Raw genomic sequence first — 57,671 nt, forward strand, 5'->3', positions numbered from 1 at the left:
GCAGCGCGCGGGCCGGCCGGATGCGCGCCAGGTGCCCGACGGCGTACTGCGGCAGGCCGCCGCCCCAGCGCTGCACGTGGACCGCCGACGGGTCGGGCAGGCCGTCACCGAGCACGGTGCGCAGGTCGGCGAGCGCCGTGGCCACGAGGTCGTCGTCGGAGCGCTGGAGCGTGGCCTCGTCGCGGTGCCTGCCCAGCGAGGCGCGCAGGAAGGTCCGGTCGGGGTGCGCGCGGGCGAGCCATGGCCACTTGACGGTGCTGAACGTCGAGGCCTTGATCGACAGCGGCTCGGTCGGCGGCACGAGGAAGCCGCTGCCCTCGAGCACCGCCGGCGGCGCACCGTCGAGGCAGAGCGTGACGATCGCCATCGACGCGTACTCGATGGCGGCGAGCGCCGCGGCCGCGTCGGGAGCCGCGTCGGCGAGCAGGCGTGCGGTCGGGCGGGCCGGGGTGGCGAGGACGACGGCGTCGAAGCGCTCGTCCACCTCCGCCGTCGTGGGGCCGGTCGTGACGACCCAGCCGGCACCGTCGGCCCGCAGACGGCGGACCACCGCCCCGGTCCGCAGCCGCACGCCGGCGTCCACGAGCGCGTCGGCGAGCGCCGCCGGGAGCGTGCCCAGCCCGCCCTCGAGCGTGGCGAAGACGGGCTGCCCGGCCGAGGCCGCGGCGGCCGAGGCCACCTCGCGGGCGACCTCGAGCAGCGAGCGTCCCTCGCGCGCGGCCCGGGCCAGCACGGGCACGGCCGCCTCGGCGGAGATGGCGCGGGCGTGGCCGGCGTACACCCCGGCGAGGAGCGGTTCCACCAGGCGGTCGGTGACGGCGCGGCCGAGACGGGCGTCGACGAGGTCGCCGACGGACACGTCGGCGGCACCGGACGGGACGGGGTGCTCGGCCCGCACCCGCTCGACCTCGGCGTCGGACAGGAGCCCGTGGAGCGAGTCGGGGTCGGACGGGACGCCCATGAGCGTTCCCTTCGGCAGCGGCCTGCGCCGGCCGCCCGCCACGACGGAGGCACCGACGGCGGCTGGGTGGGTCAGTCGGCCCGACAGTCCCAGCTCCTCGACCAGGGCCAGCGCCTCGGGCCTGCGGGCGAGCACCGACTCGGCACCGACGTCGACGGCGATCCCCCCGACGTCGGCGAGGCGCAGCTTGCCCCCCACCCGGTCGGTCGACTCGAGCACCGTGACGTCGAGGTCGCCGGCCGCGCGAGACAGCTCCCACGCCGCCGCGAGCCCGCTGATCCCGCCACCGACGACCGCCACGCTCCTGCGACCCATGCGCCCACTGTCGCACCCGGCGCCTCCGGTGCGGGCGCGGGGGCCGGCCCGGGGCCGTCCGGCACGGATGTGAGGATGGGGGCATGACCGCGCAGGCCGCCCCGGAGACCTACGGATCCCCCGAGCTGTCCGGTCTCGTCGGCGTCGCGACGCGTGTCATCGGCGCGCTGGGCGAGGTCGGGGTCGGCGTGCTCACCCTCGTCGAGACCGTCGTGCCCCCGATCCCGAGCGAGGTCGTGCTGCCCCTCGCCGGGTTCATCGCCCGGCAGGGCGGGCTCGACCTGGTCCTGCTCCTCGTGGCGAGCACGCTCGGTGCGTACGTCGGCGCGCTCGTGCTCTACCTGCTCGCGGCCCGGCTGGGCCAGGACCGCGCCGTCGACCTGCTCGCCCGGCTGCCGCTCGTCGACCGCGAGGACTTCCTCCGCGCCACGGAGTGGTTCAGGCAGCACGGACGCAGGTCGGTGCTCTTCGGACGCCTCGTCCCGGGCGTGCGCAGCCTCGTGTCCCTGCCCGCCGGCGCGGTGCGGATGCCCCTGGGCCGGTTCAGCCTCATGACCGTCCTCGGCAGCGCGGTGTGGAACGGCCTGCTCATCGGCCTGGGCTGGGCGCTCGGGTCCCGCTACGAGCTCGTCGAGCAGTACTCCGGGCTGCTCGACTGGGTCGTCCTGTCGGCCGCCGCAGGCCTGCTCGGCTGGCTCGTGGTCCGCCACGTGCGTCGTAGCCGGGTCGCCACGGCCGACCGCGACGACGCCTGAACCGCAGCGCCGCTGGCAACGTTCGGGGGCGCGTCCGTGTCTACCGGTCAGGACGTCGCCGACGGACGTGGCCGGAAGGGGCCACCGGTCCGGGCGACCCGTCGGAAGGCTCGCCATGGACCCGCTCGCCCGCCTGCGCCCCCTCGTCCACCGCGTCCCGGCCGCTCGACGCCGGTGGGTCGCCGCCGCGCTCGTCGCCGTCGCGGTCCTGGCCCTCGCGGTGCCGGTCGGCCTGACCATCCTCGGTCGCGGCGCCGCGTCGAGCGGGTCGAACGGGGCCAGCACGTCGACGCGTGGCTCGCTCGGCTCCGACACGGGGTTCGGCAGCGCCGGTACGCCCCAGGCACCTGCCGAGGGCAAGGCCCTCGCCCCGGGCGCGTCCACGGGGTCCGGTGCATCGTCCGGTACCAGCGGCTCGAACGGCTCGAGCGGGGCGGACGCCGCGGGGTCGTCGGTCCTCGACGCGCTGCCCGCCGACCTCGGCGTCCGGCTCGCACGGACCGCGTGGCTCGGCGTCAAGGTCGGGGACCTCGCCGCCGCGAGCGCCCGGGCGCGGGTGACCACGTCGGAGGCGGGCGGCGTCGTGACCTTCGAGAACGTCGTCACGGCCACCGACCCGACGGGCCTCTACGGTGCCCCGGACGGCGTCCCCTCCCCCGGATCGACCGGTACCGGCACCACGTCCGAGGGTTCCCTCGCGGCACAGCCGGTCGGCGTCGACGAGGCCCGCATGGTGCTGAGCATCCCCGCCGACAAGCTCGACGGCGTCCTGACCGAGCTGTCCGGCCTCGGCTCGGTGTCCTACCGCTCGTCGCAGAGCGAGGACGTCACCGAGACGTACGTCGACGCCCAGGCGCGCGTGCAGCCGGCCCGCGACAGCATCACCCGCGTCCGGGCGCTGCTCGCCAAGGCCACCGACCTCCAGCAGGTCGTCCTGCTCGAGAGCGAGCTGAGCCGCCGCCAGGCCGACCTCGACTCGCTCGTTCGGCGTCTCGCCGACCTCGAACGGCGCACGACGTACAGCGACGTCACCCTGACGATGTGGACCGCGGCGACGACGCCGGTCGTGGCCGCCACCGGTGACGACATCACCTCGCGGCTGCGCGGCGCCTGGGAGGGTCTGCTCACCTCGGCCACCGTCATCCTGACCGGCCTCGCGGCCCTGCTGCCGTGGATCGTCGTCATCGGCCTGGGCGTGCTCGTCGTGATGCGGGTGCGACGCCGCCGCACCGTGGGCTCCCCGGTGCCGGCCGTCGCGACGGCGGGGGCGTCGGGGGCGTCGGGGGCGGCGGGGGCGCCGTCGCCGACCGGGGCCGGAGGCGTCGGGGACCCGGGCGCACCGACCCCGACCGGTGGGCCGAACGCCACGGGCACCCCCGGCGGGGCGGCGGCACCGGCGTCGGACGACTGACGAGCGGCGCGCGGTCGCTGACCCGCGGCCGGACGGACGCGGGTCAGCGACCGAGGCGTCGGCGCACGAGGTCGCCGACGTCACGGACCTCGCGGACGTGCAGCACGTGCGCGACTCCGACGTAGACGGCGGTGAAGACCACCCCGACCAGGCCGATCTCGACGGCGTTGGCGATCATCCGGCCGATGGCGGTCGTGTCCTCACCCTCGGCGGCGTACACGCGGATCGGCGCGAGCACGTTGTGGGTGCCCAGCGCGAGCAGCCCCGCCACGAGGGCCGCGACCCCGACGCGGGCCGCGGTGTCGATGATCGCCGCGCCGCCCAGCGGACCCACACGGCGGCGGCAGGCCCGCAGGCCATAGGCGCAGCTGACGACGTTGCCGAGGGTCTGCCCGAACGCCATGACGGCCACGGCGTACTGCGGAGGCACGAGGAGCGTCGCACCGAGCGCCAGGAGGCTCGTGCCCGTGAGCAGCACCTGCATGACGAACGTCGGGCGCCCGTCCTCGAGGGCGAAGAGGGTGCGGTAGCAGAGCAGGTCGATGCCGAACGGGATGATCCCGAGGACCATGATGACGAGGGTGATGGCCGCGGTCTCGACCGATCCGAGGTTGAGGCCGGGGTTGAGCAGGGCGATGATCGGCTCGGCCTCGACCATGACGAAGGCCATGACGGCGACGTTGACGACGAGCGGCAGGGCGATGCCGGTGCGCATGTCGTGGCGCATCCGCTCGACGCGACCACCAGCGGCCGCGGCCGACAGGCGCGGGAAGAGCGCCGTGATGATCGAGACCGTCACGAATGCGTGCGGCAGCATGAAGATCGTGAAGGCGATGCCGTAGACGGCCGGGCCACCGATGGGGACGTTCCCGGGAACCCGCGCCACGGCGTGGTTGAGCGCGCCCTGGCTGACGAAGAAGCCGAGCTGCGACACGACGAGTCCGACGAAGGCCCAGACCGCGAGGCGGCTGACCCCGCCGAGCCCGGCGCCGCGGATACCCCACTTGGGCCGGTAGCGGAACCCGGTGCCGCGCAGCGCCGGCACGAGCGACAGCGCCTGGACGACGACCGAGATCGTGGCCGAGCCGGCGAAGAGCCAGATCATGCCGGGCGTCCACTGGTCCGGGGTGCGTGGGAAGGGCTGGCCGTTGCTGTGGAACTGGCGCGGCGCCGGGTACATGAGGATGAACACGACGAGCCCGGTGACGGCGACGATGTTCGCCATGAAGGGCGCCCACGCGAAGGCGCCGAACTTGCCCCGCGCGTTGAGGATCTGGCCGAGCAGCGCGAAGAGGCCGTAGAAGAAGATCTGCGGCAGCGTGATGTAGGAGAAGGCGAGCGCGAGCTGCTTGACGCTCGGCGGGCTGGTGCCCGCGAGCATCCACACGAAGAGGCCGGCCCCGGCCGTCACGAGCACCGTGATGACCGCCATGCCGACGAGGGCGAGGGTGATGACGCGGTCGGTGAACTCCTGGCCGCCGTCGGGCAGGCGCATGGCGCGTGAGAGCGACGGGATGAGGACGGCGTTGAGGATGCCGCCGGCTGCGAGCATGTAGAGGACGTTGGGCAGGGTGTTGGCCAGCGAGAACGCGTCACCGGCGAGGCTGGCGCCGATGATCGCCGTGATGAGGGCGGCCCGGACCGTGCCGAGGACGCGCGAGGCGATCGAGCCGCCGAACATCGTCAGGCTCGAGCGGGCGACCGACGGCGCCGACTCCGGTTCGAGCCCGGGGGCGGCGTCGCGAGGTGCTTCCGGTGCGGGCGCCGTCATCGGCGGCTCGAGTGCTCGTGGACGAGCTCGGTGACGCGCGTCAGCACGTCGGGGTCTGCGTTCGGCGGGACGCCGTGGCCGAGGTTGAAGACGTGGCCCGGTGCGTGGCGACCCTCGTCGACGATCTCGCGGACGCGTCGCTCCAGGGCCTCCCACGGGGCGAAGAGCAGCGCCGGGTCGAGGTTGCCCTGGACGGCGTACCGGGGCCCCAACCGCTCGACGGCGTCGGTGAGCGAGACGCGGTAGTCGACGCCGACGACGTCGGCGCCCGCCTCCCCCATGAGCGTCAGCAGCTCTCCGGTGCCGACGCCGAAGTGGATGCGGGGCACGTCGAGGTCGGCGACGGCCCCGAGCGCGACGGCCGAGTGCGGCATGGCCCGGGCCCTGTAGTCGGCGCGCGAGAGGGCGCCGGCCCACGAGTCGAACAGCTGGACGGCGCTGGCGCCGGCCTGGACCTGCACGCGCAGGAACTCTCCGGAGATCTGGGCGAGCCGCTCGCAGAGGGCGTCCCACAGCTGCGGGTCGCCGTGCATCAGGGCCTTGGTCTTCTCGTGGTTCTTCGACGGCCCGCCTTCGACGAGGTAGGACGCGAGGGTGAACGGGGCACCCGCGAAGCCGATGAGCGGCGTCTCCCCGAGCTCGGCGACGAGCAGGCGCACGGCCTCGGTCACGTAGGGCACGTGGTCGGCCGTCAGCGGCACGAGCTGGTCGAGGTCGGCACGCGTGCGGATCGGGCGGGCCACGACCGGACCGACCCCGGGCACGATGTCGAGGTCGACGCCGATGGCCTTGAGCGGCACGACGATGTCGCTGAAGAAGATGGCGGCGTCGACGCCGTGGCGGCGCACCGGCTGGAGCGTGATCTCGGTGACGAGCTCGGGGCGCATGCACGACTCGAGCATCGGCACGCCCTCGCGGACGGATCGGTACTCGGGCAGCGAACGCCCGGCCTGGCGCATGAACCACACCGGGGTGCGCCCGACCGGCTCGCGGCGCGCGGCTCGCACGAGGTCGCTCTGTCGCGTGGCAGCAGGGGCATACGTCGGCACCGGTCAATCCTGCCACGGGCGCGGCCGTGCCCCGGTCCGCCACGACGGGCGCGGCGGTGACGGGAGTGACGCCTGCGAAGAGTGTGCCGACCTGCCCGGAACGCCCCGGCGTGCCCTGAGACAGATCCGGGGCTCCCGGCTTACCCTCATCTGGTGCACACGAGAACGTTGCCGGGAGGCCACGGGGCGGTTTTTGCGAGGACGCTGACCGCCCTGCGCGACGTCCGGCTGCGTTCGGAGGTGCGCCTCACCGAGGTCCCGGCCCCGACGCGCATCGCGCCCTACGCCGCGGCGCTGACCGCCGACGTCATCGACGTCGCCGACCCCGAGGAGGACCTCGCCACCGGGCGGTTCGTCCTCCTGCACGACCCCGCCGCCCCCGACACGTGGGACGGCCAGTGGCGCGTCGTGACGTTCGCCCGGGCCGAGCTCGAGCCCGAGCTCGCCGGCGACCCGATGCTCGGCGCGGTCGGGTGGTCGTGGCTCAGTGACTCCCTCGCCGGCCGTGGCCTCGCGTGGACGGCCGAGGCCGGCACCGTGACGCGTGTCGTCAGCGAGAGCTTCGGCGGCCTGGCCGACCGCGAGGCGAGCGTCGAGATGGAGATCCGGGCGTCGTGGACCCCGACCGCCGGTGACGTCGTCGAGCACCTGCGCGCCTGGGCCGACATGCTCTGCACCATCGCGGGCATCCCGCCGCTTCCCGACGGCGTCGTCCCCCTGCCGGGACAGCGCCGGTGACGGCGCACGCAGAGCACACCGGCACCGACCCGGCGGCCGACCTCGCGCCTGACGCCCCGACGCAGGAGCCGGCGGCCACCGCCACGGCTACAGCGACCGCCACCATCGAACCGACGCCGCTGCTGCACCCGCGCGACGGCGTCCCCGACGTCGTCACCGACGAGCGCACCCTGATGCGCGCGGCGGAGGCGATCGCCGGTGGCACCGGCCCCGTCGGCATGGACGCCGAGCGCGCGTCCGGCTACCGGTACGGACAGCGCGCCTACCTCGTCCAGCTGCGCCGCGAGGGCGCCGGCACGTGGCTCGTCGACCCCGTCGCGTGCCCCGACCTCTCCCCGTTGCAGGAGGCCATCGGCGACGCCGAGTGGATCCTGCACGCGGCCACCCAGGACCTCCCCTGCCTCACCGAGGTCGGGCTGCGCCCGCACGCGCTCTTCGACACCGAGCTCGGCGGCCGGCTCGCCGGCCTGCCACGCGTCGGCCTCGGCGCCATGGTCGAGCACTACCTCGGGCTCCAGCTGGCCAAGGAGCACTCCGCCGTCGACTGGTCCACCCGCCCGCTGCCCGAGCCGTGGCTGCGCTACGCCGCCCTCGACGTCGAGGTGCTCGCCGACCTGCGCGACGCGGTGGCCGCCGACCTCGGCGCCCAGGGCAAGGGGGCCTGGGCCACCGAGGAGTTCGAGAGCCTGCTGTCCTTCACCGGGCCGGAGCCCCGCGTCGACCCGTGGCGTCGCACGTCGGGCATGCACCGGGTGCGTGGGCGTCGCGGCGTGGCCGTCGTGCGCGAGCTGTGGTTCTGGCGCGACGCCGTGGCCCAGCAGCGTGACGTCTCCCCCGGACGCGTGCTGCCCGACGCCGCCATCAGCGAGATCGCCGTGGCCAACGCCCGGGCCACGACGCCGCCCCGCTCGGTCGGGTCGTCCGACCCGCGGCTGGCCCGCTCGATCCGCCGCAACCAGGAGGCGATCATCGAGGCCGTCGCCCGGGCTCTCGCCCTGCCCGAGGGCGACCTGCCGCCGCTGACCCTGCCGCCCACCGGTCCCCCGCCGCCCAAGGCGTGGGCCGACCGCGACCCCGTCGCCGCCGGGCGCCTGGCCCGGGCCCGCGAGCTGCTGACCGCCGTGTCGGGTGAGCTCGCGATCCCGGTGGAGAACCTGCTGACGCCCGACCTCCTGCGCCGTTTCCTCTGGGAGGGCCCGGCTGCGCCGTTGACGGCCGACATCGCCACGGCCCTCGAGGACATGGGCGCACGGCACTGGCAGACCCGCATCGTCGCCCCTCTCGTGGCCGTGGCCTGCGCCGATCACCCACGGTGAGGTGGCTCACGCCCGCCGACAGGGACGGGAAAGTTACCCGGCAGTAGGATCGAGGGAGCGGCTTCGCGCCGCCCACCCCTGTCCACGACCGAGGAGGCCTCGTGCCCCGTCAGCTCCAGGAGGTCGTCTTCGTCGACGGCGTGCGAACGCCGTTCGGCAAGGCCGGTGAGAAGGGCATGTACGCCCACACCCGTGCCGACGACCTCGTCATCAAGTGCGTCCGCGAGCTCCTGCGCCGCAACCCCGACCTGCCCAAGGACCGCGTCGAGGAGGTCGCGATCGCGGCCACGACGCAGATCGGCGACCAGGGCCTGACGCTCGGGCGCACCGCTGCGCTGCTCGCGGGCCTGCCGAACACGACCCCCGGCTACTCGGTCGACCGGATGTGTGCCGGCGCCATGACGGCCGTGACGAACACCGCCTCCTCGATCGCCTTCGGCGCCTACGACGTCGCGATCGCCGGCGGCGTCGAGCACATGGGCCGCCACCCGATGGGCGAGGGCGTCGACCCGAACCCCCGGATCATCGCCGAGAAGATCGTCGACCCCGACGCGCTCGTCATGGGCAAGACGGCCGAGAACCTCCACGACCGCTTCCCGCAGCTGACGAAGCAGCGCGCCGACGCGTTCGCCGTCGCCAGCCAGGACAAGCTCGCCGCCGCCTACGCCGACGGCCGAATCCAGCGGGACCTCGTGTCCGTCGCCGTCCGCGACGGCGACGACGCGTGGGGCCTGGCCACCACCGACGAGCCCCCGCGGCCGGGCACCACCGTCGAGGACCTCGCCGCCCTCAAGACCCCGTTCCGGCCGCACGGCAACGTCACCGCGGGCAACGCCGCCGGTCTCAACGACGGCGCCACGGCCTGCCTGCTCGCCTCGGAGACCGCGGCCTCCGAGCTGGGGCTGCCCGTCCGGATGCGTCTCGTGTCCTGGTCGTTCGTCGGCGTCGAGCCGGAGGTCATGGGCGTCGGGCCGGTCCCGGCCACCGAGAAGGCCCTCGCCAAGGCCGGCCTGACGATCGACGACATCGGTCTCTTCGAGCTCAACGAGGCGTTCGCCGTGCAGGTGCTCGCCTTCCTCGACCACTTCGGCATCGCCGACGACGACCCGCGCGTCAACGAGTACGGCGGAGCCATCGCCACGGGCCACCCGCTCGCCAGCTCGGGTGTGCGCCTCATGACCCAGCTGGCCCGTCAGTTCGAGGCCCACCCCGAGGTGCGGTACGGCCTCACCGCGATGTGCATCGGCATCGGCATGGGCGGCGCCGTGATCTGGGAGAACCCGCACCACGCCGACTACGTGCCGTCCAGCACCCAGGAGGAGGTCGCGTGACCGCCACGACCGACAAGCCCACGGCCGCAACCGGTTTCGCCGACGAGGTCGTGACGCACGCCCGAGTGCGCGACGTCGAGCTGCCCGCCGGCGCCGGCGCCCTCGCGCTCATCACCCTCGACAACGGCTTCGACCACACCAAGCCGAACAGCTTCGGCCCCCAGGGTGTGGCCGAGCTGACGGCCGCCGTCGCCCGGCTGCACGAGCGGGCCGAGGCCGGCGAGATCGTCGCGGCCGGTGTCACCGGCAAGCCGTTCGTCTTCGCCGTCGGTGCCGACCTCACCGGCATCCCCTTCGTCCGCGACCGGGAGCAGGCCCTCGAGATCGCGCGGGCCGGTCACGCCGCCTTCGCGGCGTTCTCCGACCTGCCGGTGCCGACGTTCGCCTTCGTCAACGGGGCGGCCATGGGTGGCGGCGTCGAGCTCGCCCTGTCGGCGACCTACCGCACCCTGAGCGCCGGCGTGCCGGCCGTGGCACTGCCCGAGGTGTTCCTCGGTCTCGTCCCCGGGTGGGGCGGCTGCTGGATGCTGCCGAACCTCGTGGGCATCGAGAAGGCCCTGACCGTCGTCATCGACAACCCGCTGAGCCAGAACCGGATGCTCAAGGGCGTCGAGGCCTACCGGCTCGGCCTCGCCGACGCGCTCTTCGAGCCGGCCGACTTCCTCGAGGAGTCGCTGGCGTGGGCCTCTGCCGTCGTCCGCGGCGAGGTCGTCGTGGAGCGCCCCGAGGTCGACCGCGACGAGCAGCACTGGGAGGCCGCGGTCGCCAAGGCCCGTGCCACCGCCGACGTCAGGACCGGCCGCCAGGCCCGCAGCCCCTACGCCGCCCTCGACCTGCTCTCGGCGGCGCGCACCGCGACCCGCGAGGAGGGCTTCGCGGCCGAGGACGAGACCCTCGCCGACCTCGTCATGAGCGACGAGCTGCGCGCCGGGCTCTACGCCTTCGACCTCGTGCAGCGTCGGGCCAAGCGCCCGGCCGGGGCACCGGACAAGGCGCTGGCGCGCCCCGTGACGAAGGTCGGCGTCGTCGGCGCGGGGCTCATGGCCAGCCAGCTCGCGCTGCTGTTCGTCCAGCGTCTCCAGGTGCCGGTCGTGCTCACCGACGTCGACGAGGCGCGCGTCGCCAAGGGCGTCGGCTACGTGCACGCCGAGCTCGACAAGCTCGCCGCCAAGGGTCGGCTCAACCCCGACCGTCTCAACCGTTACAAGGCGCTCGTCACGGGCGCGGCCGACAAGGCCGGCTTCGCCGACGCCGACCTCGTCATCGAGGCGGTCTTCGAGGAGATGGGCGTCAAGCAGCAGGTCTTCGCCGAGGTCGAGGCCGTCGTGTCGCCGCGGTGCGTCCTCGCGACGAACACCTCGAGCCTGTCCATCGCCGAGATGGCCTCACGGCTCGAGCACCCGGAGCGCGTCGTCGGGCTGCACTTCTTCAACCCGGTCGCCGTCATGCCGCTGCTCGAGGTCATCCCCGGCGAGGCCACCGACGAGGCGACCCTCGCCACCGGCTTCGCCGTCGGCAAGGCGCTGCGCAAGACGTGCGTCCTCGCCGCGGACCGGCCCTCGTTCATCGTCAACCGGCTCCTGGGCCGGTTCATGGGCGAGGCGGCGCGGATCCTCGACGAGGGGACCCCGATCGAGGTCGTCGACCGCGCCTTCGCGGGGCTCGCACCGATGCCGCCGTTCGTCCTCATCGGGCTCGTCGGGCCGGCGATCGCGCTGCACAACGGTGAGACGCTCGTACGGGCGTTCCCGGACCGCTTCTACGCCTCGCCGACGCTGCAGCGCGTCGTCGCCGCGGGCAAGCCGGGCTTCTACGACCTCAGCTCGGGGCGCCCCGTCCTCGACCCGGAGGTCGCCGAGCTCGTCGAGAAGCCGGCCGAGCCGGTCGTCCTCGATGCCGCGCAGGTGCGCGAGCGGGTCCTCACGGTGCTCGCGGACGAGGCCCGACGGATGCTCGACGAGGGCGTGGCCCAGTCCCCCATGGACCTCGACCTCGCCATGATCACCGGGGCCGGGTTCCAGTTCTGGAACGGCGGCATCACCCCGCTGCTCGACCGCACCGGCGTCGCCGAGCGCGTCACCGGCACCCGGTTCCTGCCGCCGGGCGCGGCCGACGCCCCTCGCTGAGCAGGGTCGGCACGGCACCCGCCGAGCCGACCCGGGCCGCCCCCGATGACCTCGGGGGCGGCCCCAGCCATGCCCGTCCCGGGGTATACGATTCGCCCCGATTTCGCCTCCACGGCACTCAGGCGCGGCGAGCCTGTGTGCATCTATCTCATATATGAGTTAGAGTCGCCGCTCGTGACCCAGACCTACCTGACCCGGATCGGCGGACTCATCCGCGACGCCCGACGCCACAAGGGGATGACACAGTCCGAGCTCGCCGAGCTCCTCGGCACCTCGCAGAGCGCCGTCGCGCGCATCGAGCAGGGCCGCCAGAACCTCAGCCTGGACACCCTCGCCAAGATCGGTGACGCGCTCGACTCCGAGTTCGTCTCCCTCGGCCATTCCGGCCCCCAGCACCTGCGCATCGTCGGCGGCCAGAAGCTGTCCGGCGAGATCGACGTCAAGACGAGCAAGAACGCCGCCGTCGCCCTCCTGTGCGCCTCCCTGCTCAACCGCGGCCGCACGACGCTGCGCAACCTCGCGCGCATCGAAGAGGTCAACCGCATCCTCGAGGTGCTCTCCTCGATCGGCGTGCGCACCCGCTGGCTGCCCGACAGCAACGACCTCGAGATCGTGCCGCCGGCCCGTCTCGACCTCGACGGCATCGACGTCGCGGCCGCCCGACGCACCCGCACCGTCATCATGTTCCTCGGCCCGCTGCTGCACGAGCACGAGGGCTTCCGCCTGCCCTACGCCGGCGGCTGCGACCTCGGCACCCGCACCGTCGAGCCGCACCTGAGCGCCCTGCGCCAGTTCGGGCTCGAGGTCACCGCGACCCACGGCTTCTACGAGGCCCGCAGCGACCGGTCGGTCAACCCGGGTCGCGCCATCGTGCTCACCGAGCGGGGTGACACCGTCACCGAGAACGTCCTCATGGCCGCGGCGCGGTACGAGGGCGAGACGATCATCCGCAACGCCTCGTCGAACTACATGGTCCAGGACCTCTGCTTCTTCCTCGAGAAGCTCGGCGTGCGCATCGAGGGCATCGGCACCACGACGCTCACCGTCCACGGCCGCACGGCGATCGACGTCGACGTCGAGTACTCACCGAGCGAGGACCCGATCGAGGCGATGAGCCTCATCGCGGCGGCGGTCGTCACCGACTCCTCGATCACGATCCGCCGGGTCCCGATCGAGTTCATCGAGATCGAGCTGGCGACGCTCGAGGGCATGGGGATGAAGTACAACCTCACGTCCGAGTACGTCTCGGCCAACGGCAAGACGCGCCTCGTCGACCTCACGACAATCCCCGGGCCGCTCAAGGCTCCGACCGACAAGATCCACCCGATGCCGTTCCCCGGCCTCAACATCGACAACCTGCCCTTCTTCGCGCTCATCGGGGCCGTCGCCGAGGGCAGCACGATGATCCACGACTGGGTCTACGAGAACCGGGCGATCTACCTGACCGAGCTGACCAAGGTCGGCGGTCGCGTCCAGCTGCTCGACCCGCACCGCGTCATCGTCGAGGGCCCGACGCGCTGGCGCGCGGCCGAGGTCGTGTGTCCGCCGGCGCTGCGCCCGGGCGTCGTCATCCTCCTCGCGATGCTGGCCGCCCCGGGCACGTCGGTGCTCCGCAACGTCTACGTCATCAACCGTGGCTACGAGGACCTCGCCGAGCGCCTCAACCGCCTCGGCGCGACGATCGAGGTCTTCCGCGACATCTGAGACGACACGCGCAGCCCCGGGCCGGGAACGCGCCCGGGGCTGCGTGTGTCGTCAGGCCCTCCCCTGGCCCTGAAGGGATCTGCCGCGATTCCGGACCGTTTCACGCCCCGTCGGTGTCACCATCTGCAGACGCGGCCACGCGTGCAGACAGGGGATGCGGATGAGTGGAAGAGATGGGTCGTCGCTCGCCCGGGCGGGACTGCTGCGGTGGGCGCTGACCGCCTCGCTCGGGGCGGCAGCGCTCGCCGGATGTGGCAGCACCGTTGCGCCCCAGGCCTCGTCGCCGCCCGGCACCACCGTCGTCGGAATCCTCGAGGTCGACCCGAGCCCTGGCACGAACACGCCGACCGTGTCGGTGCCTGACGACTTCAGGGTGGAGCGGCGGACCTGGGGTGGGATGTGCGCGGGCGGACCGTGCGGCAGCACGTTCGTGGCCACGGCCGACGGCCACTGGGTGCTCAGCTCCAACGGCAGGACCACGACGGGCACGCTGTCGCGACAACAGGTCATCGCGCTCACCATGGCCGTGCGCGTCACGCAGCTGCAACGGGCGACGGGCGTCCCCGACTGCGCCGCCAACCGCGACGGCACCTCGGTGGCGTACGCGTGGACCTATGCCGGCACCTCGGGATCGGCCTCGTCGTGCAAGCACCCGATCAACCTCAACGACTCCCTGCCGATCGAGGTCGAGCGCGTCGCCCAGTCGGTCATCCCCTGACGCGACGAAGGAGCACCGCCCCGATTGCGCCGACCACCACGGCGATGAGGGCGGTCGTCGTCGGGGTGGCGGGGCCGAACGCAGTGGCCGTCGAGGTGAGCGACAGCCGGAACACCTCGAGGCCGTCGTGCGCGAGCTCGGCCAGCTCGGCGCTGCGCACCGCGGTCCCGCGCAGCGACTCCAGCACATAGCGAGTGGCGGTCAGTACCGAGGGCGTCAGGACGAGGAGCGCGAGGGCCAGCACCCAGCCGACCAGCCGCCAGACCGGGCGGAACCCGAGGACGGCCAGCAGGACGCCGACCCCGACGCCCGTGAGCACCGTGAGCGTGGGCGGCAGCCACGTCAGGGGTTGCGGACGGGCCGGGTCGGCGAGCGCCACGACGACGAGCTGGCCCAGCCAGTCGGCACCGACGACGACGAGCGGCGTCGCCGCCACCGTCCGCAGCACGGGTCCGCCGAGCGAGGCCCCGAGCCCGAGCAGCAGGCCGAGCAGCGAGCCGGCCACCGTGAGCGCGACGAAGGCGAGGCGCACCGTGTCGGCGGTGGCTCCCGAGCCGCCGAGGTCGGGCTCGGGCGCGAGCGTCTGCGTCACCGCCCAGCCGGTGGCCGCAGCGGCGCCGAGGGTTGCCAGCAGCGCGAGCAGCCACCGGCGTCGCAGCCGGTCCCGGCTCCACCAGGGCGCCGACCCGGCCAGGGCGCCGGCGACGACCGTGACGACGAGCAGCGTCATGAGCTGTTGGTGGTGGAAGGGCAACAGGGCAGTGCGCAGGTCGTTGCGCGGGTTCCACGGCGAACCGAACGTGTGGGTGCTCGAGCGCGTGACGATCCACGGCAGCAGTCCGACGAACCAGGCCCCGAGGGCCAGCAGCGGCACCGGCCACACCCACGAGCGCGGCGACGTCCCGGACCGCTGCGGCGGCGGAGCCGCATCCTCGCCACCGCTCACGTCGATGACCGCGGTGTCCTGCCGTCCGGCCGGTCGGCCCGCCGTGTCGTGCGCTGCGCCGTCTGCGCCGTCTTCGCCGTCCGCCCAGATCGGACGCGGCACTCCTGATGTCGACGTCACCGTCGAACCTCCCCTGTCGTGACCGCGACCGGTCGGCCGCGGTGCATGGCGTCGACACCACCAGACTGCGGTGCGCGCGTCAACGAGAACGAGCCACGGGGAAGGTGTCGTTCTCGTGACGGTTGTGCGAGGAGACGAGCCCCTCGGGGCGGCACCAACGCACATGTGTGATCGCACACCGGAACGGCCGTTTTGTGTCCACGGCCCACACAGGTGCCCCCAGAGGCCGTCCCTAGTCTTCCCGCATGGCCGACGCCCGCAACGACGCACGCGACGCCGCCCCGGACTCCCCCGCGCGGGTCCGCACGGCGGCCAACGATCCCATCGACCTCACCGGGCGCACGGCCCTCGTGACCGGAGCCGCGAGCGGCATCGGGGCGAGCATCGCCCGCGCGCTGGCCGCTGCCGGCGCCAAGGTGCACGCCGTCGACCGCGACGCCGACGGCCTGGCCTCGCTCGACGGCGTCGACGGCGTGATGCCGGTGACGGCCGACCTCGCCGACCTCGACGGGCTCGCGATGCTGCCGACCGACGTCGACATCCTCGTCAACAACGCAGGCATCCAGCACGTCAGCCCGATCGAGGAGTTCCCGCTGGAGCGGTTCGACCTCATCCTCGACCTCATGCTCGTCTCCCCCTTCCGCCTCATCCGGCAGTCGCTGCCGCACATGTACGACCGGGGCTGGGGCCGCGTCGTCAACGTGTCGAGCGTCCACGGGCTTCGGGCCAGCGCCTTCAAGTCGGCCTACGTCACGGCGAAGCACGGCCTCGAGGGCCTCTCGAAGGTCGTCGCCCTCGAGGGCGGCCCGCACGGCGTCACCTCGACGTGCATCAACCCGGCCTACGTGCGGACGCCCCTGGTGGAGAAGCAGATCGCCGACCAGGCCCGCACCCACGGGATCCCCGAGTCGGAGGTCGTCGAGAGAGTCATGCTCGAGCCGGTCGCCGTCAAGCGGCTCGTCGAGCCCGACGAGGTCGCGGCCCTCGCGCTGTTCCTGTGCGGGCCCGCGTCTGCGTCGGTCAACGGCACCTCCTTCTCGATGGACGGCGGTTGGACGGCGCACTGAGCGCCGCGGCGCCGCGTCGACCTAGGATCTGGCCGTGGTGACCCGCAGCGAGACGACGACGGCCGACCAGGCGATGCGCCTGCTCGAGCTGCTCGCCACCGACGCCACCGTGGCCGAGGTGGCGGCCGCGGACGCTCCTGCCGAGGCGCGTGACCTCGCCCTACGCATCACGAGTGCCCGTGAGGTGCACCAGCACCGCGAGGCGGGGCTGGCCGCGCTCCTCGACACCGCCCGCGAGCTCGCGACGGAGAGCGACCCCGGGTCGGTCCTCGACGCCATCGTGCGCCGGGCCCGCCGGCTCGTCGGCACCGACCTCGCCTACCTGACCCTCTACGACCCCGAGGCCGGCGACACCTTCATGCGCGCCACCGACGGGTCGGTGTCGGCGGCCTTCCAGTCGGTGCGCCTCGCGCTCGGTGCCGGCCTCGGCGGGCTCGTCGCCTCGACGCACAAGCCGTACTGGACGGCCGACTACTGGTCCGACGAGCGGTTCCGGCACACCGCGGCCATCGACGGTGCCGTCGGCGAGGAGGGGATCATCGCCATCTGCGGCACTCCTCTCATCGTCGAGTCGCACTTCGTCGGCGTGCTCTTCGCCGCGAACCGCTCCTCGCGCCCCTTCACCCGCGAGGAGGTCGCCCTCCTCGGCAACCTCGCGACGCTCGCCGCGGTCACCCTCGTCCAGACGCGCGCCCTGGCCGACGCCGAGAACGCCCTGGCCCAGCTGTCCGAGGCCCACGAGACGGTCCGCCAGTACGCCGAGGGCATCGAGCGCGCCGCCGCGGCCCACGACCGGTTCGCCTCGCTCGTGCTCGGTGGTGGCGGCGTCGACGACGTCGCCCGGGCCCTGTGCGACCTGCTCGGCGGCTGGGCCGTGCTCGTCGACGAGGACGGCGGCCGCATCGGCACCGCCGGCCCTGCACCCGACCCGGGTTCCGGGCGCGTCGGGCTCCTCGAGGACCTCCTGTCGAGCGTGCCCGGGCAGGGCTCCGGCCGTCTCCTCGAGCGCGAGGGTATGTACGTGCTCCCGGTCACCGCGGCACGCGAACGGCTCGGCACCCTGGTCATCGGGGGCATCGACCGGCTCCGCGAGTCCGAGCAGCGCACCGTGGAGCGCGCGGGCGTCGTCACGGCCCTCGTCCTGCTCTTCGAGCGGCAGGCCGCCGACGCGCGGCAGTCGGCCCGCAACCGCCTCGTGTCCGACCTCGTCAGCGCGCGCGGCAGCCGCGAGGAGCGCCTCCAGCTGGCCCGCACCGCCGGCCTCGACCCGACCCGCCCCTTCTGCGTGCTCGTGCTGCGCGGCGAGGACCCGCACGGCCACCGCGCCCTGCTCATCTCCGCCAGCGCGGCCACCGACGAGGTCGCCCTCGTCGGCTCGCACGACGGCGACGTCGTGGCGCTGGTCCCGGGCACCGACGCCGACGGCCTGGCCCGCGCGGTCGCGGCCCGCATCGGTCGGCGCACCTGCGTCACCGTGGCCGGCGTCGGACCGGTGGAGGGCGTCGACGGGGTGCCGACAGCCCACGAGGAGGGCGCGCGCACCGTGGGCGCGCTCATCGCCCTCGGGCACAAGGGCAAGGGCGCCGCCGCCACCCAGCTCGGCTTCGCCGGGCTCATCGTTGGCTCGGCGCCGGACGTCGACGACTACGTGCGGCGGCTCCTCGGCCCCGTCATCGAGTACGACGACCGCCGCGGCACCGACCTCGTCGGCACCCTCGCCGCCTACTTCGCGGCCGGCGGCAGCCCGCGTCACGCCGCGGGCACGCTGCACGTCCACGTCAACACGGTGTCGCAGCGCCTCGAGCGGATCTCGGCCCTGCTCGGCGCGACGTGGCAGCAGCCCGACCACGCCCTGGAGCTGCAGCTGGCCCTGCGCCTGCGCGCTCTCCAGTCCCCCGCCTGACCCGCTGCCCGGTCCCCGACGCACGGGCAGAGTCACCCTGCCACCGGGTCCGGGGCCGGCGCGGTGTCACTCGAAGACGTCTGCGCAGCCTGGGTTCACCGCGTGTCTGTCAGGGCTTGCGTGAGGAGGCGACCGACCTCGGGGAAGCGAGCGGGGTCCTCGCCGGAGTAGTTGAGGCGGATGTAGGGGCCGGAGGGTTCGGCGGGGAACCATTCGTCGCCCGGGGCGATGACCAGGCCCCGGTTCTCGCATGCGCGCACGAGGTGGTGGACGTCGGTGCCGTCGGGCAGCCGGGCCCAGAGGTTGAGTCCTCCGGGTGGGGTCTGCTGCAGATCGACCTCGCGTGCCCCGTCGCGCAGGCTCTGGGCGAGCAGGTCGCGGCGGGTCCTGAGCTGCTGGCGCATGGTACGCAGGTGCGTCGTCCAGCCGGGTTGGGTGACGACGTCGAGGGCAGCGGTCTGCAGCAGGCCGCTGACGTACATCGCCTCTGCGGCGCGGTCGGCGAGGATGCGGTCGCGGGCGGGGCCGCGGGCTATGACGGCGGCGACGCGCAGGGCGGGTGACACGCTCTTGGTGAGGGACCGCAGGTAGATCACGTGACCGTCGCGGTCATGTCCGATGAGCGGGTTCGGGTCGGCGTCGATGCCCAGGTCATGAGCCCAGTCGTCCTCGATGAGGAAGGCGTTGTGGGCCCGGACCATGTCCAGGACCGCGCTACCGGTTTCTCGGGACCACTGTGCCCCAGTCGGGTTGGCGAAGTTGGGTTGCGTGTAGAAGGCACGCGCGCCGGTGAGGGCGAAGGCGCGCTCGACCTCATCTGGGTCGGGTCCGGCCGGGCCGCTGGGGACCGGGACGAGGACGACGCCCGCCTGTTCGGCGGCGAGGATGGCGCCCCAGTAGGTGGGTGACTCGATGACCAGTGGCTGACCAGGGCCGACCAGGGCGCGGAAGATGGAGCTGAGCCCGCTCTGGCTACCGGCGATGATGAGCGCGTCACGCGGAGACGGTGGCGCGAGCCCGGACGGCGTGCTGGCGGCAACCTGGCCGGCGAACCAGGCTTGCAGCTCGGGCAGGCCTCCGGCGGGGGTTCGGGTCAGCGCGGCGTGCCGCGGGCGGCACGGGTGAGGGCGGCCCGCACCAGCCGTTCGGGCAGCAGCTCGCGGGCCGGGTAGCCGGAGTGCAGCTGGATGGCATCGGGGACCGAGGCGCGCTGGGTCGAGGACAGCGCCCCGGCCCGGGTGCGTGGCGTGCCGAGGGCCGCGGTCTGCCAGCCGAAGTCGGCCGGGCGCGCGGGACGTACCGAGCGGGTGAAGGTGCCGACGCCGGGGCGGGTCTCCACGATCCCGAGTCCCGTCAGCTGGCGCAGCGCCTTCTGCACGGTGACCGGGCTGGCGCCGTGCTGCGCGACCAGGGCCCGGGTCGAGGGCAGCCGCGCTCCGGGAGGGGCGGTCTCGACCCAGGAACGCAGTGCGGTGACAATGCGCCCTGCGCTATCGTCGTTCATGACGCAACAGAGTAGCGCTATCGCCCAGCAACCGGCACCGCTATCGGGCCACTCAACCCGGTCCGGTCTACGGTGGGGGCTGGTCGGGACCACCGCCTTCTCCTTCACGGTGCCGTTCACCCGGGTCGCGGCCGATGACGGGTTGTCACCGCTGTTCATCGGGGCGGGGCGCGCGGTCGTGGCCGCGATCCTGGCCGCCGTCGCCCTGGCGGTGACGCGGCAGGTCTGGCCGAACCGGCGTCAGTGGGTGCGGCTGGCGGTCGTGGCCGGCGGCGTCGTGGCCGGGTTCCCGCTGCTGACCTCCTACGCGCTCAGGACCGCGCCGGCCAGTCACGGCGCCGTCGTCATCGGGCTGCTGCCGGCGGCGACCGCGGTGATGGCGGTGCTGCGCGGCAAGGAACGCGTGTCGCGCTCGTTCTGGGTGTTCGCGGCGCTCGGTGCCGCGGCCGTCGTCGCGTTCGCGGCACTGCAGAACGGCGGCCTGGGCGGGCTGCACGGTTCGGACGTGCTGCTCTTCGGTGCCGTGCTCGCGGCCGCCGTCGGGTACGCCGAGGGCGGGCTGCTCGCGCGTGAGCTCGGCGCCTGGCAGACCGTGTCCTGGGCCCTGGTGCTGTCGGCCCCGCTGATGGTCGTCCTGACCGTCGTCTCCCTCGTGGACGAGGCGCCGGTCGCGACGACGGTGCAGTGGCTCGCGTTCGCCTACCTCTGTGTCGTGTCGATGTACCTCGGCTTCTTCGCCTGGTACCACGGCCTGGCCATCGGGCCGATGGCCCAGGTCAGCCAGGTGCAGCTGGTGCAGCCGGTCCTGAGCATCCTGTGGGCGGCGCTGATCGTGCGCGAGCAGCTGACCTGGCCCACCGTCCTGGGCGGACTGGTCGTCATCGCCTGCGCCCGGTTCGCGGTCCGGGCCCGCCTCCGTCGGGAGGCGAGCTGAGGCGCCACACACCAGCGCTCCTACCGGCGGCTCGCTAGCAGCGAGGCCGGTGCGACACCCCCCGCGGGAACGTCTACGGCTGGGGGCACGCGTCCTGACATCGTCTCGGTGAAACGGTGAGGGACGGACAGACGAGGCGACGGCGCGTCCCCACGTGGCTGTCGGTTGCGCGGCTGAGGTGTTTGCGTCGTTGAGGCGTTCCGTCCCGAGGCGCCGTGCTACATGTACCTCGGAAGTTGCATGCGTCCGCCGGTTCATGTCCGTCAGGTCGTGATCGATGCCGCAAGTCCGTCGATGGGTCCGAATCTGATGAGTTCTTCTGCCCCTGTCCGGGCCGAGCGCGCCACAGAGACGTCGGTCGCCGACGACGAGCGGTCCTCCGTCCGAAGCCGGCGGCAGCCTTGGCTGTGGGGCCTGCTCATGCTTCCGCCTGCCATCGTCGCGATGCACCTGCTCGCGCTCGGCGCCTTCGCCAGCCCGACCGTTCGCCTGGCGGCGGAGGACTGGTGCGCGGCAGCACGGGTCCGCGACTACGGCTCACTGGGGTTCATCGACTACTACTACTCCAAGGTGAACGGCCGGCTGGCCTACCACGTGGGCCAGGTTCTGCTCTTCTCAGACGGGCTCCGAGGCATTCGCCTGCTGCCGTTCGTCCTGATCGTCACGCTGACGGTCGGGATCTTCACCCTGCTGTACCTGGTGCTGCGCCACCTGCAGTGGCGATGGCCCGCGGCGGCGGCTGGGCTCCTCGCGGTCGTCGTCGCGGCGCTCACGTTCTTCGCCGGCAACGTGGTGTACCAGATCCTCTTCTGGTCGGCTTCCACCGTCACGCACACCGTCCCGGTGATCCTGGGCATCTGGAACGTCATCCTCCTCGTGGTCGCAGCACGCAGCCCCCGTCGGTGGGTGCGTGTCACGGCGGTCGTGGTCGCACTGCTCATGGGCTTCGTGGTCGCATCGCTCGGCGAGGCCTTCTTCGTGGTCAGCGGCGTCTATGCGGCGGCGGCCCTGCTCCTTGCCCTGCTGTCGTGGCGCGACCGGCGGACACGCCTTCCGATCGCGTGGCTCGCGGCGTGGCTCATGGGTCTGCTCGCCGGATTCGCCGTTCTGTACTTCTCGCCCGGTCAGCGCCTGCGGACCGAGATCTCGTACAGGTACGAACAGGCGTCCCTGATGTCCGTCCGTGGCCTCTCGGAGGTCGCTCACGGATGGCTCAGCTCCTGGGAGATCATCCTTTCCCGGCCTGGGTACTACGCAGCGATCGTCGCCGGGCTCCTGGTCGGCCTGCTCGCAAGCAGCGCACCCCTTCGCAGGACCTCGCTGCCGTTCGCCGGGGGCTCGTGGACGCTTCCACGCAAGGTGCTCGTGGCGGCGCTGCCGGCCGTCCTGGTGATGGTCGCATCGTTCGGTGTCATCGCCGGGTTGCGGCAGGGCTACGGACCCGACGGCTGGCGGTACCAGCGCGCCTGGACGAGCTTCCTGGCCCCGGCCGTCGGGACCGCCGCGCTCTACGGTGCCGCCGCTGGCTACTGGTTGGGCCGCCAGGTGAGCGGTCGACAGCGGAAGGCGGCGGTTCCGGTCATGGCGGCGCTGCTCGGGGCGTCGGCCGTGTCCAGCACGGTGTTGCTGGCGTCCATCGTGCCGCGGACCACCGCGCTCGTGCACGAGATGACCGACCGGGCCACGGCCTGGGATCAGAACAACGCAGCCGTCGAGCAACAGATCCGCGAGGGCAAGCGCATCGTGAGCTTCACGCCCACTCCGATCCGCAACTCGAACGAGCCGTTCCGGTTCGCCACCCGGCCCGAATGGGCCCGCAACTGCGCCACGGCCTACTACGGCGTCGACCAGCTGATCCCTTCCGAGGAATGGCTGTCGACACCGGACTCCGCCGCTTGGCGCGAGAGCTGACGCCCGACGCCGCGGTCCACGCCATGCCCACCATGGCCCAGCCCGACCTCGCCCCCCGCGGCCTGACCCAGCGACGGGTCAGCCCGCACTGCGTGGTGCTGCTGCCGAACCGGCCAGCAGGCGGTCGACGGCGTCGACGACGGCCCCGATGCCCGTCTCGCCGAGGATGACGTCGTAGTGGTTGGCGTCGACCGAGGTGGTGTGCACCGAGGCCGGCACGTCGAGGGCGGCGAGACGCTGCTCGTCGTAGAGCCCCTGCGGCTCGTCGAGCAGGCCGCGGTGGGCCCAGACGAGCTCGAGGGGCACGCCGCGCTCGGCGGCGGTGCGCACGGCGGCGTGCGTCTCGGGGTCGGCGAGCACGTCGGCGCCGTCGGCGCGCACCGCGTCGAGGACGCACGTGCTGTGCCACGAGCCGGGCGCGTCGGGGTCCTCGACGAGGTCGTGCTCGATGTAGGCACGCGCGGCGTCGCCTCCGGGGCCGTCGAGGACCGGGCCGAGGGCTGGGTGCTTCTTCCAGAAGTCGAGGTACTCCCCCGGGCCGTCGAAACGCATCCGGAGCCGGTCCATGGCCGGGCCGATGACGGCCTGCAGGGCCGCGTCGATGTCGACCGAGGCGTCTACGGGGAAGGCGAGGCCGCCGTCGACGAGGACGGCGCCGGCGAACCGCTCGGGGTGGCGGGCCACGGCGAGGGCGCCGATGAAGGCGCCCATCGAGTGTCCGACGAGCACCGGCGCCGCACCGAAGACCGACGCCGTCTGCACGAGGTCGTCGACGTGCGCCGCGAGACCGTAAGGCCCGGGAGCCGTCCGGCTGTCTCCGCGGCCGCGCAGGTCGGGGGCGAGGAAGCGCACCGCTCCCGGGCCGTGCCGCCGCGCCATCTCGTCGGCGACGCGTCGCCAGGAAAGCCCGTTGGCCGTGATGCCGTGGACGGCGAGCACGACAGGCCCCTCGGGCGATACGGGTCCGACCGTGAGGTCGTGGATCGCGAGGCTGCCCTCGGGCAGCTCGATGACGAACGCGGACTGGGTCATGACGCGGCCCCTGCCTTCCGGATGATCCTCCCGCCGAGACCGGTCAGCCCCGACGGTGCGAAGTAGACGACGACGACGAAGAACGCGCCGAGGATGAACAGCGGCTGCGACAGCACCTGCCGCACCACCTCCGGCAGCGACTGCAGGATGCCGGCGTCGCTCACCTCGACGAGTCTGGCATCGGCGTAGGTGTAGAGCACGCCGCCGATGACGGCACCCCACCGGCTGCCCGCGCCCCCGAGCACGACCATGACGAGCAGCGAGAGGGTGAACTCCGACGTGGTCAGGTGCGGGCTGGACCCGCCGAGCACGAGGGCGTGCACGACGCCGCCCAGCGCGCCGAGGAACGACCCGGCCACGAGCGCCAGGAGCCTGACGCGGTAGGTGCCGAGCCCGATGACCGCGGCCCGCTGCTCGTTCTCGCGGACCGCCGCCATCGCGTGCCCGGCGCGGGAGGCGACGAGCAGCGAGACCGCGGCCCACGTGACCGTCAGGAAGCCGAGGGCGAGCCAGTACCGGTAGGGCGCGTTGGCGACGCCGACGAGCATCTCGGGCAGGGCGGCGCGGTTCACCGTGCGACCCTCCTCACCGCCGGTCGTGCCGCCGGGGTCGCGCATGACGATGATCGAGGCGGCCTGGGCGAACGCGAGCGTCACCATGGCGAAAGCGATCCCGCCGACGCGCAGGGCGACGGCGCCGACGACGAGCGCGAGCAGCGTCGACAGCCCGAGTGCCAGCCCGACGGCGGCGGGCAGGGGCAGGGACCACGACGCCGTCGAGATCGTCAGGAGGTAGCTGCCCGCGGCGACGAAGAGGGCGTGGCCGAAGCTGAGCAGCCCGGTGCGGCCGAAGAGGACGTCGTAGCTCAGGGCGATGCCGCCGACGACGAGGCAGGTGGCGAGCAGCTGCATCGAGCCGGGCCCGTTGAGCCGCCCGGGGAACACGCCGGGCACCTCCACGGGCAGGTACGGCAGGTAGGCCAGGACCGCGAGGACGGCGACCGGTGCGAGCCGGGCTGCCCACCGGCGCAAGTCTGCCCGACCCTCCATGTCCGCCGAGGGCTCCTGTTCGGAGGCCGGCACGGGACCCGAGGCCCCGGTCTCGACGTCGGTCGACGCGTCGGTGTCGCTCGGGGCGTCGGTGACGCCGGCGCGCGTGCTCGGGATCATGCGGGGGCTCCCTTCAGGGACGTCGGCCGCAGGAGCAGCACGAGGGCGAGGAGCAGGACGACCGACAGGTCGCCGACGCCGCTCGCGGCGTAGTAGTTGGCCAGCTGCTGCACGAGCCCCACCGCGACCGCCGCGAGGGCGGTGCCGGTCAGCGACCCCATCCCGCCGATGACGACGACGATGAACGCGTAGATGAGCAGTGACCCGCCCTGACCCGGTGACACGGCACCGGCGTACTGGGCGTAGAGGACGCCGGCGAGGCCCGCGGCGGCACCACCGATCGCGAAGACGACGGTGAAGGTGCGCCGCACGTCGATGCCGAGGGCCTCCACCATGGTGCGGTTCTCGACCCCGGCGCGGATGACGAGGCCGAGACGGGTCAGGTGCAGCAGCGCGAGCAGCCCACCGAAGACGACGAGCGCGACGAGCAGGTAGACGAAGCGGTCGTTGGGGACCGTCGCCCCGAGCAGACGGGTCGTGCCGGACATCCACGCGGGCTTCTCGACGGGACGGGGGTCCGCACCCCAGATGCCTTGTGCCGCAGCGACGCCCGCGAGGGACAGACCGACGGTGACGAGCACCTGCTGGATGTGCCGCCGGTAGAGCGGCCGGATGAGGACGACCTCGGCGACGAGACCGACGACGGCACCGACGAGCACGGCCACGAGCACCGCGACGACAAGGCGGAGCGCCACCGGCCACCCCTGCGGCAGGTCGCCCATCGTCAGCCACGCCGAGTACGCGCCGGCGGTCATGAAGGCGCCGTGGGCGAAGTTGAGCACCCCCATGAGGCCGTAGACGAGGCTGAGGCCGGAGGCGGCCAGGAAGTACAGTGCGCCGAGCCCGAGGCCGGTGAAGAGGATGAGGACGAGGTCGCTCATGCGGCACCCTCACGTCGCATCGAGACTCCGAGCAGCTCGCGCGTCAGGTCGGCGTCGGCCACGAGGGCAGCCGCCTCGCCCCGGTGGACGACGCGTCCGGCGTCGAGCACGACGACGCGGTCGGCGATGCGCCGCACGAGGGGCAGGTTCTGCTCCACGAGCAGGATGGGCGTGGTGCGGGCCACCTCCGCCAGCACGTCGGCGACCTCGGTGACGAGCTTGGGCGCCAGGCCTTTGGTCGGCTCGTCGACGAGGAGGAGGTCGTTGTCGCGCAGCAGGACCCGCGCGAGCGCGACCATCTGCTGCTGTCCGCCGGACAGCGTGCCGGCCCGCTGTCCGCGCCGTTTGACGAGGTCGGGGAACAGGTCGGCGACGACCGGCGCGTCGACGCCGCGCTCGGGGTCGACGAGCCGGAGGTTCTCCTCGACGGTCAGTCCGCCGAACACCTCGCGGTCCTCGGGCACGTAGCCCACTCCCCCGCGCACGACCCGGTGGGTGGCCATGGCCTGGATCGGTTTGCCGCGCAGAGTGATCCGGCCGGTTCGCGGGGCCAGCCCGATGACGGCCTTGAGGGTCGTCGTCTTGCCGACGCCGTTGCGCCCGAGCAGCGCGGTGACCCCACGCGACGCGACGTCGAAGGAGACGCCCTGCAGGACGTGCGATCCGCCGTAGCGGACGTGGACGTCCTCGAGACGCAGGACGGGTGGGTCTGCCGGTCGGTCGAGGGTCACAGCGCTTCTCCCAGGTAGGCCTGCTGCACGCGCTCGTCGGCCGTCACCTCGGTGGGTGCGCCGACGGCGAGCAGCTGGCCGTGGTGGAGCACGGCGACGCGGTCGGCGAGGCCGAGGACGACGTGCATGTGGTGCTCGACCATCGCGACGGCGACACCGGAGTCGCGGACCTCGCCGATGATCTCGGTGAGGCCGTCGACGTCCTCGGCCGAGACCCCGGCCATCGGCTCGTCGAGCAGCAGCACGGCGGGGTCGGCGGCGAGCGCCATCGCGAGCTCGAGCTTGCGGCGGTCGCCGTGCGACAGGTCGCGGGCGAGCGCGCGGGCTCGGCCGGGCATCCGGACCCGGGCGAGCAGCCCGGCCACGCGCCCCGAGGTGCCCGAGCCGCCGCCGGCCCGCCGGAACGGCGAGAAGGGCGCCGGACCGGCGGCCTGCACGGCCAGACGCACGTTCTCCCCGGCGGTGAGTCCGTCGAAGAGGGCGGACGTCTGGAACGACCGGGCCAGGCCCTGCCGGGCACGACGCGTTGCGCTCGCGCGGGTGACATCGTTGTCCCGCAGCGTGATCCGGCCCTGCGTGGGCCTGGTCACACCGCTGAGGATGTTGACGAGCGAGGACTTGCCCGCCCCGTTGGGGCCGATGATGCCGAGCAGCTCACCGGCCCCCACGGAGAGGGTGACGTCGTCGAGGATCCGGGCGCCGCCGACGCTCCAGCCGACCGCCTCCGCGCTGATCATGTGCTGGTCGTGCTGGTCATGCCGGTCACGTGCCGATCACTTGAAGGGCGTGACCGGCGGGGCGACGCTCTCCGGGTCCAGGGTCTTCACCAGCTGCGGCACGACGTTGGTGCCGTCCTTCTTCAGCGTCGCGGTGAACATCGGCTGGAGCAGGGCATGGTCCTGGGCACGGATCGTCAGCTGCCCCTTGGGGCCCTCGAACGACCAGCCCTCGAGCCCGGTGACCATCTTGTCGACGTCGGTGCCGCCCGTCTCGAGCGCGTGCACGATCATCTGGCCGGCGACGAAGCCGTCGTTGGTGAACAGGTCGACCGACGCGCCCTGCTTGGCGAGCCCGTCCTTGAGCGCCGTGTACGCGGTGTTGTCGGCCGCACCCTCGAAGAAGTGCGAGAGGAAGTCGATCTTCGTGCCGACCTCGCCGAAGAGCATGTGGGTGGCCTTGATGTCGAGGCCCGTGACCACCTTCGTCGTGTCGAAGACGCCCTGCTGCCCGAGGGTCGTCCACATCTGCGTGGCGTTGGCCCCGGCCCATGCGACAAAGAGCAGGTCGGCGCCGGCGGCCTTGACCTTGGAGGCGAACGGCGTCAGGTCGGTGGCGGCGGCCGGCACCTCGACGGCCGAGACCGTCGCACCCTTGGCGCCGAGGATCGCCGTGACGGCAGCGACGTTGGCCTTGCCGAAGGCGCTGTCCTGCGCGAGGACCGTGACCTTCTTCCCCTTGACGTCACCGAGCATCGAGCCGGCCGTGGCGACGTCCTGGTAGGTCTGGCGACCGGAGCGGAACGTGTAGCGGTTGGCGCCGGTCACGGCGTCGGCCGCGGCGGGGCCCGAGATGAACAGCACCTTGTTGTCCTGCGCGAGCGGCGCCACCTGGAGCGCGACGCCCGAGGCGGTCGAACCGGCGATGATGGTGCTGCCCTTGCCGATGAGGTCGGTCGCGGCCGACACGGCCTTGGCGGGGTCGCCCGCGTCGTCGGCCTCGCTGAACTCGATCTTCTTGCCCGCGACCGTGCCGGTTCCCTTCGTGGCGAAGTCGATCCCGGCCGTCAGGCCCTGGCGGTACTGCTCGCCGTAGCTCGCGAGCGGTCCGGACTTCGAGTAGACGAGGCCGACCTTGAACGTGCCTCCCGACCCGTTCGTCGACCCCGCTCCCCCGTCACCGGCCGCCGGAGCTCCCGGCTGCCCCGGTGAGCCGCAAGCAGCGACCGACAGGGCGATCATGGCGCTCGCGAGCGCCAGGCTCCAACGCTTGGACACCGATGTCCTCCACCTCTGGCGGGCGCTCGCGCCTTTGCCGCAACGAGATCCGTTGACGCCCAGCCGTTTCGGCGAACCTAGGTGAGCGTTCGCGACGCGGCGGTGGGACGTGGGACCACAAAGCGGGCAGGCGCATGTGGCTGGCCGCCACTCGCGTCAGGTGGAGGACGCGGGCCTGTGCGGGTGCCGCGACGGGGCGCGTCAGGCCAGGCGGGGCTCGAGGTCGGCGACGACCTGGTCGGCGGTCAGGCCGAGCTCCTCGAGGATCTGGCCCCGTGAGGCGTGGTCGAGGAAGCGCTTCGGGATGCCGTACGTGTGCACCGGCACCTCGACCCCGGCCTCGCGCAGGGCGAGGGTGACGGCCGAGCCGACGCCGCCGCTGACGAGGTTGTCCTCGACGACGGCGACGGTGCGGGCCCGGCGGGCGAGCTCGACGACGGTGTCGCTGACCGGCAGCACCCACCGCGGGTCGATGACGCGGACGGCCCGCCCGTGCGCCGCGATCTTCTCCCCCGCCTCGATGGCGAGTCCCGCGAAGGCGCCCACCCCGACGACGAGCAGGTCGACGTCGTCGCCGGCGTTCTCGAAGAGCACGTCGACGTCGCCGATGCTGCGCTGGGCCGTGAGCGGGTCGGCGACGTCGCCCTTGGGGAACCGGATGACGGTCGGGCCGTCGGACACTTCGACGGCCTCGCGCAGCCGGCGGCGCACCTGGTCGCCGTCGCGCGGGGCGGCGAGGCGCAGGCCCGGCACGATCGAGGTGAGGGTCATGTCCCACATGCCGTTGTGCGAGGCGCCGTCGCTGCCCGTGACGCCGGCACGGTCGAGGACGAAGGTGATGCCGGCGTGGTGGAGCGCGCAGTCCATGAGGAGCTGGTCGAACGCCCGGTTGAGGAAGGTGGCGTAGACGGCGACGACGGGGTGCAGGCCCGAGTAGGCCAGCCCCGAGGCCATCGTGACCGCGTGCTGCTCGGCGATGCCGACGTCGAAGACGCGGTCGGGGTAGGCGGCGGCGAACCCGTCGAGGCCCACCGGGATGAGCATCGCGGCGGTGATGGCGACGACGTCGGGACGCTCCGCGCCGAGGGCCACCATCTCGTCGTTGAACTCGTCGGTCCAGATGCGGCCGGACACCTCGAACGGCAGCCCGGTCTCGGGGTTGAACTTGCCGACGCCGTGGAACTGGTCGGCCTCGTCGTCGACGGCCGGCTGGTAGCCGCGGCCCTTCTGGGTGAGGACGTGGACGATGACCGGGCCGCCGAAGTCGCGGGCCTTGCGCAGCGCGCGCTCGACCGCCTGCTCGTCGTGGCCGTCGACGGGACCGAGGTACTTCAGGCCGAGGTCCTCGAACATGCCCTGCGGGGCGACGATGTCCTTGATGCCCTTCTTGACGCCGTGGAGCGTCTCGAACATCGCGCCGCCGACGACGGGAGTGCGGGCCAGGGAGCGCTTGCCCCAGTCGAGGAAGCGCTCGTAGCCGCGGGTCGTGCGCAGCGTGGCGAGGTGGTCGGCGAGGCCGCCGATGGTCGGGGCGTACGAGCGCTCGTTGTCGTTGACGACGATGACGAGCGGGAGGTCCTTGTCGACGGCGATGTTGTTGATCGCCTCCCAGGCCATGCCACCGGTGAGGGCGCCGTCGCCGATGACGGCCACGGTGTGCCGGCCGGTCTCGCCGGCGAGGCGCCGGCCCTTGGCGATGCCGTCGGCCCACGACAGCGCGGTGGACGCGTGGGAGTTCTCGACGACGTCGTGCTCGGACTCGGCACGGCTCGGGTACCCCGACAGACCGCCCTGCTTCTTCAGCTTGCTGAAGTCGTGCCGCCCCGTGAGCAGCTTGTGGACGTAGGACTGGTGGCCGGTGTCGAAGACGAGGGTGTCCTGAGGCGAGTCGAAGACGCGGTGCAGCGCGATCGTCAGCTCGACGACGCCGAGGTTGGGGCCCAGGTGGCCGCCGGTCTTGGAGACCTCGGTCACGAGGAAGGTGCGGATCTCCTCGGCGAGCGCCGTCAGCTGGTCGGCCGGCAGGGCCTTGAGGTCCGCGGGGCTCGTGATCGTCTCCAGCAGGGCCACGCCGGGTCTTCCTCTCGAAGTTCGGTGCCGCATCGTCAGGGTGCGTCGGTGGTCGTCGGGGGTCCGGTCCCGACGCGTCGGAGCGGGTTGATCGAGTCTAGGTGCAACGTTCAGGCCGGCGAAAACGTGCACCGCCCACCGCATGGCACACCACACATGATCCTCGCGTCAGCGCCACAGGACGTCCAGAAGGGACCGACTGCCCAGGCTAGAGCCGCGGGGCGAAGACCTTGCCCTGTAGGGCCTCGTGGAGCAGGCGCGCCGAGCGCGTGGCGGCGACGAGCCGGATGCCCTCGGCCTCGATCTCGGACAGGATCTCGGTCAGCGCCTCGGTGGGCACGTGCGGCCCGATCTCGACGCGCGCCTCGCGCCACGCGTCACGGGTGGCGGCCACCTGCCCCTCCAGGTGGCGGCAGGTGATCCACGCGAGGGCGATGGGGTGCTTGCGCCAGCCGGCGTACCCCCGGTAGTCCGGTGGGCACTGGTCGAGCAGCCAGAGGACGGCCCGCTCCTGCCAGCCCGGCGACTGGGCCGGCGGCACGCCCGGCGGCCAGCCGGGCGGGGTGTGGGCGGACATGGCTCCAGTCTGCCTCCCCTACGCTCGGGGCATGACGACACCCTGGTCGGTCTCGTGGGTCACGGCCTTCCTCGACGTGCCGCCGTCGGTGCGTGCGGACGTCGTGCGGTTCTGGTCGGCCGTCACGGCCTCGACCGAGTCCCCGGCCCGCGGCGACGAAGGCGAGTTCGTCAGCCTCCTGCCCGAGCAGGGCGACCCGTTCCTCGCCGTGCAGCGCACCGGCACGGCCGGCTCCGAGGCCACCGGCCCCTCGATCCACCTGGACCTGCACGTGCTCTCACCGGCCGACGCCGCCGACCGGGCCGTGGCGTCCGGGGCGAGGGTGCTGCACCGATCGCCACACGGCTACGTCGTGGTCTCCTCCCCCGGGGGTCTCGTCCACTGCTTCGTACGGGCCGGTCACCACGTGCGCCCGGAGCCGGTGCGCTGGCCCAGGGGTCACGAGAGCCTCGTCGACCAGGTGTGCCTCGACATCCCGCCGTCGGCGTACGAGGCGGAGTGCCGCTACTGGACGGAGCTGACGGGGTGGCGGCTGCGCCGCTCGGCGTCGCGTCCCGAGTTCCACCACCTCGAGCGTCCGGTGGGGGTGCCGCTGCGCTTCCTGCTCCAGCGCCTCGACGCCGACCACCCCGACGGCGCCGACACGGGCGTCACGGCGCACCTCGACCTCGCGTGCGACGACCGCGCGGCCGAGGTGGCGCGGCACACGTCGCTCGGTGCCGCGGTCGTCGGCGACCCGGGCGGCGGCTGGACGGTGCTGCGCGACCCCGCGGGCTCGAGCTACTGCGTCACCGACCGCGACCCGCACGCCGGCTGAGGCCCTCGGCGCCCGGACCCACCTGCCGCACCGGCCGGCCCGGACCAGCACGTCCGGGCCGGCCCGCGCGTCACCAGTTGCTCTCGGGGCGCGGCGGCGCCGGCAGCGGGTGGTCCTGCGGGTGGATGACGTAGACGATGCCGCCGCTGTGCGGCACCCAGGTGTTCTCGAACTGCTCGCGGTCGTAGGTGACGCGCACCTGGCCGTTGTCGCGGATGAGGTGCGAGGCCGGGTCGTTGCACACGACGTCGCCCTCGGGCGTGAAACCGACGACCACCATGAGGTGGCCGTTGGTGCCGTAGCCCGCGCCGTCCAGCTCGCCCTTCTTGAACGACACCGAGGTGACGAGCGGGATGCCCGCGGCGATGAACTCCTCGGCCTCGGTCAGCGAGCGCAGCCGGGTGACGAACGCACGCATCCGCGGTCGGGTCGCGGCGTAGGCCGCGTTGAACGGCCAGTTGCCGGCGCCGTCGTAGGTGTAGTCGTAGACGTTGCGCGCCGCGAAGTCGACCTGCGGGTCGGTCTCGTCCGGGATGGCCTCGGTGACCCACGCCGTCTCGTCGGCGCGCGGCCCGGCCCCCCAGTAGGCGAGCACCATCGACGTCGAGGTCGGCGAGCACCAGGCCTCGCCGCCGTTGTCCCACTGCGGGAAGTGCCCGATGTGGCGCTCCTGCGAGAAGGGCGGCACGTCGAGGGTGGTGCCGCACGCCCGGCCGTTCGGGCTGCGCGGCACCCGGTCGGCGTCGGGCAGGGCCGAGGCCATCGCCCCGACCGAGCGCAGCCGGGGGGTCTGCCACGTGCCCGTCGGGCGCATGAGGCGCACGACGAGCTGCCACGACTCGAGCGTGTGACCGCTGCGCGTCGCGAGGGTGTCGGTGTAGACCGTCGCGACGGCGTCGCCCTGGCCGCCCAGGCTGGTGCGGTGGATGCCGCCGCCGTCGGCCGGGTCGTACCGGGCCCAGCGCCCGAGGACGTACTCCTTGGTCTCGACGCCGCCGCTGCGCCCGCGGACACTGACCTCGACCCACGAGCCTCCGGGGGTGTCGGCGTTCCACGACGCGACGAGCTCGGTCAGGCCGAAGCCCGGCCGGACGACGGGCGAGGTCCACGTCGCGACGTCGTAGGTGGCCGGCGTCGCCGTCGGGTCGAACGGGTCGACGTACTCCCGGGTGCCGGTGAAGGCGCCGACGGCCAGCTGCGGGCCGCTCCACTCGCGGTAGGCGACGTGGCGGGTGTCAGGCCCTCCGGGCACCGACGAGGCGGACGCCGTCGACGCGGCGGACAGGCCGAGGAACGCGGCGCCGGCGGCGGACCCGAGCACGACGCGTCGGCTCGGCGTCGCGGGGCCCGCGGGTACCTCGCGCGAGCCGGGGGTGCCGCTGGGGACGATGGGGACGGACGACATGGCTCACCTTCCGTGGGGGGCGGGCGCCCCCGGGCCGGCGTGGTGGACGCGGGCGCCGGGGTGCGGGGCCCGGTCAGTGAACACCCGCGCACCCCGTCCACGGGGCCTTCGGGTCAAGGATTCTCGCGATTCGGGCGCTGGGCGTGGAAAATTTACGCCCGCTTGACCTGACGCCGGCCCGCTCAGGCCCAGTTGGCCTCGGGCGGCGGGGGTGGGAGCTCGACCCCGTGGGGGTGGATGACGTACGTGAGGCCGCCGTTGTCGCCGAGCCACGCCCGCTCGAACTGGTCGCGCCGGTAGACCCGACGCACCGCGTCGTTGCTGGCGATCCGGCCGGAGTTCGGGTCGTTGGACACGACGTCACCCCCGGCGGTGAACCCGACGATCGTCAGCAGGTGCCCGCTCGTCCCGTAGCCGGCGCCGTCGAGCTCGTCCTCGCGGAAGGTCACCGACGCGACGAGCGGCACCCCGGCGGCGAGGAACGCCTCGGCCTCGGTGAGGTCGCGCAGCCGCGTCACGTACGCCCGCAGCCCACGCGTCGCGGCGTAGGCCGTGTTGAAGGCCCAGTTGCCCGCCCCGCCGTAGGACCGGTCGAAGACGCGGCGCACGCCGTGCACGACGACGGGGTCGATGTCGTGGCCCACCCAGGCCGCCTCCGCCGCGCTCGGGCCCGACGCCCAGTGCTCGAGCAGCATCGTCGTCGACGTCGGCGAGCACCAGGACTGGCCACCGTTGTCCCAGTGGGGGAAGGTGTCGACGTGCAGGCGCTGCGAGTGTGGCGGCACCGGCACCTCGTGGCCCGCTCCCCAGGCCGGGCCGCTCGTCGGCTCGTCGGGCGCGATGGCGAAGCGCGAGGCCACCGCACCGACGAGGGACACCTCGACGCCCCCGCCCGGCGCACCGTCAACCGCCTTGACCGCGTCCTCGGTGGCCAGGGCCGTCAGCCGCAGCTGCCACCGTTCGAGACCGCGCCCGGGAGCGGCGTGCCACGTGTCGGCCGACACGTGACCGGCGTCGAGCTGCTGGCCGCGGACCGTCGTGCGGGTCACCGGCGACTCGCCATCCGGGTCGTCCTCGGCCCAGCGGGCGAACGTCACCCAGGGGGCCCAGCCCGACGCGTCGCCGACGCGGCCCTCGACGTGCAGCCACGTGCCAGCCGGCGTGCGGGCGTTCCACGAGGGGATGAGCTCCGTTGCCGTGAAAGCGATCTCGACGACCGGCGACTCCCACACGCTGGCGGCGTAGGTCCGCGGCCCGGCATCCTCGACGTGCACGTCACGGTAGGCGACGTCCGCCGCAGGCTCCCATCCGAAACCCGACTCCCAGACGGTCAGGGACGCGTGTCGCTCGCTCACGCGTCGAGCATGCCATCCGCGGCACGCCGGGGACGCGTCGGGGCCCGGCCACCGACGAACGGTGACCGGGCCCCGACGGGGTGGCGCTGCAGGCGCCTACCGACGCCTGGGCTCAGCTCGCGACGAGCGAGCGCAGCACGTACTGCAGGATGCCGCCGTTGCGGTAGTAGTCGGCCTCACCCGGGGTGTCGATGCGCACGATCGCGTCGAACTCGACGGTCTCGCCGCCGTCCTTCGTCGCGACGACCTTGACGGTCTTCGGCGTCGTGCCCTCGTTGAGGGCGGTGATGCCGGAGATCGAGAAGGTCTCGGTGCCGTCGAGGCCGAGGGAGTCGGCGTTCTGGCCGGCCGGGTACTGCAGCGGGATGACGCCCATGCCGATGAGGTTGGAGCGGTGGATGCGCTCGTAGCTCTCGGCGATGACCGCCTTGACGCCGAGCAGGCTGGTGCCCTTGGCAGCCCAGTCGCGCGAGCTGCCCGAGCCGTACTCCTTGCCCGACAGGATGACGAGCGGGGTGCCCGCGGCGGCGTAGCTCTGCGCGGCGTCGTAGATCGTCGTCTGCTCGCCGCGGTTGGTGAAGTCGCGCGTGAAGCCGCCCTCGACGCCGTCGAGCAGGAGGTTCTTCAGGCGGATGTTGGCGAACGTGCCACGGATCATGACCTCGTGGTTGCCGCGGCGCGAGCCGTAGGAGTTGAAGTCCTTGCGCTCGATGCCGTGGTCGGCGAGGTACTTCCCGGCGGGGCTGTCGTTCTTGATCGCACCGGCCGGGCTGATGTGGTCGGTCGTCACGGAGTCGCCGAGCTTGGCGAGCACGCGGGCGCCCTCGATGTCGGCGACCGGGGTCGTCTCCATCGACATGCCGTCGAAGTACGGGGGCTTGCGCACGTACGTCGACTCACCGTCCCAGGCGAACGTGTCGCCCTCGGGCGTCGGCAGCGACTGCCAGCGCTCGTCGCCGGCGAAGACGTCGGCGTAGTCCTCGGTGAACATGTCCTGGTTGATGCTCGCGGCGATCGTCTGCTCGACGTCCTCCGGCGCGGGCCAGATGTCCTTGAGGAAGACGTCGTCGCCGTCGGCGTCCTGGCCGAGCGGCTCGGACTCGAAGTCGAAGTCCATGGTGCCGGCGAGGGCGTAGGCGATGACGAGCGGCGGGCTCGCGAGGTAGTTCATCTTGACGTCGGGGTTGATGCGACCCTCGAAGTTGCGGTTGCCCGACAGGACCGAGGTGACGGCGAGGTCGGCGTCGTTGATCGCCTGCGAGATCTCCTCGTTGAGCGGGCCCGAGTTGCCGATGCACGTCGTGCAGCCGTAGCCGACGAGGTGGAAGCCGAGCTTCTCGAGGTAGGGCCACATGCCGGCCTTGTCGTAGTAGCCGGTGACGACCTTCGAGCCCGGCGCCATCGACGTCTTGACCCAGGGGGCGACCGTGAGGCCCTTCTCGACGGCGTTCTTGGCGAGCATCGCGGCCGCCATCATGACCGACGGGTTGGACGTGTTGGTGCAGCTGGTGATCGAGGCGATCGAGACGATGCCGTGGTCGATCTCGAAGGTGCGGCCCTCGGCGTCGGTCACCGAGACCTTCGTGGAGGGGCGGCCGTTCGTGGCGCCGTCGGCCGGCTTGTCGCCGCCGTTGTCGACACCGGGGTCGCTGGCCGGGAAGGACTCGACGTCGCCGGCGTCGCCCTCGTCGTGCGCGACGTAGGTCGGCAGGACCTTGCGGAACGACTCCTTGGCGGCTGACAGCTCGATGCGGTCCTGCGGGCGCTTGGGGCCGGCGATCGAGGGGACGACGGTCGACAGGTCGAGCTCGAGGTACTCGCTGTAGCGGGCCTCGGCGGTGTCCGCGCCGAGCCACATGCCCTGCTCCTTGGCGTAGGCCTCGACGAGCGCGACGCTCTCGTCGGACCGGCCGGTGAGGCGCAGGTAGTCGAGCGTGACGTCGTCGATCGGGAAGATCGCGCACGTCGAGCCGAACTCGGGGCTCATGTTGCCGATGGTGGCGCGGTTGGCGAGCGGCACCTGGGCCACGCCCTCGCCGTAGAACTCGACGAACTTGCCGACGACGCCGTGCTTGCGGAGCATCTCGGTGATCGTCAGGACGACGTCGGTGGCCGTCGCACCCGACGGGATCGAGCCCTTGAGCTTGAAGCCGACGACGCGCGGGATGAGCATCGAGACGGGCTGGCCCAGCATGGCCGCCTCGGCCTCGATGCCGCCGACGCCCCAGCCGAGCACGCCGAGGCCGTTGACCATCGTCGTGTGCGAGTCGGTGCCGACGCAGGTGTCGGGGTAGGCGACCTGCTCGCCGTCGAGGTCGCGCACCATGACGGTGCGGGCCAGGTGCTCGATGTTGACCTGGTGGACGATGCCGGTGCCCGGCGGGACGACCTTGAAGTCGTCGAAGGCGGTCTGGCCCCAGCGCAGGAACTGGTAGCGCTCCTTGTTGCGCTGGTACTCGATCTCGACGTTGCGCTCGAAGGCGTCGGCGCGGCCGAAGACGTCGATGATGACCGAGTGGTCGATGACGAGCTCGGCCGGGGCGAGCGGGTTGATCCGGGCCGGGTCGCCGCCGAGGTCGGCGACGGCCTCGCGCATCGTGGCGAGGTCGACGACGCACGGCACGCCGGTGAAGTCCTGCATGATCACGCGCGCCGGCGTGAACTGGATCTCGGTGTCGGGCTCGGCGTTCTCGTCCCACGAGCCGAGCGCACGGATGTGGTCGGCGGTGATGTTCGCGCCGTCCTCGGTGCGCAGCAGGTTCTCGAGGAGCACCTTGAGGCTGTACGGGAGGGTCTCGTGGCCCTCGACCCCGGCCAGCCGGAAGATCTCGTAGGACTTCTCACCGACCTCGAGGGGTCCCTTGGCCTTGAAGCTGTCGATGCTGCCCACGTCGGGCTCCTTCCAGCAACTCTGTTGGATGTCGCAGTGCGCGATTTATCTTGACGTCAAGATATATCTAACCACACGGGCTCGCGGCCCGGGCCACCCGTGTCCACGGGGTGACGCCTCGTCGTCCCGTACCCGGACCGACCCGGCCGCCTGCGGCCCATCTTCGTCGTTCACCCCCGCGTTGTCTGCCCCGGGGCGCGGGCCTCGGCGACGACCGAGACGGCGAGCATGACGACCGTCGCGGTCACCGTCAGCAGGTAGCCGCCGCGGGTCTGGTCGAACAGGCGGTGCGCCACGACCCACCACGCCAGGACCATCCCGGCGGCGACCGACGAGGCGACCGACGAGGCGACCGACGAGGCGACCGACGAGCCCACCGAGGTGCGCCAGCCGCGCGCCGGATCGAGCAGCCGCGCGGCGTGCAGCCACACGAGGGGCACGAGCAACAGGAGGTAGTTGAGGTTGTTGACGGGCTGGAGGAACAGCCCACAGCCGACGAGGTGCCACAGGGCGAACCGCGGGTCCCCCGGCCGGCGCAGGACGAGGACCACGAGCGCCAGCCCGACGAGAACCAGCAGGCCCGTCGCCGTCCAGCGCAGCCCCGGCGACCGGACGAACGGCTCGAACCCGGCCCCTCCCGCGAAGAGCTCGCGACCGACGCCGAAGGCGGAGTAGGACGCGATCGGGCGCACCGAGCCCGACCGGGTGGCCGTGGCCCACTCGCCGAGGACCGCCGGCCCCCACGTCGCGACGAACACCGCCACCGCCGCCGCCAGCGTCACGGCCACCGCGGTGAGCGCGCGGCCCCGCCCACGCATCCCCCGACGCAGCAGCCACAGGACGCTGAAGGCCGGCCAGGTCTTGACGAGGGCCGCGACCGCGATCGCCGCGCCCGCCGCTGCCGGGTGCCCGCGCCGGTTCGCGGTCATGGCCGCCACGAGGGCCACGAGGACGAGCATCTCGACCTGGCCGAGCGCGAGCGAGAGCCAGGTCGACCACGACCAGAGCAGGGTGAGGGTGGCGAAGCCGGCGAGGACCGGCGTGCGCCAGCCGGGCAGCTCGTCGCGGACGGCGACGACGGCCAGCGCGACCGCGGCGAGCCCGGCGGCGAGCTGGAGCAGCGTCCAGACGGTCAGCGGCCAGGCCGTGGCCAGCGCCGGGATCGTGGCAGCGGCGATGATCGGCGAGTACACGTAGCCGTACACGCCGTAGGGGGTTCCGCCGGAGGCGAGAGCCCGGCCGGCGGGGACGTAGTACCCCCAGAAGTCGAAGCCGGGGTCACCGAAGCCCTCCACGCCGGACAGGCGCGCCCGCACGAGCAGGCCCGCCAGCCCGACGACCGTGAGCCACAGCACGACGACGACACCCCGGCGCGCGGTCCGCCGCCGGGGCGGGGCGGCGGGCTGCGGCGGCATCATGCCGGTCGCCGCTCCAGCACCGCGATGCACTCGACGTGGTGGGTCATCGGGAAGGCGTCCCAGCCCTCGAGGGAGGTCATCTCGTAGCCGTGCTCGGCGGCCTGGCGCACGTCACGTGCGAGCGCGGCCGGGTCGCAGGCCACGTACACGACGCGTCGGGGAGCGACCTGCGCGAGCAGGGCCATGACCTCCTTGCCGGCGCCGGTGCGTGGCGGGTCGAGGACGACGAGGTCGGCGGTGACGCCCTGGCGCACGAGCGAGCGCAGCTCGCGGTCGACGCGGGCCGCGCGCCACTCGACGTTCGGGAGGTGCTCGGTGTTGCGCTCGCCGTTGGCGACGGCCACGGCGTCGCCCTCGACGCCGAGGACGAAGCCACCGGGCTCGACGAGCTCACCGAGACGCATGGTGAACAGGCCCGAGCCGGCGTAGAGGTCGAGGACCCGGTCGCCGGGGCCGGCCTCGAGCAGGTCGACGACCCGGGACAGGAACGTCGACGCCGCACCGGGGTGCACCTGCCAGAAGCCACGCGCGGCGACGACGTACTCGCCCTCCCAGTCACCCTGGCGCACGAGCTCGCCGACGAGGCCGCCGGACGGCGGGCCACCGCGTTCGGCGACCCGGCCCGACGGGTCGTCACCGGACGCGTCGTCGGCCGGCACCGGCACGAGCACCGGCTCGTCGGGGTGCACGGCGTCGATGACGTCGACGGACGCGCACCCGTCCCAAGCGGTGTCGAGGACGCCCGAGGCGATGACGCCCTCCGTCGCGATGAGGCAGTCGTCGACGGGCACGACCTCGCGGGAGCGGTGGGCCCGCAGGCCCGCCAAACCCTCGGCGTCGACCGCGAACTCGACGCGCGTGCGCCAGCGCAGGCCGTCGGCGTCCCCCGGCACCGGACGCACCTCGACGTCGACGTCGGGCATCTTCGCGACGCGGGCGAACTGTTCGCGCACGACGTCGGCCTTGAGGCGGCGCTGCGCCTCGAGCGTCACGTGCTGGAAGTCGCAGCCGCCGCAGAGCCCGGGGCCGGCGAAGCGGCACGGGGCCGCGACACGGTCCGGGGACGCCTCGAGCACCTCGACGGCGTCGGCGCGCACGAAGCTGTCGCCGTCGCGCCCCTCGGTGACGACGGCGGCGACGCGCTCGCCCGGCAGGGCGTGCCGGACGAACACGACGCGTCCCTCGTGCCGGGCCACGCAGTGCCCGCCGTGGGCGACGCCGCCGACCTCGAGCGTCCACCGGGCGCCGACGAGGCTCTCCCCCTTGGCCGCTCGCTCGCGGGGCTGGCGCGCGCTCACAGCGCCCCGCCGCGCACCGAGCCACCGACCGGCGGCTCGTCGATCCAGTCGCGCTCGGCGCCCTGCGAGGACTGCAGCTGCCACGGGACGCTGACGACCATGACCCCGGGAGTGAAGAGCAGGCGACCCTTGAGCCGCAGCGCGCTCTGGTTGTGCAGCAGCTGCTCCCACCACCTGCCGAGCACGTACTCGGGCAGGTACACGGTCACGATGTCGCGCGGGTTGCCGCTGCGGATCGAGCGCACGTAGTCGAGGATCGGGCGGGTGATCTGCCGGTAGGGCGAGGCGAGCACCTTGAGCGGCACGGGGATGTCGTGCTTGTCCCACTCGGCGAGCAGCGCCTGCGTCTCGTCGTGGTCGACGTCGACCGTGATGGCCTCGAGGTAGGTCGGCCGGCTGGCCCGCGCGTAGGCGAGCGCGCGCATCGTCGGCTTGTGCACCTTCGAGATGCAGACGATGGCGTGCACGTGGCTCGGCAGCATGGGCCGCTCGATGGTCCAGTCGATCTGGAGCTCGTCGCGCACCCGCGAGTAGTGCCGCTTGATGCCGAGCATGACGACGAAGAGGATCGCCATCGCGATGATGGCGTAGCGCGCGCCCGCCTGGAACTTGGTGATGAGCACGACGACGAGGACGGTCGCCGACATCGCGGCGCCGACGGCGTTGATGACCCGCGAGCGCTGCATCCGGGCCCGCTCCTTGGGCGCGCGCTCGAGGCGCAGGTGCCGCGTCCAGTGCCGCACCATGCCGATCTGGCTCGTCGTGAACGACACGAAGACGCCGACGATGTAGAGCTGGATGAGCGCCGTGACCTCGGCCTTGAAGATGATGACGAGGACGATCGCCGCCGCCGAGAGCATGACGATGCCGTTGGAGAACGCGAGCCGGTCGCCGCGGGTGTGCATCTGGCGCGGAAGGTAGCCGTCGCGGGCCAGGATCGAGGCGAGCACCGGGAAGCCGTTGAAGGCGGTGTTGGCGGCGAGGACGAGGATCAGGCCGGTGACGATCGAGACGAACACGACCCCGACCGGGAAGTTCGCGAACACCGAGTTGGCGAGCTGGCCGATGGTCGTGTGCTGCACGTAGTCGTCGCCGACCGGTGCGCCGTTGCGGAGCAGCTGCGTCGACGGGTCGTCGGCCATCTTGACGCCGGTCCACATGCTCAGGGCGATGATCGACCCGAGCATCGTGATCGACAGGACGCCCATGAGCAGGAGCGTCGAGGCGGCGTTGCGGCTCTTCGGCTTGCGGAACGCGGGGACGCCGTTGCTGATCGCCTCGACGCCGGTGAGCGCCGCGCACCCCGAGGAGAAGGCGCGCAGCAGCAGGAAGGCGGCCGCGAGGCCGGTCAGCTCCTCGCCGCCCTCGGGCACCAGCGTCAGTGCCGCGCTCTCGGCCGGCTGCAGCGTCCCGGTCACCTTCTGGAGGACGCCGTACAGGCCCATCCCGAGGATCGCGATCATGAAGGCGTACACCGGGATCGCGAAGGCCTTGCCCGACTCGCGGACTCCCCGGAGGTTCATCGCCGTGAGGAAGGCGATGAGCCCGACCGCGACGACCACCTCGCGCCCCCGGACGAAGCCGAGGACGGTGGCGGCGTTCTGCACGCCCGAGGAGATCGACACGGCGACGGTCAGGACGTAGTCGACGAGGAGCGCGCTCGCCACCGTCAGCCCGGCCTTGGGCCCGAGGTTGACCGTGGCCACCTCGTAGTCGCCGCCACCGGAGGGGTAGGCATGGACGTTCTGCCGGTACGACGCGACGACGACGACCATGACGAGGACGACGCCGATCGTCACCTGCCAGCTGTGCGTCGTGACGAAGGCGCCACCGGCCAGGCCCAGCATGAGCAGGATCTCGTCGGGCGCGTACGCGACCGAGGACAGCGCGTCGCTGGCGAAGATCGGCAGGGCGAGCCGCTTGGGCAGCAGGGTCTCGCCGAGCTTGTCGCTGCGCATGGCGCGACCGACGAGGAGGCGCTTGAACAGCGATCCGGTTCCGGGCACGACGACAGAGTATGCCGTCGTGACGCCCGCGCCGCTGCACTCCGACACCGCCCGTCCACCCTCCGAACGAGACCGTCGACCCGCTCGCCGACGCACGCGTCCAGCCACCCGCCCAACCGCCACGGGACCCGCCCGGACCTGCACGGTGCGAGGGGAGTCCACGGTGTAGCGTCGCGTCCGTGCACTTCGTCATCATGGGCTGCGGCCGTGTCGGGTCGACCCTGGCCCGGACGCTCGGTCGGGGCGGCCACGACGTCGCGATCATCGACGTCGACGCGTCGGCCTTCCGCCGCCTCGGCACCTCGTTCGAGGGGCAGACCGTGACCGGTGTCGGCTTCGACCGCGACACACTCATCGCCGCCGGCATCCGCGACGCGTACGCCTTCGCGGCCGTCAGCAGCGGCGACAACTCGAACATCCTCGCCGCGCGCGTCGCCCGCGAGACCTTCGGCGTCGAGCACGTCGCAGCCCGCATCTACGACCCCCAGCGCGCCGCCGTCTACCAGCGGCTCGGCATCCCGACCGTCGCCACGGTGCGCTGGACCGCCGACCAGATGATCCAGCGGCTCCTCCCCCAGGGCGCCGTGCCCGAGCTGACCGACCCGAGCGGCAAGATCGTCATCGCCGAGGTGCCCCTGGCCGAGAGCTGGATCGGGCGGCGCCTCGTCGACGTCGAGGAGCAGACCGGGGCGCGCGTCGCCTACGTGACGCGCCTCGGCGAGGGCACGATCCCGCGCCCCGACATGGTCGTCCAGCAGGGCGACCTCGTGCACCTCACCGTCCCCCGCGACGACCTCGCCCGTGTCGAGCGCGTCTGCGACCAGGCCCCGGCAGCCGGCTGAGCGGCACAGGAGAACCCATGCGCGTCGTCATCGCCGGAGCCGGAAGCGTCGGCCGGTCCATCGCCCGCGAGCTGCTCGGCAACGGCCACCAGGTGCTGCTCATCGACAAGGACGCCGACGACGTCCAGGCCTCCCGCGTGCCCGAGGCGTCGTGGCTGCTCGCCGACGCCTGCGAGCTCGCCGCCCTCGAGGAGGCCAGGCTCGAGGAGTCCGACGTCGTCGTGGCCGCGACCGGTGACGACAAGGCCAACCTCGTGCTGTCGCTGCTGGCCAAGACCGAGTTCGGGGTGCCGCGCACCGTCGCCCGCGTCAACAACCCCAAGAACGAGTGGATGTTCGACGAGTCCTGGGGCGTCGACGTCGCCGTGTCGACCCCCCGCCTCATGACCGCCCTCATCGAGGAGGCCGTGAGCATCGGCGACCTCGTGCGGATCTTCGAGTTCCAGCAGGGCCGCGCGTCGATGGTCGAGATCACCCTGCCCGAGGCGAGCCCCTTCGCCGGGCGGCGCGTCGGCGACGTCGACTGGCCCAGCGAGACCGTCCTCGTGGCGATCATCCGCGAGGAGCGCCCGCTCGCCCCGACGCCCGACGACGCGATGGAGGTCGGCGACGAGCTGCTCTTCATCACGACGACCGAGCAGGAGGTGGAGCTCCAGAAGCTCGTGGCTCCCGGGGCCCGCATCCGCACCGGCGACGACGACGAGCTCTGAGCCGCGGGCGAACCGACGGCGCTGAGCCGCAGGCGAACCGACGGCGCTGAGCCGCAGGCGAACCCAGCACGCGGGCGCGAGACCCGGACTCGCGTCAGGCGACGCGGTTCGGGTCGATCGGGGTGCGCCCGCGGAGCAGGATCGCCCCCATCGCGGTGATGGCGAGCAGGTAGGCGGGCCACCCGAGCACGACCTTGGCCACGCCGAGGGCCGCCACCTGCTCTGCGAGGTAGAGCGGCACCATGATCGACAGGCGCACGACGTTGAGGGCGATGAGCACCCACGCGAGGCGCATCGCGACGGTGACGATGCCCCGGTGCCGCCGCCACCATGTCGGGTTCTCGGCGAACGCCTCCGGTTCGGCCACCCCGACGACGAAGCCGAAGAGCGGCCAGCGGAGCAGGTTCGTCACGAGGAGCAGCACGAGCAGCCCGGCGTTCTGGAGCATCCCGGGCAGGAACGCGTCCTCCGCCTTGCCCGACCGCAGCGCGAAGAAGGCCGAGATGGCGACGCCGACCGCGGCGTAGGCGATGAAGCGCGGGTCCTGGCGCTGGACGAGCCGCACCACGAGCAGCAGGCCGACACCGACGCCTGCGACGACGAGCGCCGTGCGGAGGTCCTGGGTGCGGGCCCACACCAGCGCGAAGGCGAGGGTCGGCACTGCCGACTCGACGGCCCCGCGCCAGCCGCCGATCGCCTCGGACAGCTTGTCGCGGAGCAGCTCCTCGACGGTGTCGTAGCGCCGCAGGTCGGCCTCGCCGCGCTGCACGCCGTCGACGGATGACTCGGTGGGCGACCCGACGGACGTCTCGGCGGCCGACTCGACGGACGGCTCAGCGGCCGGCGTCACGGCTCGGTCGGTCTCGCGGTCAGGCATGGGAGGACCCCGGCTTCCCGATGATCTCGTAGGCGGGGTTGAACATCGTCGTCACGGAGCGCTGCCGGGTGACGCGGCCGGTGGCCTCGATCTTGATGCCGGGCACGATGCCGGCAATGCGCCGCCGGCCCAGCCACACCAGGTGCAGGGACGCGGTGCCGTCCCACAGCTCGGCGTCGAGGGCCGGCGTCTCGTCGCGGGGGCGCAGCGTCACCGAGCGGATCTCGCCGCGGACGGTGGCCCGGCTGCGCAGCCGGGCGTCGACGATGTGGATGACGCCCACGTCGGTCGACTCCTGGCGCAGCTCGGCCGCCTCGAGCTCGTGCGACGGGCGCACGAGGTCGGCGAGGCGGCGCAGCGTGCCCCCGCGGACGGACACCTCAGCGGACCTCGGTGATCTCGGGGCCGCGCTCGAACGGGCGCAGGTCCTCGACGTTCGGGGCGCCCTCGGGCTGGTCCTCGCCGGCGTCCTGGTCGGCCTCCGGGGCCTCGGGCAGGCGCAGCGGCAGCAGCTCGCGGGGCGGCATGGCCTCGTCGCCGCGGTCGACCACCGCGGTGCGGATGACCTCGTGGACGGCCTCGGCAGCCGCCGGCTCGATCGCGGCGCGGCCGGAGACGACGGCGCGGAGGAACCATCGCGGACCGTCGACGCCGACGAAGCGGGCCGGCATGAACACGGTGCGCCCGTCGGGGCCGTTCTGCGGCATCCGCGTCAGCAGCTCCTCGCCGAAGTCGCCGGTCTGCACCTCGGCGGTGCCACCCGCGTCGGTGATGCTCTTGGCGATCTCGTTGCGGATCTCGACCCAGACGCCCTCGGTGCGCGGGGCCGCGAAGGCCTGCAGCTGCACGGCCGACTCGCCGATGACGGCCGTGACGCCGACGATCTGCTGCTCCTGCTCGTTGACCTCCAGGCGCAGCTCCATGTCCTGCTGGCCGCGCAGCCAGAGAGAGCCGAGGTTCAGGTAGTCGGTGTCGTCGTCGACCGACCCGCGGTCGAGGGGGCCGGTGAGGGCCGGCGCGAGGCCGCCCTCGGTGACGTCGTCGGCCCCGTCGGGACCCTCGACGCCACGGGCGCCCTCAGCGCCCTCGACGTCGTCGACGAACGCCTCGTCGTCGTTGCTGCGCGACTTGCCGCGGCTGAAGAGTCCCACGTCATTCCGTCCTTATGAGTACTGCTGCGTCGAGCTGGGTTCGAGCTGGGGTCGAGCTGTGCCGTGCTGGTCGGGGCGGTCCGGAGTGGGCGCCCGGCGAACCGTACCCGATCACCCGCGCGCTGTGGTGGCATCCTGCCCGCTCGGCGGGGCGCCGGCCCCGTCGCCCCGCAGACCCGGTCCGGGCTCACCCGGGCCGAAACCGCCGGTGGACCCATGTCCAGTGTCACCCCGGACCGTGTCGTCGAGCGAGTCAACCTCGAGGAACACCGGCCGCTCGACCCGCTGCACGACGAGCTGGGCGATGCGGTCGCCGCGGCGCACCGTGAAGGGCTCACGCGGGTCGAGGTTGACGAGGTTGACGCGGATCTCGCCCCGGTACCCCTCGTCGACGGTGCCCGGCGCATTGACGATGGAGATCCCGTGCCGGGCGGCCAGGCCCGAGCGCGGGTGGACGAAGCCGGCGTGACCGGGCGGCAGCGCGATGGCCACCCCGGTCGGCACGAGGACCCGCTCCCCCGGCGCGAGGGTGACGTCCGCGCGGGCCCGGAGGTCGGCCCCCGCGTCGCCGGGGTGCGCGTAGGCGGGCATCGGGAGCTCGGGGTCGAGCCGGAGCACCGCCAGCGCGGGCGCGGGGTCCGGGACAGCACAAGGGTCGGTCACGTGGACCGACCCTACTTGCTCCTGCGCTGCAGGCACCTGCGCGTCGACTGGACCGACCTGACGGCTCAGGCGGCGCAGTCCGTGCAGATCATCATGCCGTTGCTCTCCTTGGCGAGCTGGCTGCGGTGGTGGACCAGGAAGCACTGGCCGCACGTGAACTCGTCGGCCTGCTTGGGCAGGACCCGGACCGACAGCTCCTCGCCGGACAGGTCGGCGCCGGGCAGCTCGAAGCCCTCCGCCTCCGCGGTCTCGTCCACGTCCACGCTCGACGAGGTCTTGTCGACCCGTCGCGACTTGAGCTCCTCGAGCGAGTCCTCGCTGAGGTCGTCGTCGGTCTTGCGTGGCGCGTCGTAATCGGTTGCCATCTGGAATCTCGCTTCTCTTCGTGCGCCTGCGTCTGTGTGGCGGAGAACGCTCGGTGCCTCACGCTTGTTCCCGCGTGGTGGACCGGTGCGACCGCCCCGTAACTTCTCTCTGCGTGCGCGGATTGTGCCTGAACATCACGGCGATGTCACGTCGGCCCTTTCACAGCCTGAGACGCTCGCCACACTCCCGGCATCCCGACCCCGGTGCCGCACGCTCCGCAGGGGCTGTCCCTACCCACTGCAGACCAACAGTTCACCGTTCCTTTGCCCTGGACCGACCTGGTCGGGTGCACAGTCGAGGTCCGTCGCCGCGGTAGGGTCTGCGGACCCGACCGACATCCTTCCACCGGCCCGGAGGTGCACCATGACCCAGTTCGTCGACGAGATCCGCCAGCGCGTGAGCGCGACGCTCGACGAGCTCGCCGAGGCGCAGGCCGCCGGCGACGAGTACCGGGTGCGCGTGCACACCGGTGAGCTCGAGTCGTTCGCCCGGCTCGCCCACGACAACGACATCCACGTCCCCGAGCTCGTGCCGTTCGCGGCTGCCTGAGCCCTCGACGGACCCGCTCGACGCTCGCGCAACGACGAACGGGCACCCGGCCTCGGCCGGGTGCCCGTTCTTCGTGTCCGGACGCGGGGCCCGTGGCCCCGTCAGGACGTGAACAGCTCCCGGACCGGCTCGACGAGGGCCGTTCCCGCCGCGACGGTCAGCTCCTTGCCGGGAGCGTCCCCGACCCCGACGACGACGCCACCGGCCTCCTCGACGACGAGCCATCCGGCGGCGAGGTCCCAGGCGTTGAGCCCCGACTCGGCGTAGGCGTCGACGGAGCCGTCGGCCACGCGGACGAGGTCGAGGGCCGCGCTGCCGATCCGGCGGATGTCGCGGACCTGGGGCAGGACGCGCGTCAGCACCTCGGCCTGGCGCGCCCGCTTCTCCGGCGCGTAGCCGAAACCGGTGGCGAGCAGGGCGCGCCCGAGGCGGTCCTCGGTCGAGACGGTCAGACGGGTGCCCGGGTCATGGGGCGTGGCGCCCTCGGGACGCGTCCACGCGCCACCGCCGCGTCGGGCGTGGTGCACGAGGCGCAGGCACGGGTCCGCGACCGCGCCCGCCACCGGTGTCCAGCCGCCCTCGACCGACGGGTCGCCGACGACGACCGCGACCGATACGGCGTAGGCCGGGATCCGGTAGAGGTAGTTGACGGTCCCGTCGATCGGGTCGACGACCCACGTGAGGCCCGAGGTTCCGGCGACGTCGACGCCCTCCTCGCCGAGGATCCCGTCGTCGGGGCGCGCCTGCTGGATGAGGCGGTGGAGCAGCTCCTCGGAACGTCGGTCCATGACGGTGACGACGTCGGTGTCGGTGGACTTCGTCGCGGCGACCCCGACGCCGTCGGGCCGCTCGTCGCGGATGAAGCGGGCCGCCTCGGTGGCGATGGCGACGACGGTGCGCTCGAGGTCGGCGAGGTCGATCCCCTCGGGGAGGTCGGGCAGTCCGGTCACGGGGTCCTCCTCAGTCGCGGCCGCAGAGGGCCGGTCGGGCGGTGCGCAGGTTGGGGCAGCAGCCGGGGGCGCACACCGAGGGCATCCGCCCCTCGAACTGGGGCACGACCTCGCCGCGGGCCTCGGCCGCCCGCTCGAGCAGCGCGTCGGCGAGGTCGCGCACGAAGGCCTCCCCCGTGCCGACGGTGGGCACCCTCACGAGCCGGACGCCGAGCCGGTCGCACGTCTGCTGCGCCTCGGTGTCGAGGTCGTAGACGACCTCCATGTGGTCGGACACGAAGCCGATCGGCGCCAGCACGACGGTCGAGATGCCCTCGGCCGCGAGCTCCTCGATGCGGTCGTTGACGTCCGGCTCGAGCCACGGCTGGCTCGGCGGGCCCGAGCGGGAGCAGTAGACGAGCTCGCCGGTGAGCTCGCGACCCAGCACGCGCCCGGCCTCCTCGGCCAGGTGCGAGGCGAGCGCGAGGTGCTGGCGGCGGTAGAGGTTGCCCTCGCCGTCGCCCGGGCCCGAGGTGTCGTCCATGGCGTCGGGGATCGAGTGGGTGACGAAGAGGAGCGCGAGCTCGGCGTCGGGCAGGCCGTCGAGGGACCGCAGCGAGCGCACCAGCTCCTCGAGGTTGGCGACGGCGAAGCCGGGTCGCGGGGCGTACTGGGCCACCTTGTCGATCTCGAGCTCGATGCCGTCCTCGCGAAGCTCGGCGTCGGCGTCGGCGAGGTTCTCACGGTACTGACGGCACGAGGAGTACGAGGAGTAGGCGCTCGTCGTCAGGGTGAGGACGCGGCGGTGCCCGTCCGCGTGCGCCTCGCGAAGGGCGTCCGGGATGAACGGCTCGCTGTTGCGGTTGCCCCACACGACGGGGGTGTCGATCCCCCGGGCGTCGAGCTCGCGACGCAGGGCCGCGATGAGCGCACGGTTCTGGTCGTTGATGGGGCTGCGACCGCCGAAGAGGAAGTAGTGCTCACCGACCGCGGCGAGCCGCTCGTCGGGGATGCCGCGGCCGGCCGTGACCCGGCGTAGGAACGGCATGACCTCGTCGGGGCCCTCGGGGCCGCCGAAGCCGAGCAGGAGCACGGCGTCGTAGGGCTCGAGCGAGGCCCGGGCCGACGCGCCGGGCCGGGCGCTGCTGGGGGTCTGACCTGTCATGGGTGGCTGCGGCCTCTCGATCGGGTGTGGCTGGTGCGGTGCGGTCCGGCGCGCTCAGGTGCCGGACCGCAGCGGGGTGGGGGCGTTGAGGTCGAGGCGCACCGCGACCATGCGCACGACGAAGACGAGGCCGACCGCCGTCCACAGCAGCCAGTCCTGCAGCGATCCGAGTCGGGCCGCGACGACGATGACCACCGAACCGAGCATGGCCGGCAGGGCGTAGAGCTCGCGGCGCAGCACCTCGGGCACCTGCCCGGCGAGCAGGTCGCGCACGACGCCGCCGCCGACGGCGGTGATGACGCCGACGAGGACGGCCGCGATGGGCGCGACGCCCGGCGTCGTGACGGCCTTGAGGCTGCCGGCGACGGCGAACACGGCCAGGCCTGCGGCGTCGAGCACCCGGACGAAGCGCGTGGTGCGCTCGACGGCCGGGTGGTAGAGGAAGGTGACGAGCCCACCGAGGGCCGCCGCCGTGAGCAGCCGCCAGTCGCTGATGCCGACCGGTGGGATGTCGCCGATGAGCAGGTCGCGCACGATGCCGCCGCCGAGCGCAGCGGCGCAGGCGAGCACGAGGACGCCGAAGAGGTCGAAGCGCTTCTTGACGGCGACGAGACCGCCGGAGAGCGCGAAGACGAACACGCCGACGATGTCGAGGGCGAGCTGGGCGGAGGCGTACGAGGTGGGCATGCCAGAGCAAACGGTACCGGTGCGGCGTGGGCGCTTTCGTGCCCGCCCGGCCGGTGGCATGCTCGATCCACCACCAGCCCACCGACCCGTCCGACCCCACCCACCGAAGGACCCTTCCATGCAGCACCTCCGGCTCGTCGGCGTCCACGAGGACGGCACGCACCTGCTGCTGACCGACGACGACGGCAACGGGTTCGCCCTCCCGCTCGACGAGCCGCTGCGCGCGGCCGCGCGGCGCGACCGGCCGCGGCTCGGGCAGCTGCAGATCGAGATCTCCGGTGGCCTGCGTCCGCGCGACGTCCAGGCGATGATCCGGGCGGGGCTGTCGGCCGAGGAGGTCGCCGAGCGCGCGGGCTGGGCCGTGGAGAAGGTGCACCGCTACGAGGGGCCGATCCTCGCCGAGCGCGAGCACGTCGCGGGCCTGGCCCGCCAGGCCCGGCTGCGCGCCCGGGGCGCGTCGCACGGTGGCTCTCCCACGCTCGACGCGCGGGTCTCCGAGCGCCTGCGCTCCCGGGAGATCGACCTCGGCTCGGTCCGCTGGGACTCTCGACGCACCGAGGCCGGCACGTGGACGGCCCTGCTGCGTTTCACCGCCGGCGGCCGCGAGCGTGAGGCCGCCTGGCACTACGACCCGCTGTCGCGGACCGTCACGGTGCTCGACGACGAGGCCCGCTGGCTCAGCGAGGACGAGGAGCAGCAGGCTCCCGGACCGATCCCCGCCCCGCACCTGTCGGCGTCCACCCGCCCGAGCCGCGTCTACGACGTCGAGGCCGAGGGCGGTGTCAGTGAGCCGCGCGACACGGGCGAGACGCGTCGGGCCACCGGTGTCTCGGCGAGCGCCAGGCGCCGCGAGGGCGAGACCGTCGACCTCATGGCGGCGATGCGCGAGCGCAGCGCCCAGCGCCGCGGGCGTCGCCGGCCGCGCGCCGCGGAGGTACCCGGGCTCGAGGACGTCCCCGAGGAGGCCCTGCCCCTCGAGGAGCTCGCCCGCGACCCGCGCGAGGAGCTGCCTCCGGCCGCGCACACCCACCCCGAGGACGACCCGGAGGTCGAGAAGCACGGCGAGGCCGCCGACCGCATCGGTGTCGAGGCCGCGGCGCGCAAGGCCCGCCGGGCCGAGCGCACCCAGCCGGTGCGTCAGTCCGACGCCGCCGCGCGGCCCCGGCGAACCGAGCGGAGCGAGCCGAGCGAGGACATCGAGAACGTCGAGAACCGCGAGCACGGCGAGACGGAGCCGGCCCGAGCCGACACCGGCCATGCCGCCGACCTCCACCGCGCGGACGTCGACGGCAGCAGGGACACCACGGATGACACCGCGGGCGCGGACAACACGGCGGACGCAGAGCCTGTCGAGGACGTCCGCCCGGCGGCGCCGGCCGTCGCTGCCGTCCGGCGCGCGGAGCCCGCGCACGACGCCCCGGAGGCAGCGGACGCGCGCGACGAGCGCGGTGTGCACGACGTGCCCGACGCGCCTGAGCCGGACGACGAGGAGTCGGGCGAGCTCATCGAGGAGCGGGCGACCGCGAGCGACCCGCGCCCGACTCCCCCACCGCGTCCGGCGGCGGCCCGCAAGTCCGGGCGTCCGAGCGTCCCGAGCTGGGACGACATCATGTTCGGCCGCCGCGGCGACTGACGTCGAAGGTCGGTCAGTCGGCCTGCGTGATCGGCAGGGGCGGCAGCGGACACACGTCGAGGTCGAACGGGAGCAGCTCCGGCGACACCGCCGCGGCCCGCGCCGCGTGGGAGGTCATCCGCCGCATGTAGTGCCGGCGGCACAGCACCTCGTACTCGACGACGCCGGCGCCGGGCTTGGTGTCGCCGACGACGACCTGCTCGCCCTCGACGACCATGACGCCGTCGAGGACGCGGGCGTTGGTCGTGGCGCGACGACCGCACCAGCACAGCGCCTCGACCTGGAGCACCTGGACGCGGTCGGCGAGCTCGATGAGCCGCTTGCTGCCCGGGAACAGCTCGGTGCGGAAGTCGGCGGTGATGCCGAAGGCGAAGACGTCGATGTCCATCTCGTCGACGATCCGGGCCAGCTGCTCGACCTGGTCGCCGGTGTAGAACTGGGCCTCGTCGCAGATGAGGTAGTCGATGCGCTGCCCGGACGTGGCGCGCTCGACGACGGACTCCCAGAAGTCGAGGGTGTCCTCGACCTCGAGCGCGCCGGTCGACAGCCCGAGGCGCGAGGACAGGACGTTGGTGCCGGCGCGGTCCATCTTGGTGTAGATGAGTCCGACGCGTCCGCGGGCGCCGTGGTTGTGGTCCATCTGGAGGGCGAGGGTCGACTTGCCGCAGTCCATGGTCCCGGAGAAGAAGACGAGCTCAGCCACGGGGCACCACCCTAGGGGGCGAGGCGGGGCGGCACCACGACCACCGGCACGGCGAGTTCCGCGTCGCTCGTCGACCCGTGCAGGCCGAGCAGGCGGACGACCTCGGGCCGCATCAGGCCGGAGTGCACGACGGCCAAGCCGTCGCCGGTGACGACGAGCAGGTCGCCGATGCGCGGGGCGACGCGGGCGCTGACGGCCCCGAACCAGCCCTCGTCGACGGCCTGCTCACGGGTCAGCACGCGGGCCCGCCCGGCGAAGCGCTCGGTCCAGGCGGCGGCGACCTCGGCGAGCGCCCCGGCCTGCGTGTACAGCTGGGGGTTGCGGGGCTCGCCGCCGAGGTGGCGCACCCCGGCCATGAGGGCCGGCTCGTCGACGAGGTCGACGCGTGCCTCGAAGGGGACGTCGACCATGCCGTGGTCGGCGGTGACGACGACCGACGTGTCGGGAGGCACGCTGCCGACGAGGCGGCGCAGCGCGGCGTCGACGGCCTCGACCTCGTCGCCCCACTGCCAGGACTGGCAGCCGTGCACGTGCCCGACCTTGTCGACCTCGCCCCAGTAGAGGTAGACGAGCGAGCGCGGGGCGGCACGCACCGCCGACAGCGCGGCATCGACCCGGGCCTCGAGCGCGTGCGCGGCGCGGAAACGGCCGCCGCGCAGGGCCGCCGTGGTCAGGCCCGAGCCGTCGAAGTAGTGCGGGCCGACCATGGTGACTGCGAGCCCCGCCGACGCGGCCTCCTCGAAGACGGTCCGGTTCGGCTGCCACGTGCGGGGGTCGGGGCCGTTCTCCCACGACAGCTCGTTGAGGACGCGGTCGGTGTCGGGGTCGAGCACCTGCATGCCGACGAGGCCGTGGCTGCCCGGTGGCAGCCCCGTGCCGAAGGAGCCCATCGAGGTGGCGGTCGTCGTCGGGAAGCCGCACGGCACCCGCTGCATCGAGTCGAACCGCGAGCGCAGGAACGGGGCGTGGCCGCTGCGCTGGCGCAGCAGGTCGTGCCCCAGCCCGTCGACGAGGACGACGACGGTGCGCGCCGCGTCGGGCAGGCCGAGGACGTCGCGGCCGGCGTATGCGGGCACACCGAGACCGGCGGCCACGGAGGGCAGGACCGACGCGAGGGTGGGTCCGGACCAGTCGAGCACGGGCACCGGTGAGGGCGGCGACGCGTCGGGGCTGCTCACCTCAGAGGGCCGAGCCGCCGCCGATGCTCGCCGACAGGACGCGCGAGAAGCGCATCGCCTTGCCGACGGCGGCCTCGCCGTCGGCGGCCGAGCTGATCCGCAGCGAGATGTCGTCGGAGGCGATGGTGCCCTCGAAGCCGTGGTCGGCGGTGCAGTCGGGGTCGCCGCACTGGGCCGGGATCATGTCGAGGCGGCTCACCGCTCCCCAGCCGAGGGTGAGGGTGAGGTCGCGGCCGTGGCTGCCGGCGGTGAAGGTCTCGGGCTCGGACACGACGTGGGTCAGCATGACCCCTCGGACGGCGGCGAGCGGCACGGTCTCGGTGGTGGCCGTGGCCATGAGCTTGTCGTCGGGCTCGGCGTGGTCGTCGGCGTGGGCGATGACGAGGCGCTGCGGCGTGACGACGAGGACCGTGACGTGCCGGCGCACCGTCTCGTGGTCGAAGGTCGTCTCCTGGTGCACGAGGTGGCTGACGACCTCGTCGTCGGCGACGGCTGACTCGACGACGTCGCACACGAGGTCCGGGTAGTAGCCCGCGCGGGTGATGTCCGCCGTGAGGTCGTCGGGGAGGGCCCGGTGGGCGTCCTGGGTCGTGCGTCGCATGACCCCATCCTTGCACCCGCCCGGCCCGGTACCGCCCACGCCGACCTGTGGGTGTGGACGCCGGCCCGGCCGGGCGGGGCGTCGTCCACAGGGCCGGGGGTCGGAGGGCGACGCGTCAGGTCATCCGGCGCCGGCCCGGATCCTTGCGCACGAGGGCGTGCCGCACGACGACCTCGGCACCGAGCACGTCGACGCCGCCGGTCCACGCGTTGACGGGGTTGAGCTCGACGGAGGCGAGCTCGGGGTGGTCGTCGGCGAGGACGGAGAGCCGGGCCACGAGGTCGGCGAGCGCCGCGCGGTGCACGGGGGCCGCCCCGCGGTGGCCGCTCAGCAGCGGGGCGGCCTTGACGCCGTCGATGAGGTCGGTGACGTCGACGTCGGTGAGCGGCGGGATGCGGTGGGCGACGTCGCCGAGCAGCTCGGTGGGTGGGCCGGCCACGGAGAAGGAGACGACCGGCCCGAAGAGCGGGTCCTCGCTGGCTCGCACGACGCACGAGACGCCGGGCACGGCCATCCGCTGCACGACGAACCGGTCGGCGCCGAGCGGGCCGAGGCGACCGGTCAGCGACGCGTGCGCCTCGCGGACCGCCTCGGCGTCGACGAGGTCGCCGCGCACGCCGACGAGACCCGGCTGGTGGCGCACGACCGGTGAGGTGGACTTGAGGATGACGGGGTAGGTCAGCAGGTCGGCGGCCGCCACGGCCGACTCGACGGTGGTGACCTCGACGGCCGGCCACAGCCGGATGCCGTAGGAGCCGAGCAGGTCGCGCGACTCCTCGCGGGTCAGCGCACGACCGTCGGGCGAACCGGCGAGCACCTCGTCGATGATGCGCTCGGCCCGCAGGCGGTCGATGCCGATGGGACTCACCTGGCTGCCGCGGTCGCGGGAGCGCCACTGGGCGTAGCGCGTCACGGCGGTGAGGGCGCGGATGCCGTCCTCGGGCATCGAGTAAACGGGCACCGAGCGGTGCTGGCCGTCCTGCTCGTACGACAGCAGGTCACCCACGCCGCGCATGCCGAGGAAGGTTGCCACGCAAGGCTTCTCGTGGCTGGCCGCGATCGACCGCACCGCGGTGAGCACGTCCTCGTCCTGGGTGACGAGCGGCGGGATGAACGCCGCGACGACGCTGTCGACGTCGTCGTCGGCGAAGGCGGCGTCGAGCGCGGCCGCGAACTCCTCGGCGGACGCCTGCGGCAGCAGCGACACGGGGCCGTGCGTCACGCGCATCCCCCAGCTGAGGCACGCCGACGCGCTCAGCGCGCCGAGCGCGTCGGAGTTGCCGACGATGGCGACCCGCTCCCCCTTGGGCAGCGGCTGGTGCAGCGTCAGCTGCGCGACGTCGAAGAGCTGGTGCACGTTCTCGACGCGGATGACGCCGGCCTGGCGCAGCAGGGCGTCGAAGGCCTGCGGCGGGGCGTGGGTGACGCGGGTGCGGTGCCCGGGCGGTGCCGCGTAGCTCGAGACGCCGGACGAGACGACGACCACCGGCTTGACCTGCGCCAGCTGCCGGGCGATGCGGGAGAACTTGCGCGGGTTGCCCATCGACTCGAGGTAGAGGCCCACGGTGTCGGTGGACTGGTCGTCGATCCAGTACTGCATGAGGTCGTTGCCCGAGACGTCGACACGGTTGCCGGCCGAGGCGAACACCGAGATGCCGAGGCCGCGCCGGGCCGCCGAGGCGAGCACCGCGACGCCGAGGGCGCCGCTCTGGGCGAAGAGGCCGAGACGCCCCCGCTCGGGGATCACGGGGGCCAGCGTCGCGTTGAGCCGCACGTCGGGGTCGTTGTTGACGAGGCCGAAGCTGTTCGGGCCGACGAGGCGCATGCCGGCCCGCCGGACACGTCGGCGCAGCCGGTCCTGCAGGTGCGCCCCCTCCTCCCCCGCGTCGGCGAACCCCGACGACATGACGAGCAGGGCCCGGACGCCGGCCTTGCCGCACTCCTTGACGACGTCGACGGCCTGCTCGGCGGGCACGACGACGACGGCGAGGTCGACCTGCTCGGGCACGTCCGCGATGGTCGGGTAGGCCCGCAGGCCCTGGATCGTGTCGGCGACGCGGTGGATCGGGTAGATCTCGCCGGCGAACCCGGCCGCGAGGATGTTGCGCAGCACGAGCGCGCCGATCGACTCCGCGCGCCGGCTCGCACCGATGATGGCCACCCGCTGCGGGAAGAGGATCGTGCTCATGCTGCGGGCCTCGGCGCGGTGCTCGCGCGCGAGCTGCACCGCCTTGCTCTGCTCGGTGGGCAGGATGTCGAAGGACACCTCGACGACGCCGTCCTCGACGTGGTGCGACACCTCGTAGCCGGCCTCGCGGAACACCTGGAGCATCTTGCGGTTCTGGGGCAGCACCTCCGCGGTGAACCGGGTGATGCCGAGCTCCTGGGCGATGGCCGCGAGGTGCTCGAGCATCACCGAGCCGATGCCCTTGCCCTGGTAGTGGTCGGAGATGTTGAAGGCGACTTCGGCGCTGCTGGCGTCGATGCGGTCGTAGCGGCCGATGCCGATGATCTCGTCGTCGAGGGTGGCCACGAGGGCGACGCGGTCGTGGTGGTCGACGTGGGTGAACCGGTGCACGTCGCGGTCGCTCAGCTGGCGCAGGGGCGCGAAGAAGCGCAGGTAGATCGACTCGTCGGACTGGCGCGCGTGGAAGGTGCGGATGCCGTCGGCGTCGCCCGGCCCGATCGGGCGCACGTGCGCGACGGTGCCGTCGCGCAGCACGACGTCGGCCTCCCACTCGACGGGCCCGGCGGGCCAGTCGTCCGTGGCCGCGCCTGCGGTCGGCACGGCCTCGGGCGCGCCGGTGCCGGCCTGCTGGTCCGCTCCCGAAACCATGGGGCCATCGTGTCACGTCGCGCCGAGGGCGCACCTGCGATGCGAGGCTGGCCACATGGAGTTCACCCAGGTCGTCCGCGCCCGTCGCATGTCCCGCCGCTACGACCCGGACCGCCCGGTGCCGCGCGAGGTCGTGGAGCGCTGCCTCGACAACGCCGTGCGGGCTCCCAGCGCCGGGTTCAGCCAGGGCTGGGACTTCCTCGTGCTCTCGACCGACGCCGAGCGCCGGGTCTTCTGGGACGCGTCGGCCGAGCCGGACGCGTCGAGCGAGCCGGACGCGTCGGGCGACGACCCGTGGCTCGCCGGCATCAAGGGTGCACCGGTGCTCGTGCTGTGCCTGTCGGACAAGGACGCCTACCTCGACCGGTACGCCGCGCCGGACAAGGGCTGGACCGACCGCGACGAGGCCCGCTGGCCGGTGCCGTACTGGGACGTCGACACCGGCATGGCGGCCCTGCTCGTGCTGCTCACGGCCACCGACGAGGGCCTCGGCAGCCTCTTCTTCGGGGTCCCGGCCCCACGCCACCCGGCCGTCAAGGCGGCCCTCGACATCCCCGA

At 73.1% G+C, this 57,671-nt stretch carries 48 protein-coding genes and 1 pseudogene (2 of these 49 only partly in view); 18 read left to right on the plus strand and 31 right to left on the minus strand.

Annotation, left to right across the window (positions count from 1 at the left end; translation table 11 throughout):
• On the minus strand, nt 1-1,276 hold the 5' portion of the coding sequence (hemG, locus tag RY076_RS12810) for a protoporphyrinogen oxidase (protein ID WP_323098557.1). 128 nt of this gene lie to the left of the window's left edge; 1,276 of the gene's 1,404 nt are visible here — the first part of the coding sequence; it begins with the start codon at nt 1,274-1,276; its stop codon lies beyond the left edge, outside the window.
• A gap of 83 nt (nt 1,277-1,359) precedes the next feature.
• Here hemG and RY076_RS12815 point away from each other — a divergent pair, with 83 nt between their 5' ends.
• A complete protein-coding gene (locus tag RY076_RS12815) occupies nt 1,360-2,031 on the plus strand; it encodes a DedA family protein (protein ID WP_323098558.1) in 672 nt (223 codons plus the stop codon).
• A 115-nt stretch (nt 2,032-2,146) separates the two neighbouring features.
• Nucleotides 2,147-3,442 carry a DUF4349 domain-containing protein gene (locus RY076_RS12820; protein WP_323098560.1) on the plus strand — a complete coding sequence of 432 codons (1,296 nt, stop codon included), beginning with the start codon at nt 2,147-2,149 and terminating at the stop codon, nt 3,440-3,442.
• Between the two features lie 43 nt (nt 3,443-3,485).
• On the opposite strand, the gene murJ is transcribed toward RY076_RS12820, so the two are convergent.
• Together murJ and hemE are read right to left on the minus strand one after the other, a co-directional pair.
• The gene (gene murJ, locus RY076_RS12825; protein WP_323098562.1) at nt 3,486-5,213 is read right to left on the minus strand and encodes a murein biosynthesis integral membrane protein MurJ; all 1,728 of its coding nucleotides are present in this window, start codon (nt 5,211-5,213) and stop codon (nt 3,486-3,488) included.
• Nucleotides 5,210-6,262 (minus strand): uroporphyrinogen decarboxylase, encoded by a 1,053-nt coding sequence (gene hemE, locus RY076_RS12830; RefSeq protein ID WP_323098564.1) that lies wholly within the window; start codon nt 6,260-6,262, stop codon nt 5,210-5,212. The genes murJ and hemE overlap by 4 nt, the downstream gene beginning before the upstream one ends.
• A 153-nt stretch (nt 6,263-6,415) precedes the next feature.
• On the opposite strand from hemE, the gene RY076_RS12835 reads away from it, so the two are divergent.
• The 6 genes from RY076_RS12835 to RY076_RS12860 all read left to right on the plus strand — a co-directional run bounded on the left by RY076_RS12835 (nt 6,416) and on the right by RY076_RS12860 (nt 14,195).
• Nucleotides 6,416-7,000 carry a DUF3000 domain-containing protein gene (locus tag RY076_RS12835; RefSeq protein ID WP_323098565.1) on the plus strand — a complete coding sequence of 195 codons (585 nt, stop codon included), beginning with the start codon at nt 6,416-6,418 and terminating at the stop codon, nt 6,998-7,000.
• On the plus strand, nt 6,997-8,316 hold the full coding sequence (locus RY076_RS12840) for an HRDC domain-containing protein (RefSeq protein WP_323098568.1): 1,320 nt from the start codon (nt 6,997-6,999) through the stop codon (nt 8,314-8,316). Before RY076_RS12835 ends, RY076_RS12840 begins: the two co-directional genes overlap by 4 nt.
• A 101-nt stretch (nt 8,317-8,417) precedes the next feature.
• Nucleotides 8,418-9,647 (plus strand): thiolase family protein, encoded by a 1,230-nt coding sequence (locus RY076_RS12845; RefSeq protein WP_323098570.1) that lies wholly within the window; start codon nt 8,418-8,420, stop codon nt 9,645-9,647.
• Nucleotides 9,644-11,773: a 3-hydroxyacyl-CoA dehydrogenase NAD-binding domain-containing protein gene (locus tag RY076_RS12850; RefSeq protein WP_323098572.1), complete on the plus strand. Its 2,130-nt coding sequence runs from the start codon at nt 9,644-9,646 to the stop codon at nt 11,771-11,773. The genes RY076_RS12845 and RY076_RS12850 overlap by 4 nt, the downstream gene beginning before the upstream one ends.
• A 174-nt stretch (nt 11,774-11,947) precedes the next feature.
• Nucleotides 11,948-13,477 (plus strand): helix-turn-helix domain-containing protein, encoded by a 1,530-nt coding sequence (locus RY076_RS12855; RefSeq protein ID WP_323098574.1) that lies wholly within the window; start codon nt 11,948-11,950, stop codon nt 13,475-13,477.
• A 160-nt stretch (nt 13,478-13,637) separates the two neighbouring features.
• Nucleotides 13,638-14,195, plus strand: a complete 558-nt coding sequence (locus RY076_RS12860) for a hypothetical protein (RefSeq protein WP_323098576.1) — start codon at nt 13,638-13,640, stop codon at nt 14,193-14,195.
• Here RY076_RS12860 and RY076_RS12865 read toward each other — a convergent pair.
• Nucleotides 14,185-15,069, minus strand: a complete 885-nt coding sequence (locus RY076_RS12865; protein WP_323098577.1) for a hypothetical protein — start codon at nt 15,067-15,069, stop codon at nt 14,185-14,187. The genes RY076_RS12860 and RY076_RS12865 overlap by 11 nt on opposite strands.
• 437 nt (nt 15,070-15,506) lie before the next feature.
• On the opposite strand from RY076_RS12865, the gene RY076_RS12870 reads away from it, so the two are divergent.
• Nucleotides 15,507-16,328 (plus strand): 3-hydroxybutyrate dehydrogenase, encoded by an 822-nt coding sequence (locus RY076_RS12870; RefSeq protein WP_323098581.1) that lies wholly within the window; start codon nt 15,507-15,509, stop codon nt 16,326-16,328.
• A 34-nt stretch (nt 16,329-16,362) separates the two neighbouring features.
• Nucleotides 16,363-18,231 (plus strand): helix-turn-helix domain-containing protein, encoded by a 1,869-nt coding sequence (locus RY076_RS12875; protein WP_323098582.1) that lies wholly within the window; start codon nt 16,363-16,365, stop codon nt 18,229-18,231.
• A gap of 95 nt (nt 18,232-18,326) precedes the next feature.
• Here the strand turns inward: RY076_RS12875 and RY076_RS12880 are convergent.
• A pseudogene (locus tag RY076_RS12880) lies at nt 18,327-19,735 on the minus strand (aminotransferase-like domain-containing protein).
• Between RY076_RS12880 and RY076_RS12885 the strand changes: the two are divergent.
• Entirely contained in the window at nt 19,734-20,669 is a 936-nt protein-coding gene (locus RY076_RS12885; RefSeq protein ID WP_323098583.1) for a DMT family transporter, read from the plus strand. The pseudogene RY076_RS12880 and the gene RY076_RS12885 overlap by 2 nt on opposite strands.
• Before the next feature lie 270 nt (nt 20,670-20,939).
• Nucleotides 20,940-22,580 carry a hypothetical protein gene (locus RY076_RS12890; RefSeq protein WP_323098584.1) on the plus strand — a complete coding sequence of 547 codons (1,641 nt, stop codon included), beginning with the start codon at nt 20,940-20,942 and terminating at the stop codon, nt 22,578-22,580.
• Between the two features lie 78 nt (nt 22,581-22,658).
• On the opposite strand, the gene RY076_RS12895 is transcribed toward RY076_RS12890, so the two are convergent.
• The 8 genes from RY076_RS12895 to RY076_RS12930 form a co-directional block, all read right to left on the minus strand.
• Nucleotides 22,659-23,612 carry an alpha/beta fold hydrolase gene (locus tag RY076_RS12895; RefSeq protein ID WP_323098586.1) on the minus strand — a complete coding sequence of 318 codons (954 nt, stop codon included), beginning with the start codon at nt 23,610-23,612 and terminating at the stop codon, nt 22,659-22,661.
• On the minus strand, nt 23,609-24,781 hold the full coding sequence (locus RY076_RS12900) for a branched-chain amino acid ABC transporter permease (protein ID WP_323098587.1): 1,173 nt from the start codon (nt 24,779-24,781) through the stop codon (nt 23,609-23,611). The genes RY076_RS12895 and RY076_RS12900 overlap by 4 nt, the downstream gene beginning before the upstream one ends.
• Nucleotides 24,778-25,662: a branched-chain amino acid ABC transporter permease gene (locus tag RY076_RS12905; RefSeq protein ID WP_323098588.1), complete on the minus strand. Its 885-nt coding sequence runs from the start codon at nt 25,660-25,662 to the stop codon at nt 24,778-24,780. The genes RY076_RS12900 and RY076_RS12905 overlap by 4 nt, the downstream gene beginning before the upstream one ends.
• Nucleotides 25,659-26,393: an ABC transporter ATP-binding protein gene (locus RY076_RS12910; protein WP_323098590.1), complete on the minus strand. Its 735-nt coding sequence runs from the start codon at nt 26,391-26,393 to the stop codon at nt 25,659-25,661. The genes RY076_RS12905 and RY076_RS12910 overlap by 4 nt, the downstream gene beginning before the upstream one ends.
• Nucleotides 26,390-27,130, minus strand: a complete 741-nt coding sequence (locus RY076_RS12915; protein WP_323098591.1) for an ABC transporter ATP-binding protein — start codon at nt 27,128-27,130, stop codon at nt 26,390-26,392. The genes RY076_RS12910 and RY076_RS12915 overlap by 4 nt, the downstream gene beginning before the upstream one ends.
• A gap of 36 nt (nt 27,131-27,166) precedes the next feature.
• On the minus strand, nt 27,167-28,387 hold the full coding sequence (locus RY076_RS12920) for a substrate-binding domain-containing protein (protein WP_323098593.1): 1,221 nt from the start codon (nt 28,385-28,387) through the stop codon (nt 27,167-27,169).
• A gap of 201 nt (nt 28,388-28,588) precedes the next feature.
• Complete coding sequence (gene dxs, locus RY076_RS12925; protein ID WP_323098594.1) at nt 28,589-30,457, minus strand: 1-deoxy-D-xylulose-5-phosphate synthase; 1,869 nt, start codon at nt 30,455-30,457, stop codon at nt 28,589-28,591.
• 208 nt (nt 30,458-30,665) lie between these two features.
• Nucleotides 30,666-31,034: a hypothetical protein gene (locus tag RY076_RS12930; RefSeq protein ID WP_323098597.1), complete on the minus strand. Its 369-nt coding sequence runs from the start codon at nt 31,032-31,034 to the stop codon at nt 30,666-30,668.
• A 31-nt stretch (nt 31,035-31,065) separates the two neighbouring features.
• On the opposite strand from RY076_RS12930, the gene RY076_RS12935 reads away from it, so the two are divergent.
• On the plus strand, nt 31,066-31,851 hold the full coding sequence (locus tag RY076_RS12935) for a VOC family protein (protein WP_323098599.1): 786 nt from the start codon (nt 31,066-31,068) through the stop codon (nt 31,849-31,851).
• Between the two features lie 70 nt (nt 31,852-31,921).
• On the opposite strand, the gene RY076_RS12940 is transcribed toward RY076_RS12935, so the two are convergent.
• The 6 genes from RY076_RS12940 to RY076_RS12965 form a co-directional block, all read right to left on the minus strand.
• Complete coding sequence (locus RY076_RS12940) at nt 31,922-33,256, minus strand: peptidase C39 family protein (protein WP_323098602.1); 1,335 nt, start codon at nt 33,254-33,256, stop codon at nt 31,922-31,924.
• A 182-nt stretch (nt 33,257-33,438) separates the two neighbouring features.
• On the minus strand, nt 33,439-34,611 hold the full coding sequence (locus tag RY076_RS12945) for a peptidase C39 family protein (RefSeq protein ID WP_323098603.1): 1,173 nt from the start codon (nt 34,609-34,611) through the stop codon (nt 33,439-33,441).
• Nucleotides 34,612-34,723: 112 nt separating this feature from the next.
• Complete coding sequence (acnA, locus tag RY076_RS12950) at nt 34,724-37,501, minus strand: aconitate hydratase AcnA (protein WP_323098604.1); 2,778 nt, start codon at nt 37,499-37,501, stop codon at nt 34,724-34,726.
• Nucleotides 37,502-37,671: 170 nt separating this feature from the next.
• On the minus strand, nt 37,672-38,919 hold the full coding sequence (locus RY076_RS12955) for a glycosyltransferase 87 family protein (protein ID WP_323098607.1): 1,248 nt from the start codon (nt 38,917-38,919) through the stop codon (nt 37,672-37,674).
• Nucleotides 38,916-40,217 carry a class I SAM-dependent RNA methyltransferase gene (locus RY076_RS12960; protein ID WP_323098608.1) on the minus strand — a complete coding sequence of 434 codons (1,302 nt, stop codon included), beginning with the start codon at nt 40,215-40,217 and terminating at the stop codon, nt 38,916-38,918. Before RY076_RS12960 ends, RY076_RS12955 begins: the two co-directional genes overlap by 4 nt.
• Nucleotides 40,214-42,175 carry an APC family permease gene (locus tag RY076_RS12965; RefSeq protein WP_323099218.1) on the minus strand — a complete coding sequence of 654 codons (1,962 nt, stop codon included), beginning with the start codon at nt 42,173-42,175 and terminating at the stop codon, nt 40,214-40,216. The genes RY076_RS12960 and RY076_RS12965 overlap by 4 nt, the downstream gene beginning before the upstream one ends.
• A 227-nt stretch (nt 42,176-42,402) precedes the next feature.
• On the opposite strand from RY076_RS12965, the gene RY076_RS12970 reads away from it, so the two are divergent.
• Together RY076_RS12970 and RY076_RS12975 are read left to right on the plus strand one after the other, a co-directional pair.
• Nucleotides 42,403-43,065 carry a potassium channel family protein gene (locus RY076_RS12970; RefSeq protein WP_323098610.1) on the plus strand — a complete coding sequence of 221 codons (663 nt, stop codon included), beginning with the start codon at nt 42,403-42,405 and terminating at the stop codon, nt 43,063-43,065.
• A 17-nt stretch (nt 43,066-43,082) separates the two neighbouring features.
• Nucleotides 43,083-43,775 carry a potassium channel family protein gene (locus RY076_RS12975; protein WP_323098612.1) on the plus strand — a complete coding sequence of 231 codons (693 nt, stop codon included), beginning with the start codon at nt 43,083-43,085 and terminating at the stop codon, nt 43,773-43,775.
• Nucleotides 43,776-43,869: 94 nt separating this feature from the next.
• Here RY076_RS12975 and RY076_RS12980 read toward each other — a convergent pair whose 3' ends face one another.
• The 5 genes from RY076_RS12980 to RY076_RS13000 form a co-directional block, all read right to left on the minus strand.
• The gene (locus RY076_RS12980; protein WP_323098614.1) at nt 43,870-44,652 is read right to left on the minus strand and encodes a DUF3159 domain-containing protein; all 783 of its coding nucleotides are present in this window, start codon (nt 44,650-44,652) and stop codon (nt 43,870-43,872) included.
• Complete coding sequence (locus RY076_RS12985) at nt 44,645-45,031, minus strand: OB-fold nucleic acid binding domain-containing protein (RefSeq protein ID WP_323098615.1); 387 nt, start codon at nt 45,029-45,031, stop codon at nt 44,645-44,647. The genes RY076_RS12980 and RY076_RS12985 overlap by 8 nt, the downstream gene beginning before the upstream one ends.
• Before the next feature lies 1 nt (nt 45,032).
• Nucleotides 45,033-45,803 (minus strand): DUF3710 domain-containing protein, encoded by a 771-nt coding sequence (locus RY076_RS12990; protein WP_323098616.1) that lies wholly within the window; start codon nt 45,801-45,803, stop codon nt 45,033-45,035.
• Nucleotides 45,804-45,914: 111 nt separating this feature from the next.
• On the minus strand, nt 45,915-46,466 hold the full coding sequence (dut, locus tag RY076_RS12995) for a dUTP diphosphatase (protein WP_323098617.1): 552 nt from the start codon (nt 46,464-46,466) through the stop codon (nt 45,915-45,917).
• Nucleotides 46,467-46,531: 65 nt separating this feature from the next.
• On the minus strand, nt 46,532-46,831 hold the full coding sequence (locus RY076_RS13000; RefSeq protein ID WP_323098619.1) for a DUF4193 domain-containing protein: 300 nt from the start codon (nt 46,829-46,831) through the stop codon (nt 46,532-46,534).
• A 364-nt stretch (nt 46,832-47,195) separates the two neighbouring features.
• Here RY076_RS13000 and RY076_RS13005 point away from each other — a divergent pair, with 364 nt between their 5' ends.
• Entirely contained in the window at nt 47,196-47,381 is a 186-nt protein-coding gene (locus RY076_RS13005; protein ID WP_323098620.1) for a hypothetical protein, read from the plus strand.
• 101 nt (nt 47,382-47,482) lie between these two features.
• Here RY076_RS13005 and RY076_RS13010 read toward each other — a convergent pair whose 3' ends face one another.
• From RY076_RS13010 to RY076_RS13020, 3 genes are read right to left on the minus strand one after another with little or no spacing between them, the layout of a single operon-like run.
• Nucleotides 47,483-48,331 carry an inositol monophosphatase family protein gene (locus tag RY076_RS13010; RefSeq protein WP_323098622.1) on the minus strand — a complete coding sequence of 283 codons (849 nt, stop codon included), beginning with the start codon at nt 48,329-48,331 and terminating at the stop codon, nt 47,483-47,485.
• Nucleotides 48,332-48,341: 10 nt separating this feature from the next.
• Nucleotides 48,342-49,475: a ferrochelatase gene (locus tag RY076_RS13015; protein WP_323098623.1), complete on the minus strand. Its 1,134-nt coding sequence runs from the start codon at nt 49,473-49,475 to the stop codon at nt 48,342-48,344.
• A 54-nt stretch (nt 49,476-49,529) separates the two neighbouring features.
• Nucleotides 49,530-50,162, minus strand: coding sequence for a trimeric intracellular cation channel family protein (locus tag RY076_RS13020; RefSeq protein WP_323098625.1), 633 nt, complete (start codon nt 50,160-50,162; stop codon nt 49,530-49,532).
• Between the two features lie 118 nt (nt 50,163-50,280).
• Here RY076_RS13020 and sepH point away from each other — a divergent pair, with 118 nt between their 5' ends.
• Nucleotides 50,281-51,795 (plus strand): septation protein SepH, encoded by a 1,515-nt coding sequence (sepH, locus tag RY076_RS13025; protein WP_323098626.1) that lies wholly within the window; start codon nt 50,281-50,283, stop codon nt 51,793-51,795.
• A gap of 13 nt (nt 51,796-51,808) precedes the next feature.
• On the opposite strand, the gene RY076_RS13030 is transcribed toward sepH, so the two are convergent.
• From RY076_RS13030 to RY076_RS13045, 4 genes are all read right to left on the minus strand, one after another.
• On the minus strand, nt 51,809-52,498 hold the full coding sequence (locus RY076_RS13030) for a thymidine kinase (protein WP_323098627.1): 690 nt from the start codon (nt 52,496-52,498) through the stop codon (nt 51,809-51,811).
• An 11-nt stretch (nt 52,499-52,509) separates the two neighbouring features.
• Entirely contained in the window at nt 52,510-53,676 is a 1,167-nt protein-coding gene (locus tag RY076_RS13035) for an alkaline phosphatase family protein (RefSeq protein ID WP_323098629.1), read from the minus strand.
• Nucleotide 53,677: 1 nt separating this feature from the next.
• Complete coding sequence (locus RY076_RS13040) at nt 53,678-54,277, minus strand: DUF5998 family protein (RefSeq protein WP_323098631.1); 600 nt, start codon at nt 54,275-54,277, stop codon at nt 53,678-53,680.
• A gap of 115 nt (nt 54,278-54,392) precedes the next feature.
• Nucleotides 54,393-57,113: a bifunctional acetate--CoA ligase family protein/GNAT family N-acetyltransferase gene (locus RY076_RS13045; RefSeq protein WP_323098632.1), complete on the minus strand. Its 2,721-nt coding sequence runs from the start codon at nt 57,111-57,113 to the stop codon at nt 54,393-54,395.
• Nucleotides 57,114-57,168: 55 nt separating this feature from the next.
• On the opposite strand from RY076_RS13045, the gene RY076_RS13050 reads away from it, so the two are divergent.
• Nucleotides 57,169-57,671 carry the 5' portion of a nitroreductase family protein gene (locus tag RY076_RS13050; protein ID WP_323098633.1) on the plus strand. The gene runs 139 nt beyond the window's last position, so only the first 503 of its 642 coding nucleotides appear in the window; it begins with the start codon at nt 57,169-57,171; the stop codon falls past the right edge of the window.

Source organism: Intrasporangium zincisolvens, from assembly GCF_034724055.1.
Classification (GTDB): domain Bacteria; phylum Actinomycetota; class Actinomycetes; order Actinomycetales; family Dermatophilaceae; genus Monashia; species Monashia zincisolvens.

Coding starts and splice junctions, on each gene's coding strand:
- RY076_RS12815 (WP_323098558.1), top strand. CDS start 1,360: ATGACCGCGCAGGCCGCCCCGGAGACCTACGGATCCCCCGAGCTGTCC.
- RY076_RS12820 (WP_323098560.1), top strand. CDS start 2,147: ATGGACCCGCTCGCCCGCCTGCGCCCCCTCGTCCACCGCGTCCCGGCC.
- murJ (WP_323098562.1), bottom strand. CDS start 5,213: ATGACGGCGCCCGCACCGGAAGCACCTCGCGACGCCGCCCCCGGGCTC.
- RY076_RS12860 (WP_323098576.1), top strand. CDS start 13,638: ATGAGTGGAAGAGATGGGTCGTCGCTCGCCCGGGCGGGACTGCTGCGG.
- RY076_RS12870 (WP_323098581.1), top strand. CDS start 15,507: ATGGCCGACGCCCGCAACGACGCACGCGACGCCGCCCCGGACTCCCCC.
- RY076_RS12885 (WP_323098583.1), top strand. CDS start 19,734: ATGACGCAACAGAGTAGCGCTATCGCCCAGCAACCGGCACCGCTATCG.
- RY076_RS12895 (WP_323098586.1), bottom strand. CDS start 23,612: ATGACCCAGTCCGCGTTCGTCATCGAGCTGCCCGAGGGCAGCCTCGCG.
- RY076_RS12900 (WP_323098587.1), bottom strand. CDS start 24,781: ATGATCCCGAGCACGCGCGCCGGCGTCACCGACGCCCCGAGCGACACC.
- RY076_RS12905 (WP_323098588.1), bottom strand. CDS start 25,662: ATGAGCGACCTCGTCCTCATCCTCTTCACCGGCCTCGGGCTCGGCGCA.
- RY076_RS12915 (WP_323098591.1), bottom strand. CDS start 27,130: ATGATCAGCGCGGAGGCGGTCGGCTGGAGCGTCGGCGGCGCCCGGATC.
- RY076_RS12930 (WP_323098597.1), bottom strand. CDS start 31,034: ATGTCCGCCCACACCCCGCCCGGCTGGCCGCCGGGCGTGCCGCCGGCC.
- RY076_RS12935 (WP_323098599.1), top strand. CDS start 31,066: ATGACGACACCCTGGTCGGTCTCGTGGGTCACGGCCTTCCTCGACGTG.
- RY076_RS12940 (WP_323098602.1), bottom strand. CDS start 33,256: ATGTCGTCCGTCCCCATCGTCCCCAGCGGCACCCCCGGCTCGCGCGAG.
- RY076_RS12955 (WP_323098607.1), bottom strand. CDS start 38,919: ATGATGCCGCCGCAGCCCGCCGCCCCGCCCCGGCGGCGGACCGCGCGC.
- RY076_RS12965 (WP_323099218.1), bottom strand. CDS start 42,175: ATGCGCAGCGACAAGCTCGGCGAGACCCTGCTGCCCAAGCGGCTCGCC.
- RY076_RS12975 (WP_323098612.1), top strand. CDS start 43,083: ATGCGCGTCGTCATCGCCGGAGCCGGAAGCGTCGGCCGGTCCATCGCC.
- RY076_RS12980 (WP_323098614.1), bottom strand. CDS start 44,652: ATGCCTGACCGCGAGACCGACCGAGCCGTGACGCCGGCCGCTGAGCCG.
- RY076_RS13000 (WP_323098619.1), bottom strand. CDS start 46,831: ATGGCAACCGATTACGACGCGCCACGCAAGACCGACGACGACCTCAGC.
- RY076_RS13005 (WP_323098620.1), top strand. CDS start 47,196: ATGACCCAGTTCGTCGACGAGATCCGCCAGCGCGTGAGCGCGACGCTC.
- RY076_RS13015 (WP_323098623.1), bottom strand. CDS start 49,475: ATGACAGGTCAGACCCCCAGCAGCGCCCGGCCCGGCGCGTCGGCCCGG.
- RY076_RS13020 (WP_323098625.1), bottom strand. CDS start 50,162: ATGCCCACCTCGTACGCCTCCGCCCAGCTCGCCCTCGACATCGTCGGC.
- sepH (WP_323098626.1), top strand. CDS start 50,281: ATGCAGCACCTCCGGCTCGTCGGCGTCCACGAGGACGGCACGCACCTG.
- RY076_RS13040 (WP_323098631.1), bottom strand. CDS start 54,277: ATGCGACGCACGACCCAGGACGCCCACCGGGCCCTCCCCGACGACCTC.
- RY076_RS13045 (WP_323098632.1), bottom strand. CDS start 57,113: ATGGTTTCGGGAGCGGACCAGCAGGCCGGCACCGGCGCGCCCGAGGCC.